This is a genomic window from Virgisporangium aurantiacum (assembly GCF_016863635.1).
GTDB lineage: Bacteria > Actinomycetota > Actinomycetes > Mycobacteriales > Micromonosporaceae > Virgisporangium > Virgisporangium aurantiacum.
On record NZ_BOPG01000027.1, the window covers coordinates 111399 to 168839 of the forward strand.

At 71.8% G+C, this 57441-nt stretch carries 53 protein-coding genes (2 of these 53 running past the window's edge); 37 read left to right on the forward strand and 16 right to left on the reverse strand.

The window, feature by feature from the left end:
- The 4 genes from Vau01_RS21795 to Vau01_RS21810 form a co-directional block, all read left to right on the forward strand.
- Positions 1-428, forward strand: the 3' portion of a protein-coding gene (locus Vau01_RS21795; protein WP_203995801.1) for a carbohydrate ABC transporter permease. It extends 403 nt beyond the left edge of the window; the window shows 428 of its 831 coding nt (coding positions 404-831); the start codon falls outside the window, past its left edge; it ends in the stop codon at positions 426-428.
- Between the two features lie 10 nt (positions 429-438).
- The gene (locus Vau01_RS21800; protein WP_203995802.1) at positions 439-3519 is read left to right on the forward strand and encodes a glycoside hydrolase family 38 N-terminal domain-containing protein; all 3081 of its coding nucleotides are present in this window, start codon (positions 439-441) and stop codon (positions 3517-3519) included.
- On the forward strand, positions 3516-4733 hold the full coding sequence (locus Vau01_RS21805) for an enolase C-terminal domain-like protein (protein ID WP_203995804.1): 1218 nt from the start codon (positions 3516-3518) through the stop codon (positions 4731-4733). Before Vau01_RS21800 ends, Vau01_RS21805 begins: the two co-directional genes overlap by 4 nt.
- Before the next feature lie 67 nt (positions 4734-4800).
- On the forward strand, positions 4801-5454 hold the full coding sequence (locus Vau01_RS21810) for a FadR/GntR family transcriptional regulator (protein WP_203995806.1): 654 nt from the start codon (positions 4801-4803) through the stop codon (positions 5452-5454).
- On the opposite strand, the gene Vau01_RS21815 is transcribed toward Vau01_RS21810, so the two are convergent.
- A complete protein-coding gene (locus Vau01_RS21815) occupies positions 5440-6417 on the reverse strand; it encodes an acetylxylan esterase (protein WP_203995808.1) in 978 nt (325 codons plus the stop codon). The genes Vau01_RS21810 and Vau01_RS21815 overlap by 15 nt on opposite strands.
- Positions 6418-6508: 91 nt before the next feature.
- Positions 6509-7300, reverse strand: a complete 792-nt coding sequence (locus tag Vau01_RS21820; RefSeq protein WP_203995810.1) for a hypothetical protein — start codon at positions 7298-7300, stop codon at positions 6509-6511.
- 206 nt (positions 7301-7506) lie between these two features.
- Here Vau01_RS21820 and Vau01_RS21825 point away from each other — a divergent pair, with 206 nt between their 5' ends.
- A complete protein-coding gene (locus Vau01_RS21825) occupies positions 7507-8070 on the forward strand; it encodes a hypothetical protein (RefSeq protein ID WP_203995812.1) in 564 nt (187 codons plus the stop codon).
- A 64-nt stretch (positions 8071-8134) separates the two neighbouring features.
- Here the strand turns inward: Vau01_RS21825 and Vau01_RS21830 are convergent, their stop codons facing one another.
- Positions 8135-8872, reverse strand: a complete 738-nt coding sequence (locus Vau01_RS21830) for a GntR family transcriptional regulator (RefSeq protein WP_203995814.1) — start codon at positions 8870-8872, stop codon at positions 8135-8137.
- 151 nt (positions 8873-9023) lie between these two features.
- Between Vau01_RS21830 and iolC the strand changes: the two genes are divergently transcribed.
- The 21 genes from iolC (at position 9024) to Vau01_RS21935 (ending at position 29497) form a co-directional block, all read left to right on the forward strand.
- Positions 9024-9974, forward strand: a complete 951-nt coding sequence (gene iolC, locus Vau01_RS21835; protein WP_239151762.1) for a 5-dehydro-2-deoxygluconokinase — start codon at positions 9024-9026, stop codon at positions 9972-9974.
- Positions 9967-10863: a Cgl0159 family (beta/alpha)8-fold protein gene (locus Vau01_RS21840; RefSeq protein ID WP_203995816.1), complete on the forward strand. Its 897-nt coding sequence runs from the start codon at positions 9967-9969 to the stop codon at positions 10861-10863. The genes iolC and Vau01_RS21840 overlap by 8 nt, the downstream gene beginning before the upstream one ends.
- Complete coding sequence (gene iolB / locus Vau01_RS21845) at positions 10860-11708, forward strand: 5-deoxy-glucuronate isomerase (RefSeq protein ID WP_203995821.1); 849 nt, start codon at positions 10860-10862, stop codon at positions 11706-11708. The genes Vau01_RS21840 and iolB overlap by 4 nt, the downstream gene beginning before the upstream one ends.
- Entirely contained in the window at positions 11705-13582 is a 1878-nt protein-coding gene (gene iolD / locus Vau01_RS21850; protein WP_203995826.1) for a 3D-(3,5/4)-trihydroxycyclohexane-1,2-dione acylhydrolase (decyclizing), read from the forward strand. The genes iolB and iolD overlap by 4 nt, the downstream gene beginning before the upstream one ends.
- A gap of 11 nt (positions 13583-13593) precedes the next feature.
- On the forward strand, positions 13594-14583 hold the full coding sequence (locus tag Vau01_RS21855; protein WP_203995828.1) for a sugar ABC transporter substrate-binding protein: 990 nt from the start codon (positions 13594-13596) through the stop codon (positions 14581-14583).
- Positions 14584-14599: 16 nt separating this feature from the next.
- Entirely contained in the window at positions 14600-15646 is a 1047-nt protein-coding gene (locus Vau01_RS21860) for an ABC transporter permease (RefSeq protein WP_239151763.1), read from the forward strand.
- Positions 15647-15654: 8 nt separating this feature from the next.
- A complete protein-coding gene (locus Vau01_RS21865) occupies positions 15655-16482 on the forward strand; it encodes an ATP-binding cassette domain-containing protein (RefSeq protein ID WP_203995830.1) in 828 nt (275 codons plus the stop codon).
- Positions 16483-16492: 10 nt separating this feature from the next.
- Positions 16493-17371, forward strand: coding sequence for a TIM barrel protein (locus Vau01_RS21870; protein WP_203995831.1), 879 nt, complete (start codon positions 16493-16495; stop codon positions 17369-17371).
- Positions 17368-18522, forward strand: a complete 1155-nt coding sequence (locus tag Vau01_RS21875; protein WP_239151764.1) for a Gfo/Idh/MocA family protein — start codon at positions 17368-17370, stop codon at positions 18520-18522. The genes Vau01_RS21870 and Vau01_RS21875 overlap by 4 nt, the downstream gene beginning before the upstream one ends.
- Positions 18519-19514, forward strand: a complete 996-nt coding sequence (locus Vau01_RS21880; protein WP_203995832.1) for a Gfo/Idh/MocA family protein — start codon at positions 18519-18521, stop codon at positions 19512-19514. Before Vau01_RS21875 ends, Vau01_RS21880 begins: the two co-directional genes overlap by 4 nt.
- Before the next feature lie 193 nt (positions 19515-19707).
- Positions 19708-20640 carry a BadF/BadG/BcrA/BcrD ATPase family protein gene (locus tag Vau01_RS21885; RefSeq protein ID WP_203995833.1) on the forward strand — a complete coding sequence of 311 codons (933 nt, stop codon included), beginning with the start codon at positions 19708-19710 and terminating at the stop codon, positions 20638-20640.
- Positions 20637-21314 (forward strand): N-acetylmannosamine-6-phosphate 2-epimerase, encoded by a 678-nt coding sequence (locus Vau01_RS21890; RefSeq protein ID WP_203995834.1) that lies wholly within the window; start codon positions 20637-20639, stop codon positions 21312-21314. Before Vau01_RS21885 ends, Vau01_RS21890 begins: the two co-directional genes overlap by 4 nt.
- Positions 21311-22780 carry a serine/threonine-protein kinase gene (locus Vau01_RS21895; protein ID WP_203995835.1) on the forward strand — a complete coding sequence of 490 codons (1470 nt, stop codon included), beginning with the start codon at positions 21311-21313 and terminating at the stop codon, positions 22778-22780. The genes Vau01_RS21890 and Vau01_RS21895 overlap by 4 nt, the downstream gene beginning before the upstream one ends.
- Entirely contained in the window at positions 22777-23532 is a 756-nt protein-coding gene (locus tag Vau01_RS21900; protein WP_203995836.1) for a sugar isomerase domain-containing protein, read from the forward strand. The genes Vau01_RS21895 and Vau01_RS21900 overlap by 4 nt, the downstream gene beginning before the upstream one ends.
- A gap of 9 nt (positions 23533-23541) precedes the next feature.
- On the forward strand, positions 23542-24825 hold the full coding sequence (locus tag Vau01_RS21905) for an ABC transporter substrate-binding protein (protein WP_203995838.1): 1284 nt from the start codon (positions 23542-23544) through the stop codon (positions 24823-24825).
- Positions 24826-24835: 10 nt separating this feature from the next.
- Positions 24836-25714, forward strand: a complete 879-nt coding sequence (locus Vau01_RS21910; RefSeq protein ID WP_203995840.1) for a carbohydrate ABC transporter permease — start codon at positions 24836-24838, stop codon at positions 25712-25714.
- Positions 25715-25784: 70 nt separating this feature from the next.
- Complete coding sequence (locus Vau01_RS21915; protein ID WP_203995842.1) at positions 25785-26627, forward strand: carbohydrate ABC transporter permease; 843 nt, start codon at positions 25785-25787, stop codon at positions 26625-26627.
- Between the two features lie 40 nt (positions 26628-26667).
- Positions 26668-27387, forward strand: a complete 720-nt coding sequence (locus tag Vau01_RS21920) for a GntR family transcriptional regulator (RefSeq protein ID WP_203995843.1) — start codon at positions 26668-26670, stop codon at positions 27385-27387.
- A gap of 16 nt (positions 27388-27403) precedes the next feature.
- The gene (locus tag Vau01_RS21925; RefSeq protein WP_203995844.1) at positions 27404-28171 is read left to right on the forward strand and encodes a phosphotransferase; all 768 of its coding nucleotides are present in this window, start codon (positions 27404-27406) and stop codon (positions 28169-28171) included.
- Between the two features lie 31 nt (positions 28172-28202).
- Entirely contained in the window at positions 28203-28841 is a 639-nt protein-coding gene (locus Vau01_RS21930) for an O-methyltransferase (protein WP_203995846.1), read from the forward strand.
- A 212-nt stretch (positions 28842-29053) separates the two neighbouring features.
- Positions 29054-29497 (forward strand): GyrI-like domain-containing protein, encoded by a 444-nt coding sequence (locus Vau01_RS21935; RefSeq protein ID WP_203995848.1) that lies wholly within the window; start codon positions 29054-29056, stop codon positions 29495-29497.
- A 76-nt stretch (positions 29498-29573) separates the two neighbouring features.
- Here the strand turns inward: Vau01_RS21935 and Vau01_RS21940 are convergent, their stop codons facing one another.
- From Vau01_RS21940 to Vau01_RS21965, 6 genes are all read right to left on the reverse strand, one after another.
- Positions 29574-29942: an MmcQ/YjbR family DNA-binding protein gene (locus tag Vau01_RS21940; RefSeq protein WP_203995850.1), complete on the reverse strand. Its 369-nt coding sequence runs from the start codon at positions 29940-29942 to the stop codon at positions 29574-29576.
- Entirely contained in the window at positions 29939-30283 is a 345-nt protein-coding gene (locus Vau01_RS21945) for an ArsR/SmtB family transcription factor (RefSeq protein WP_203995852.1), read from the reverse strand. The genes Vau01_RS21940 and Vau01_RS21945 overlap by 4 nt, the downstream gene beginning before the upstream one ends.
- Positions 30280-30615 carry a hypothetical protein gene (locus Vau01_RS21950; RefSeq protein ID WP_203995854.1) on the reverse strand — a complete coding sequence of 112 codons (336 nt, stop codon included), beginning with the start codon at positions 30613-30615 and terminating at the stop codon, positions 30280-30282. Before Vau01_RS21950 ends, Vau01_RS21945 begins: the two co-directional genes overlap by 4 nt.
- Before the next feature lie 186 nt (positions 30616-30801).
- Positions 30802-33390, reverse strand: coding sequence for a hypothetical protein (locus tag Vau01_RS21955; RefSeq protein ID WP_203995856.1), 2589 nt, complete (start codon positions 33388-33390; stop codon positions 30802-30804).
- Positions 33391-33430: 40 nt separating this feature from the next.
- Positions 33431-34648, reverse strand: a complete 1218-nt coding sequence (locus Vau01_RS21960) for an MFS transporter (protein ID WP_203995858.1) — start codon at positions 34646-34648, stop codon at positions 33431-33433.
- Between the two features lie 56 nt (positions 34649-34704).
- Positions 34705-35505 carry an enoyl-CoA hydratase-related protein gene (locus Vau01_RS21965; protein ID WP_203995860.1) on the reverse strand — a complete coding sequence of 267 codons (801 nt, stop codon included), beginning with the start codon at positions 35503-35505 and terminating at the stop codon, positions 34705-34707.
- A gap of 65 nt (positions 35506-35570) precedes the next feature.
- Between Vau01_RS21965 and Vau01_RS21970 the strand changes: the two genes are divergently transcribed.
- Together Vau01_RS21970 and Vau01_RS21975 are read left to right on the forward strand one after the other, a co-directional pair.
- Positions 35571-36320, forward strand: a complete 750-nt coding sequence (locus Vau01_RS21970; protein ID WP_203995861.1) for an SDR family NAD(P)-dependent oxidoreductase — start codon at positions 35571-35573, stop codon at positions 36318-36320.
- A gap of 11 nt (positions 36321-36331) precedes the next feature.
- Complete coding sequence (locus Vau01_RS21975; RefSeq protein WP_203995863.1) at positions 36332-36727, forward strand: RidA family protein; 396 nt, start codon at positions 36332-36334, stop codon at positions 36725-36727.
- Here the strand turns inward: Vau01_RS21975 and Vau01_RS21980 are convergent.
- The gene (locus Vau01_RS21980; protein WP_239151765.1) at positions 36724-37557 is read right to left on the reverse strand and encodes a PaaX family transcriptional regulator; all 834 of its coding nucleotides are present in this window, start codon (positions 37555-37557) and stop codon (positions 36724-36726) included. The genes Vau01_RS21975 and Vau01_RS21980 overlap by 4 nt on opposite strands.
- Before the next feature lie 82 nt (positions 37558-37639).
- Between Vau01_RS21980 and Vau01_RS21985 the strand changes: the two genes are divergently transcribed.
- Both Vau01_RS21985 and Vau01_RS21990 read left to right on the forward strand, forming a co-directional pair.
- A complete protein-coding gene (locus Vau01_RS21985) occupies positions 37640-39235 on the forward strand; it encodes an AMP-binding protein (RefSeq protein WP_203995865.1) in 1596 nt (531 codons plus the stop codon).
- A 4-nt stretch (positions 39236-39239) separates the two neighbouring features.
- Positions 39240-41588 carry a bifunctional salicylyl-CoA 5-hydroxylase/oxidoreductase gene (locus tag Vau01_RS21990; RefSeq protein ID WP_203995866.1) on the forward strand — a complete coding sequence of 783 codons (2349 nt, stop codon included), beginning with the start codon at positions 39240-39242 and terminating at the stop codon, positions 41586-41588.
- 84 nt (positions 41589-41672) lie between these two features.
- Here Vau01_RS21990 and Vau01_RS21995 read toward each other — a convergent pair whose 3' ends face one another.
- Both Vau01_RS21995 and Vau01_RS22000 read right to left on the reverse strand, forming a co-directional pair.
- Positions 41673-42815, reverse strand: coding sequence for a sensor histidine kinase (locus Vau01_RS21995; RefSeq protein ID WP_203995867.1), 1143 nt, complete (start codon positions 42813-42815; stop codon positions 41673-41675).
- A 2-nt stretch (positions 42816-42817) separates the two neighbouring features.
- Complete coding sequence (locus Vau01_RS22000; RefSeq protein WP_203995868.1) at positions 42818-43471, reverse strand: response regulator transcription factor; 654 nt, start codon at positions 43469-43471, stop codon at positions 42818-42820.
- An 89-nt stretch (positions 43472-43560) separates the two neighbouring features.
- Between Vau01_RS22000 and Vau01_RS22005 the strand changes: the two genes are divergently transcribed.
- Complete coding sequence (locus Vau01_RS22005) at positions 43561-44475, forward strand: retropepsin-like aspartic protease (protein ID WP_203995869.1); 915 nt, start codon at positions 43561-43563, stop codon at positions 44473-44475.
- A 17-nt stretch (positions 44476-44492) separates the two neighbouring features.
- Here the strand turns inward: Vau01_RS22005 and Vau01_RS22010 are convergent, their stop codons facing one another.
- The 3 genes from Vau01_RS22010 to Vau01_RS22020 all read right to left on the reverse strand — a co-directional run bounded on the left by Vau01_RS22010 (position 44493) and on the right by Vau01_RS22020 (position 49600).
- Positions 44493-44945, reverse strand: a complete 453-nt coding sequence (locus Vau01_RS22010) for a response regulator (protein ID WP_203995870.1) — start codon at positions 44943-44945, stop codon at positions 44493-44495.
- Between the two features lie 109 nt (positions 44946-45054).
- A complete protein-coding gene (locus Vau01_RS22015) occupies positions 45055-47331 on the reverse strand; it encodes a sensor histidine kinase (RefSeq protein ID WP_203995873.1) in 2277 nt (758 codons plus the stop codon).
- Between the two features lie 103 nt (positions 47332-47434).
- Complete coding sequence (locus tag Vau01_RS22020) at positions 47435-49600, reverse strand: GDSL-type esterase/lipase family protein (protein ID WP_203995876.1); 2166 nt, start codon at positions 49598-49600, stop codon at positions 47435-47437.
- A gap of 118 nt (positions 49601-49718) precedes the next feature.
- Here Vau01_RS22020 and Vau01_RS22025 point away from each other — a divergent pair, with 118 nt between their 5' ends.
- From Vau01_RS22025 to Vau01_RS22035, 3 genes are read left to right on the forward strand one after another with little or no spacing between them, the layout of a single operon-like run.
- Positions 49719-52925 carry an RHS repeat domain-containing protein gene (locus Vau01_RS22025; protein ID WP_203995877.1) on the forward strand — a complete coding sequence of 1069 codons (3207 nt, stop codon included), beginning with the start codon at positions 49719-49721 and terminating at the stop codon, positions 52923-52925.
- A 43-nt stretch (positions 52926-52968) separates the two neighbouring features.
- Positions 52969-53781 (forward strand): hypothetical protein, encoded by an 813-nt coding sequence (locus Vau01_RS22030; protein WP_239151778.1) that lies wholly within the window; start codon positions 52969-52971, stop codon positions 53779-53781.
- Between the two features lie 46 nt (positions 53782-53827).
- Complete coding sequence (locus tag Vau01_RS22035) at positions 53828-54667, forward strand: patatin-like phospholipase family protein (RefSeq protein WP_203995880.1); 840 nt, start codon at positions 53828-53830, stop codon at positions 54665-54667.
- On the opposite strand, the gene Vau01_RS22040 is transcribed toward Vau01_RS22035, so the two are convergent.
- Positions 54664-55485, reverse strand: coding sequence for a GNAT family N-acetyltransferase (locus tag Vau01_RS22040; RefSeq protein ID WP_203995882.1), 822 nt, complete (start codon positions 55483-55485; stop codon positions 54664-54666). The genes Vau01_RS22035 and Vau01_RS22040 overlap by 4 nt on opposite strands.
- 89 nt (positions 55486-55574) lie before the next feature.
- On the opposite strand from Vau01_RS22040, the gene Vau01_RS22045 reads away from it, so the two are divergent.
- The 3 genes in view from Vau01_RS22045 to Vau01_RS22055 are tightly spaced (each overlapping or abutting the next) and all read left to right on the forward strand, a layout consistent with a single transcriptional unit that may run on beyond the window.
- On the forward strand, positions 55575-56072 hold the full coding sequence (locus Vau01_RS22045; RefSeq protein ID WP_203995884.1) for a sigma factor-like helix-turn-helix DNA-binding protein: 498 nt from the start codon (positions 55575-55577) through the stop codon (positions 56070-56072).
- On the forward strand, positions 56065-56916 hold the full coding sequence (locus tag Vau01_RS22050; RefSeq protein WP_203995886.1) for a hypothetical protein: 852 nt from the start codon (positions 56065-56067) through the stop codon (positions 56914-56916). Before Vau01_RS22045 ends, Vau01_RS22050 begins: the two co-directional genes overlap by 8 nt.
- Positions 56910-57441, forward strand: partial view of a hypothetical protein gene (locus Vau01_RS22055; protein WP_203995887.1) — the beginning only. 776 nt of this gene lie beyond the right edge of the window; 532 of the gene's 1308 nt are visible here — the first part of the coding sequence; it begins with the start codon at positions 56910-56912; its stop codon lies beyond the right edge, outside the window. The genes Vau01_RS22050 and Vau01_RS22055 overlap by 7 nt, the downstream gene beginning before the upstream one ends.

A 57441-nucleotide genomic window follows, 5' to 3' on the forward strand; every position in this document is an offset into this window, starting at 1 on the left:
TCTACGACACGCGGTCGGGCCTGGTCCTCATCTACACGGCGATCAGCGTTCCGTTCGCGGCGTTCGTGATGCGCAACTTCTTCACCGGCGTGGCGTACGCGTTGTACGAGGCGGCGCGCATCGACGGAGCCTCGATCTGGCGCGTGTTCTGGCGCATCTACCTTCCGCTGTGCCTGCCCGCGTTGGGCGCGGTGTTCGTGCTGGAGTTCACGTTCATCTGGAACGACCTCCTGTTCGGCGTGACGCTCTCGCAGAGCGAGCAGGTGCGCCCGATCATGACGTCGGTGTCGGCGCTCAGCAGCGCCTACTCCGGCACCCGGATCCCGATCGTGCTCGCCGCCGGCATCGTCGTCTCGTTGCCGACCGTGCTGCTCTTCCTCGTCACCCAGCGACTGTTCGCCCGCGGGCTCGCGCTGGGCCAGTTCTAGAAAGGGAAACATGACCACCCGACTGCTGCGGGCGAGCCTCGGCTCACCCACGTACGACGACATGCGGCGCGTCCTGCGCGCCGAGGGCGCTGTCGAGGTACTGCACGTCCGCAACCTGGTGCTGCGGGCGAGCGCGCTGCCGGTGTTCAAGACCGGTCCGCGCCAACTCGTCCGGGTGAGCGTTCACGGGGACGGTCAACTGGACGTCACGGCGCGCGACGGGGACCGGGTGCTCGACACGGCCCGGCTCGCGGCACCCGGCGTCGCCGACCTGTTCGTGCCGGCCGTCGACACGTCCACGACCATCACCCTCGAGCTGGCCGACTCCGCCGGGCCGGTCGGCACGGGCACGTTCGTCGTGACGCCGCAACGCCGGTGGACCGTCCACCTCGTCCACCACTCGCACCTGGACATCGGCTACACCGACCGGCAGGGCGTGGTGCTGCGCAACCACCTGGAGTATCTGGACGCCGCGCTCGAACTGGCCGCGCAGACCGACGACTGGCCGGAACCGGCCCGCTTCCGCTGGACCGTCGAGTCGGCGTTGCCGGTGCGCAGCTGGCTGGCCGCGCGGTCGCCGGCCGCCGTCACGAGGTTCCTCGACCTGGCGCGCACCGGCCGCATCGAGGTCACCGCGATGCCGTACCAACTGCACACCGAGGCCTGCTCGGTCGAGGAACTGCACCGGTTGCTGCGCTTCACCGACGACCTGCGCACCGAGCACGACATCCCGGTCACCTCGGCGATGCACACCGACGTGCCGGGCGCGGCCATCGGGTTCGTCGACGCGCTCGCCGCCAGCGGCGTGCGGTACCTGTCGGCGGCGCACAACTGGGCCGGTCGGTCGGTGCCGTTCCTGCACGGCGGGCAGGACCTCGGGCGGCCGTTCTGGTGGCGCTCGCCGGCCGGCAACCGGCTGCTGGTGTGGGTCACCGACACACCGCACGGCATGGCCTACATGGAGGGCAACGTCGTCGGGCTCGCCGACGGGTACACCGACACGACGGCGCTGCTGCCGGGTTACCTGCACGCGTTGGCCACCCGGGCCTACCCGTACGGCGCGGAGGCCTTCGGGTGGGCCGGGCTTCCCGAGCACGAGGTCACCAAGACGCCGTACCCGCACGACGTGCTGCACCTGCGGGTGCAGGGCGGGCACGCGGACAACGCCGGCCCGTCGATCATTCCGGCCGACGTGGTGCGGGCGTGGAACGAGGAGTACGACTATCCGCGGCTGCGGATGTCGCTCAACACCGACTTCTTCACCGAGGCCGAGGAGCGCCTCGGCGACCGGTTGCCGGAGTACGAGGGCGACTGGACCGACTGGTGGGCCGACGGGCTCGGCTCGGGTGCCCGTCCCCTGGGGTACGCGCGCCGGGCCCAGCACGCGATCCGGCACGCCGAGACGCTGCACACCCTGGCGGCCACCCGCGGCGACGAGGGCGACGTGGACCGCGAACTCGACGAGGTGTACGACGGGCTCGGGCTGTTCGACGAGCACACCTGGGGCGCGGCCAACCCCTGGCACGACCACGAGGACGGCTTCGACTCCGGCGGCCTGCAGTGGGCCCGCAAGTGCGAACACGCCTACCGCGCCGCCGACCACGCCGAGGACCTGCGGCACGCGGGGCTGCGCCGGCTGGGCTCGACGTTCGCGGCACCGTCGGGCGTGCGGGCGTCGTTCCTCGTGCTCAACCCGGGCCCGGCCCGCGACGACGTCGCGGAACTGTTCCTGCCGGCGAGCACCGTGCCCCTCGGCGAACCACTGTCCATCGTGGACGCCCGCACCGGTGAACCCGTGCCGTTCGACGAGGACACCGTGCACCCGGTCGAGTGGCCCACCCGTCCGGCCGGGCGGCGGCTGCGCTTCGTCGCCCGCGCCGTGCCCGCGCTCGGCTACGCCCGGTTCGACCTGGTCGACGGCTCCGGCCCCACGCCGTGGCACGACCTCGGCAACGAGGGCGTCGTCGACAGCGAGCACTACCGGGTGGAGTACGACCTGCGCGCCGCCGTCATCGCCTCGCTGTTCGACAAGGTGGCCGGCCGGGAACTGGCCAACCGGGACGCGTACGCCGGCATGAACCAGTACGTCTACGACCGCTACTCGACCGCGCCGCACATCAACCACCTGTCCGGTCACGTGTCGGCCGAGGCCGACCTGGCCCTGCTCGCCGGCCGCACCCTGGGCCGTCGCCCGTCGATCGTGCGGGCCAGGGCCAGCGCCGTCGGGTCCACAGTGGACGTCGCGCTCGACGGCGACGGCGTCGGCTGGCTGCGCACCACGATCACGCTTCCCGCCGGTGTCCGGCGGGTCGACGTGACCAACCGGCTCGACAAGAGCGGCACCCCGGCGAAGGAGAGTGTGTTCTTCGCGTTCCCGTTCGCGACCGGGCCGGCGCGGGCCTGGGAGCTGACCGGTGGCACCGGCGGCCCGGAGCGGCCCACCGTTCCGGGTGCCGCGACCCACCTGCAACCGGTGCGGCACTGGGTGGGCCTCGGCGACGAGCAGTTCGCTGTCGGCTGGGCGTCGCTCGAAGCGCCCCTGGTGATGCTCGGTGACCTGTACCTGCCGTACGCGCCGTTCCCGCCGAGCGTGCGTCCCGAACCGGCGGAGCCGGGCACGCTCTACTCCTGGGCGCTGAACAACATCTGGGACACCAACTTCCCCTCGCAGCAGCAGGGCGAGACGACGTTCCGGTACGCGATCACCTCGGCCACCGACGCCGACCCGGCCGAGCTCGGCCGCGACGCCGCCGCCGGGCTGACCGATCCGATGCTCGTCGTTCCGGTCACCGGCCGGAACGTACCGGTCGCCGCGGCGGGAGACAGCTTCCTGTCCGTGGCCGACCCGCGGGTGCGGGTCTCGTCGGTGGCGCGGTCGCGGCGCGGGCACGGATTCGTCGTCTACCTGAGCGCGGACACGGAGGTCCGCACCGAGGTCCGGCTGCCGGCGCCGGTGCGGGCGGCGTTCCTTGGCACCAGCCTGGAGCGCGATCTGGTGGCGTGCCCGGTGCGTGGCGACACCGTCGAGATCACCGTTCCGCCGGGAAACCTCGTCGCGCTCGCGGTGGATCTGGCCGGAGGTAGCGCGTGAAGATCGCCGACATCCGGGCCACCACCGTGACGGTTCCGTTGGAGGCGCCGCTGCTGCACTCCAACGGGGCCCACTGGGGCCGCTTCGTCCGCACGCTGGTCGAGGTCGAAACCGACAACGGTCTGGTCGGGCTCGGCGAACTCGGCGGCGGCGGGGAGAGTGCGGAGGCGGCCGTACGGGCGCTCGCCGACTACCTCGTCGGGCACGACCCGTTCCGGTTGGAGGCACTCCGGTTCGCGATCGCCAACCCCACGGCGAGCCTGTACAACAACCGGACGCAACTGCTCGCCGCCGTCGAGTTCGCCTGCCTCGACGTGATCGGCCAGCAGCTCGGCGTCCCCGTGCATGATCTTCTCGGTGGACGGTTGCGCGACGAGGTGCCGTTCGCGAGCTACCTCTTCTTCCGGTACGCCAACGCGTCCACCGGCGAGGGCGAGGTGCGCACGCCGGAACAGCTGGTGGACCACACGCGGGAACTCAAGGCGGCGCACGGCTTCACGGTGCACAAGCTCAAGGGCGGCGTCTACCCGCCCGACTACGAGGCCGCGTGCTACCGCGCGCTCGCGGAGGCGTTCCCCGGGGACCGGTTCCGGTTCGACCCGAACGCCGCGCTGTCGGTGGCGCAGGCGCGCCGGTTCACCCAACTGGTCGCCGATCTCCCGAACGAGTACCTGGAGGACCTCACCTGGGGCATGAACGGGCTGCGGCAGTTGCGGGATCTCGGTGTGCCGATCGCCACCAACACGGTGGTCGTCAACTTCGAACAGCTCGCCGCCAACGTCCGTGACCCCGCCGTCGACGTCGTCCTGCTGGACACGACGTTCTGGGGCGGGATCCGCCCGTGCATCAAGGCGGCCGGCGTGTGCGAGACGTTCCAGCTCGGGGTGGCCGTGCACTCGTCGGGCGAACTGGGAGTGCAGCTCGCGACGATGCTGCACCTCGGCGCGGTGCTGCCGAACCTCACGTACGCGGCGGACGCGCACTACCACCACCTGGTCGACGACGTCATCGTCGGCGGCAAGCTGGCCTACCGCGACGGCGCGATCCCGGTTCCGACCGGCCCCGGCCTCGGGGTTCGACTGGACGCCGAGCGCGTCGCCCGGTACGCCGAGCTGTACCGGGAACAGGGCGGGTACCCCTACGACCGCGACCCGGGCCGGCCCGGCTGGTATCCGCTCGTGCCGAACGAGCGGTGGGCCGATCCCCATGTATGATGCCGCCATCGACGGCACACCTACTCCGCGTGCAGAACCCGTCACCCGTCATAATCTCCTCGACGCGGTGACGGCCAGGATCCTGCGTCACATCCAGGAGGAGGGGCTCCGGTCCGGTGACCGGCTGCCGTCCACCCGCGCGCTGGCGGAGCGGTTCCTGGTCGCCACGCCCACGTTGCGGGAGGCGTTGCGCCGACTGGAGGCCACCGGCGCGGTCGAGATGAGGCACGGCTCGGGCGTCTACGTCCGGGCCGACCTGTCGCGGCTGATCCTGGTCAACCCCAACCGCACGGAGCTCGCGGCGGAGACCCTCGCCGACCTCCTGGAGGCGCGCGAGCTGATCGAGCCGCATCTCGCCGAAGCCGCCACCCGCAACGCCTCCGACGAGCAGCTCGCCGTCATCGCCGCCGCCCTCGACCGGGCCGGCCACGTGCTCGACGACGACGCCGAACTGCACGTGGCCAACATGGACTTCCACCGCGCGATCAGCCGGTACGCCGGAAACGCCGTGCTGGCACAGATCATCGACTCGCTGGTCGACATCTACCGCCAGGAACAGCGCGCGATCCTGGAGATGTACGGCGACCGGGCCAACGACCACCGCGCACACCTCGACATCCTGACGGCGATGCGCGAGCGCAAGCCGGTGAAGGCGCGCCGCCTCATGGCGGCGCACCTGCGCGACGTGCGCGCCGTCGTCACCGGCTCATCCGCCCGCTAGCCGCTCCCGCAGGAAGGCGAGCTTCGCGGTGGCCTGGAACGCCTGGCCGCCCTCGTGCCCGTTGTACGGCCACACCGTGATGTCCTTGTCGGCCGCGGCGTAGTGGTTGTAGGCGGCGAACACCGTCGAGGGTGGACAGACCGCGTCCATCAGCGCCACCGAGAACAACGCCGGTGCCGTGGCCCGCGCGGCGAAGTTGACACCGTCGAAATAGGACAGTGTGGTGAACGCCTGCTCGACGTGGTCGCGGTGGGTCTTCAGGTAGGTCACCAGTTCCTGGTACGGGCGCTCGTCGGTGATTTCCGTGGCCCGGCGGTACTGGCACAGGAACGGCACGTCCGGTGCGACGGCCCGGAGGCCCTCGACGAGTCCCGAGACGGCGAGGGAGATGCCGCCGCCCTGGCTGCCCCCGGTGACCGCCACCCGCGCCGCGTCGACGCGGGGATGCGCCCGCGCCGCGTCGACCGCGCGGACGGCGTCGGTGAACACGCGGCGGTAGTAGTACCGCTGCGGGTCGGTGATTCCGCGGGTCATGAAGCCCGGCGTCTGCGGGCCGCCGGCCTCGTCGGGATCCGGTGTGTCGCCGGTGAGATAGCCGCCGCTGCCCTGGCCCCGCGTGTCCATGACGAAGTGCGCGTAGCCGGCGTTCGCCCACAGCAGCCACTCGATCGGCAGGCCCCGGCCGCCGCCGTACCCGATGTACTCCACGACGCACGGCAACGGCCCGTCGGCGCCGCGCGGCAGCACCAACCAGCCGCGCACCGGATGCCCGGCGTAGCCCGCGAACGTGACGTCGAATACGTCCACAAGGGACAGACCGGCGTCGTGCGGCTCGAACGTCGCGTCCCATCCCGCGGCGCGGGACCGGCTGAGCGTCTCGGCCCAGAAGTCGTCGAAGTCGGCGGGTTCATCGCGGGCGGGGCGGTATTCGCGGAGCCGGTCCAGCGGCCAGTCGATCAGCACGCGATCACGATATCCGCGCCGGCCGCCGCGCCCAACGGCGGACGCGGGAATACCGCGGTCGCCGAGGTGGCGGCCGCGGTACCCGTAGCGGCTAGAATCCGCGCTGCCGAAGCTGTTCCAGGGCGTCCTGCGCCAGCCTCTTGGCGGTGCTCGCCATCAGGAAGTCCTCGACGAGCTTCGGGTTGTACCCGCCGGGGATCGGCGGGCCGCCGTTGATGCTGAACCCGTCCATGTCGAACTTCGAACGAACGGTGACTCCGTCGTAGGTGCAGTTGTAGAGAACGGTGCCGACCTTGGCCTCGATGTACTCCTCGCAGTGTGGGTTCATCTTGGCGATCAGGCTCTCCAACCCCTGACGGTAGTCGGCGAACACCTGATTGCGTTGCGCAACGGGCGCGTTGGCCTTCGCCAGACCCACCTCGTAGGTGGTGAACAGCGTCATCATCGCCTTGCCGACCGCGTCGAGGTCACCGTCGGCGGTGATGACGTTGTTGGCGAGGTAGCTCCGGGCCAGGTACGCGCCCTCGCTGACGCTGTTGTTGTAGATCGCGGCGTAGAACGGCAACGGGTGTTCCAGGAAGAACACGTTCGACACCGCGTACTGCGTCTTGGCCTCCAGCGTGGCGACGACCTCCGCGTCCAGCCGCTCCACCACGTCGACCTTGATGCCGTTGATGGCGCCCTTCAGCAGCTGCACCAGGGCGAGGATCTCCCCCGGGGTAATCCCGTCCTCGGCGGCCACCAGCAGGGCGCCCAGCACGTCGAAGGTGATGTCCGCGTACTGGTCGGGGGTGGCCGCCTGTGCCGGCGGTGGTGCGGCTCCCAGCGTCAGCGCGACGCAGGCGACGGCCGCGGCGATCCCGCGGAACAGCCTTGATCTCACCTGTGTTCCTCCAATCTGATCGATATCGCGGAGGACAAGGTGACACGTCGTCGAGCTGCCGCGCGTCAGTAGTTGTACGGAACTGGATACGTCAATTCACCCGGTGGCGCCGCACGGCGTGAGAGTCGGACGTGACCGGGGCGAGAGCGGCCGCTGCTTGACTTCGATCAATTGTTTCCCGTGAATGTTGAGAAGGGAGCGCCCGAATGCGTGGTGTCAGGCGGTCATTCCTGTCGATGGCGCTGATCGTGGCGGCAATGGCGACACTGGTGCTCGGCGGCCCCGGCGCGGCCAGTGCGGAGGCGCAGGGTGAGCCGGCCCGCGTCGACGGTAGGTGGGTGCGCGTCGACATGGCGCTGAACTGCGTGGACATGACGGACCAGGCCAGGGCGTACGCCGTCGAGCACCAGCTGTGCACCGCCGACGGCACGATCGGTACGGCCGGTGTGGTGGAAGGACCGTGCGGAACCAGCTGGCTCTGGCTCTACAACATCAACGGTGGTCGGATGAACGTCCTGTACGGGTACCACTCCGTTCAGGGTGCCGTTCTCGCACACTCGCTGCGGGTGTCCTGGTACAACCGGGGAACCGGTGGTTCCGGTGGCTGGTCCGACGTCGCCGGGCGGCCGTACAGCACCTACGAGGCGGTCTCGACGCAGGTCACCGGCGCGGGCTATGTCACCGCCGGACTGAGCGGTTTCGTCACCCTCGTATGGGGCGGCAACTGCGACATTCTGAACCCGACCGACGCGGTCACCGTCGGGCCGTAACGCGAACTGTTCCGACCGTGGGATGACCCAGGGGCCCCGGGCTCCCGGGTCATCCCACGCGGCGTCAGCGGTTGTAGACGGTCACCTCGATGGCGTAGGTGTCCGCGCGGTACAGGTTGTCGGCGAACTCGACCGCGTGCCCCGCGGCGTCGAACGAGGTGCGCTGCATGCTGATGAGCGGCGCGCTGCGCTTGGTCCCCAGCAGTTTGGCCTCCACCGCGCCGGCCGGTACCGCGGTGATGCGCTGCTTCGCCACCGCGGGCCGGCCGTTGCGCTCGCCGAGCAGCCGGTACAGGCCGTTGGCTTCGAGATCCGCGCGGGTGATGTCGTCGAACCGGGCGGGCAACCAGTTGCGCAGGATGGCGAGGGGGCGGCCGTCGGCCAGCCGCAGCCGTTCGCAGCGCACGAGGGGCGCGTTGCCGGCGAGACCGAGCGCGCGGGCGGCGTGCCGGTCGACGCACGCCGGATCGAACGTCAGCACCTGCGTCTCCGGGCGGCGGCCCGCGGCGGTGAGGTCGTCGTGCAGGCTGGTGAGCGCGACGCGGCGGCGGACCTCCGCATTCGCGACCCGGGTGCCGACCCCCGGCTTGCGGGTGAGCATTCCCTTCTCGACCAGTTCGTCGAGGGCCCGCCGCATGGTCGGGCGCGAGATCGACAGCATGCCGGCGAACTCGATCTCGTTGGGCAGCCGTTCCCCCGGAGTGAGCTCGCCGCGGTCGACCGCTTCCTCGATGCTGCGGCTGATCTGGAAGTACAACGGCACGGGGCTGGACCGATCGATCTCGATGCGCGGCACGGGCACGTGACCCTCCCGGCGGTCGAACTGACAATCGCCGGAGCTTGTCACCCGCTTTCTCTTAATGTCAAGACAAACTGTTGACTTCCCGCTCATCGGCGCGAAAGCTTCCTGCACATCGAGGATTCTCGAAACGTGCGGCGGGAGCGGGAGGCCGATGGTGGACGCGTTCGACGTGATCACGATGGGCCGGGTGGGCGTGGACCTCTACCCGCTGCAGGTCGGGGTCGCCCTCGAGGACGTGACCACGTTCGGCCGGTTCCTCGGCGGTAGCGCCACGAACGTCGCCGTCGCCGCCGCCCGGCACGGACGCCGCGCCGCGGTGATCACGCGGACCGGCGCGGACCCGTTCGGCCGGTTCGTCCACCGGGCGCTGGGTGAGCTCGGGGTGGACGACCGGTTCGTCACCGCCGTCGCCGGGCTCCCGACGCCCGTGACGTTCTGCGAGATCTTCCCGCCCGACAACTTCCCGCTGTACTTCTACCGCCAGCCCGTCGCGCCCGATCTCGTCATCGAGCCGGACGAACTCGACCTCGCGGCCATTCGCGCCGCCCGGGTCTTCTGGGCGACGGTCACCGGCCTGTCGCGGGAGCCGAGTCGCGCCGCGCACCACGCCGCCTGGGCGGCCCGCGGCCGGATCCCGCTGACCGTCCTGGACCTGGACTACCGGCCGATGTTCTGGTCCTCCGCGGACGCCGCGCGCACCGAGGTCCGCCGGGCGTTGGGATCGGTCACCGTCGCGGTCGGCAACCTCGACGAGTGCGCGGTGGCGACCGGCGAACGCGACCCGCACCGGGCCGCCGGGGCACTCCTCGACGCGGGCGTCGAACTCGCCGTCGTGAAGCGGGGCCCCGACGGTGTCCTGGCTCGCAGCCCCGCCGGGACGGTCGAGGTGGGGCCGGCGCGGGTCGAGGTGCTCAACGGTCTCGGCGCCGGCGACGGGTTCGGCGGCGCCCTGTGCCACGGGCTGCTCGCCGGTTGGCCGCTCGACCGCGTCCTGCGCTTCGCCAACGCGGCCGGGGCCATCGTCGCCTCCCGGCTGGAGTGCTCGACCGCGATGCCCACCACCGCCGAGGTCGACGGATTTCTCGAGGTGAGCAATGCCTGACCTGGATCTGAACCGGGTCCGCGAGCTCCGCGCCGCGCGGCCCGAGGCGATCGCGGAGGCGGCGGCCGCCCGCCGGCGCCGTCCGCTGCTCGGCGCCGACGGTCGTCTGATGATCGTCGCTGCCGACCATCCGGCGCGGGGCGCGCTGGGCGTGCGCGCGGTGGCCGACGCGATGGCCGACCGCGAGGACCTGCTCCGGCGGCTGGTCGCCGCGCTCGACCGGCCGGGCGTCGACGGGGTGCTCGGCACGCCGGACGTCCTCGAGGATCTGCTGCTGCTGGGCGCGTTGGAGGGCAAGGTCGTCATCGGCTCGATGAACCGGGGCGGCCTGCTGGGTGCTGCGTTCGAACTGGACGACCGGTTCACCGCGTACGACGCGGCGACGATCGCGTCGATGGGCTTCGACGGCGGAAAGATGCTGACCCGCATCGACCCCGCGGATCCGGGCACCGTCGCCACCCTGGAGGCCAGCGGGCGGGCGGTGAGCGAACTGGCCGCGCACAAGGTGATGGCGATGGTCGAGCCGTTCCAGTCCCGCCGGGTCGACGGTCGGGTCGTCAACGACCTGAGCGCGGCGGCCGTGGTGCGGTCGGTGGCGATCGCCGGCGGGCTCGGCGTCACCAGCGCGTACACCTGGTTGAAACTGCCGGTGGTGGACGACATGGCCACCGTGATGGCGGCGACCACCCTGCCGTCGTTGCTGCTCGGCGGCGATCCGTCGGGTCACCCCGACGAGACGTACGCGAAGTGGCGCGGCGCCCTCGCCCTGCCGGGCGTGCGGGGACTCGTCGTCGGCAGGGCGCTGCTCTACCCGCCGGACGGCGACGTGGCCGGCGCCGTCGACGCGGCCGTGGCGCTGGTACGCACCGGAAGCGGGGCGATGGCATGAACACCGTGTACCGGCCCGCCCGCGCGGCGCAGGACGGGCTTCTCGTCGACATCTCGCCGGAGTCGGCCGGCTGGGGCTTCTCCGGCCTGCGCGTGCTGGAGCTGCCCGCCGACGGGCGATGGGCGTGCCACACCGGGCCCGACGAACTGGTCGTGGTGCCGCTGTCCGGCTCGTGCACGGTGACGGCCGACGACGAGCGGGCCGAGCTCGCCGGCCGGCCGAGCGTCTTCGCCGGCCCGAGCGACGTCGCGTACGTGCCGCGCGGGAGCGCGCTCGGCGTCACCAGCGCCGACGGTGGCCGCGTCGCCCTCGCCTCGGCCCGGGCCGAACGCCGGCTGCCGTTCCGCCACCTGCCGGCGGCAGAGGTCCCGGTCGAGTTGCGCGGTGCGGGCGCCGCCTCGCGCCAGGTGCACAACTTCGCGACGCCCGGCGTGCTCGACGCGGACCGCCTGATCGCGTGCGAGGTGCTGACCCCCGCGGGCAACTGGTCGTCGTACCCGCCGCACAAGCACGACGAGGAGCGGCCGGGCGAATCGGAGCTGGAGGAGATCTACTACTTCGAGGTCGGCGGCGACGGCATGGCGTACCAGCGCGTGTACGGGACACCGGAGCGACCGATCGACGTGCTCGCCGAGGTGCGCACCGGTGACGTCGTGCTGATCCCGCACGGCTGGCACGGGCCGTCGATGGCCGTGCCCGGCTACGACCTGTACTACCTCAACGTCATGGCCGGCCCGGGTGCGCGGTCGTGGCTCATCCACGACGACCCGGCGCACGCGTGGGTGCGTGGCACCTGGGCCGACCAGCCCGTCGATCCACGACTCCCGATGGGGGCGCCGTCATGAGACTCACCGTCGGACAGGCGGTCGTGCGGTTCCTCGCCGCCCAGCGCAGCGAGCGCGACGGCGTCGAGCACCGGCTGATCGAGGGCTGCTTCGGCATCTTCGGCCACGGCAACGTCGCCGGCATCGGCCAGGCGCTGCTGGAGGCGGAGCTCGCGGACCCCGGCACTTTCCCGTACCGCCAGGCCCGCAACGAACAGGGCATGGTGCACGCGGCCGCCGGCTTCGCCCGCATGCGGAACCGGCTGTCGACGCTGGCGTGCACGACGTCCATCGGTCCCGGCGCGACGAACATGGTCACCGGCGCCGCGCTCGCCACCGTCAACCGCCTGCCGGTGCTGCTGCTGCCGGGCGACGTCTTCGCCACCCGGGTCGCGAGCCCGGTGCTGCAGGAGCTCGAGGACCCGCGCGGCTACGACATCAGCGTCAACGACGTGTTCCGCCCGGTGTCGCGGTTCTTCGACCGGGTCTGGCGGCCCGAGCAGCTGCCCGCCGCGCTGCTCGGCGCGATGCGGGTGCTCACCGACCCGGCGGAGACCGGCGCGGTGACGGTGGCGCTGCCGCAGGACGTCCAGGCGCAGGCGTTCGACTGGCCAAGCGAGCTGTTCGCGACCCGGGTCTGGCACGTCGCCCGGCCGGCGCCCGATCCGGCGGCGCTCGGGCGCGCGGTCGAGGTGCTGCGCTCGGCGCGGCGGCCGCTGATCGTCGCCGGCGGCGGCGTCATCTACTCCGAGGCGACGGAGGAACTGCGCCGCTTCGCCGAGGCGACCGGCATCCCGGTCGCGGAAACGCAGGCCGGCAAGGGATCGCTGCGCTACGACCACCCGCGCAGCGTCGGTGCGGTCGGCGCCACCGGCACCACCGCGGCCAACGCGCTGGCCCGCGAGGCCGACGTGGTCGTCGGCATCGGGACGCGCTGGAGCGACTTCACGACGGCCTCGCGGACGGTGTTCGCCGCGCCCGGCGTGCGGTTCGTGAACGTCAACGTCGCCGCGTTCGACGCGGCCAAGCACTCCGGTGTCGCGGTCGTCGCGGACGCCCGCTCGGCCCTCGCCGCGCTCGCCGACGCCCTGCGCGGCTGGGGCACCGACGCCGCCTACCGCGACCGGGCGACGGCGCTGGCCCGGCAATGGGACGGGACGGTGGAACGCGCGTACAGACCGGGCAACAGAGCCGGGAACGGCCCGCTGCCGGCACAGTCGGAGGTGCTCGGCGCGGTCAACGACGTGTCGGAGCCGCGCGACGTCGTGGTCTGCGCGGCCGGGTCGATGCCCGGCGACCTGCACAAGCTGTGGCGCACCCGCGACCCCAAGGGCTACCACGTCGAGTACGGCTTCTCGTGCATGGGCTACGAGATCGCCGGCGGGCTCGGGGTCAAGCTCGCCGCCCCCGACCGCGAGGTGTTCGTCCTCGTCGGTGACGGCTCGTACCTGATGATGGCGCAGGAGTTGGTGACGGCGGTGCAGGAGCGGGTCAAGCTCGTCGTCGTCCTGGTGCAGAACCACGGGTTCGCGTCGATCGGCCGGCTCTCGGAGTCGGTCGGCGCGCAGCGCTTCGGCACGGCGTACCGCTACCGCGGCGCGAGCGGCCGGCTCGACGGCGACGTCCTGCCGGTCGACCTCGCCGCGAACGCCGAGAGCCTCGGTGCCCAGGTATTGCGCGTCCACACGGTCGACGAACTGCGCGTGGCGCTGGTCAAGGCGCGGGCGTCGGACCGCACGACGGTCGTGCACGTCGACGTCGACCCGCTCGCCGGCGCACCGGACAGCGAGGCGTGGTGGGACGTGCCGATCGCCGAGACCGCGGAACTGGAGAGCACCCGCCGGGCGCGGGTCGAGTACGAGAAAGACAAGCAATCGCAACGCGGATATCTGTGAAGGAGACCAACGTGACACGCAGGAATCGTGCATGGGTGTTCGCGGCCCTGCTCGTCCCCGTCCTCGCGCTCGGTGCGTGCAGTGACGACAACGCCGTCAACAAGCCGGACAACAACACCCAGGGCGGTGGCGCCGGCAAGTACGGCTACAAGATCGCCGTCGTGACGCACGGGGCCAGCGGCGACGCGTTCTGGAGCATCGTGAAGGCCGGCGCGGAGAAGGCCGGCTCGGACCTGGGTCTGAACCTGACCTACGCGAGCGACGGCGACCCGCAGAAGCAGGCGCAACTCATCGACGCCGCCGTGAACCAGAAGGTCGACGGGCTCGTCGTGTCGATGGCCAACCCGGGCGCGCTCAAGGCGTCCGTCCAGAAGGCCGTCGCCGCCGGCATCCCGGTCATCACCATCAACTCCGGCGGTTCCGACTCCAAGGCGTTCGGCGCGCTGTCGCACGTCGGGCAGGACGAGTCCGTCGCCGGCAACGCGGTCGGCACCACGCTCAAGGCCGCCGGGGTGAAGAACGCGATCTGCGTCATCCACGAAGCCGGCAACGTCGGCCTCGAACAGCGCTGCGCGGCGGCGAAGACGGCGCTCGGCGGCACCATGACCAACCTCCAGGTCGACAACAACAACCTGCCCGCCGCGCAGGCCACCATCAAGGCCAAGCTGCAGACCGACCCGTCGATCGACGGCGTGGTGACGCTGGGCGGGCAGGTGGCGGTCGTCGCCTCGAACGCCATCGGCGAGGCGGCTTCCACCGCGAAGCTGGCGACGTTCGACCTCAACGCCGACGTCGCGAAGGCGGTGCAGAGCGGCAAGATCCTCTTCGCCGTCGACCAGCAGCCCTATCTGCAGGGCTACCTCGGGGTGCAGATGCTCGCCCTGTACAAGTCCAACCTCAACGTCCTCGGCGGCGGCCAGACGGTGCTGACCGGCCCGACGCTCGTCACCAAGGACAACGCCGCCCAGATCGAGAAGCTCGCGGCCGCCGGAACCCGCTGAGTCAACGGAGGTACCAATGGCCGGAACCGTCACCGGCGTGGTGAAGACGGACGAGCGGGTGGTCCGGGTCGGCCTGCTGCGGCGGCTGCTCGTCAAACCCGAACTCGGCTCGCTCGTCGGCGCCTTGGTCGTGTTCCTGTTCTTCGCGTCGCTGTCCGACGTCTTCCGATCCCCGCGGGGCATCGCGAACTGGCTGGACCCGGCCTCGACGCTGGGCATCATGGCCGTCGCGATCGCCCTGCTCATGATCGGCGGGCACTTCGACCTCTCGGCCGGCGTGCAGACCGGGACCGCCGCCATCACGACCGGCCTGCTCACGACGTACTACGGCCTCAACACCTGGGTCGCGCTGCTGACGTCGTTGGCGCTGGTGCTCACCGTCGGCTTCCTCAACGGGTACCTCGTCGTGCGCACCGGGCTGCCCAGCTTCATCATCACGCTCGGCACGTTCCTCATGCTGCAGGGGCTCAACCTCGGCGTCACGAAGATCGTGACCGACACGGTGCAGGTGAACAACTTCGACCAGGTGGCCGGCTATTCGGTCCTGCACGCGGTCATGGCGAGCACGATCACCATCGGCGGCACCGGGTTCCAGATCGCGATCCTGTGGTGGATCGTCGTCACGATCGGCGGGTCGTACCTGTTGCTGCGCACCCGTTTCGGCAACTGGATCTTCGCCGTCGGCGGTGACGAGACCGCGAGCACCAACGTCGGCGTGCCGGTCATGCGGACCACCGTCACGTTGTTCATGATCACGTCGGCCGCGGCCTGGTTCATCGGCAACACGCAGATCGTGCGGCTGACGTCGATCCAGGCCCAGGCCGGCTTCGGACAGGAGCTCATCTACATCGTGGCGGCGGTGATCGGCGGCTGCCTGCTCACCGGCGGGTTCGGCTCGGCCGTCGGCGCGTCGCTGGGCGCCCTGATCTTCGGCATGACGTCGCAGGGAATCGTGTACGCCGGCTGGGACGCCGACTGGTTCAAGTTCTTCCTGGGCGCGATGCTGCTGCTCGCCGTCCTCGCCAACCAGTTCGTCCGCCGCTTCGCCGAGTCGAGGAGGTAGGTAGCCGCATGGAACCGTTGCTGGAGATCCGCAACGTGGCCAAGTCGTTCGGCAACGTCGTCTCGCTGCACGACATCTCCACGACCGTGCACGCCGGCCAGGTCACCTGCGTGCTGGGCGACAACGGCGCGGGGAAGTCCACCCTGATCAAGATCCTCTCCGGCGTGCACCAGCCGGACCACGGCCAGCTGCTCATCGACGGCAATCCCGTCACGCTCGGCACGCCGCGGGCCGCGCTGGACGCCGGTATCGCCACCGTGTACCAGGACCTGGCGATGGTGCCGCTCATGGCCATCTGGCGCAACTTCTTCCTCGGCTCCGAGCCGACCAAGGGGTGGGGACCGTTCCGCCGCTTCGACCGGAAGCTCGCCAAGGAGGTCACCCGCCAGGAACTGCTCGACATGGGCATCGACATCCGCGACCCGGACCAACCGGTGGGCACGCTGTCCGGCGGCGAGCGGCAGTCCGTCGCCATCGCCCGCGCGGTGCACTTCGGTGCGCGGCTGCTGATCCTGGACGAGCCGACGTCGGCGCTGGGCGTCAAGCAGGCCGGCGTCGTCCTGCGGTACATCGTGCAGGCCCGCGACCGCGGTCTCGGGGTCATCTTCATCACCCACAATCCGCACCATGCCTACCCCGTCGGCGACCGGTTCCTGCTGCTCAACCGCGGCCGGAGCCTCGGCGACTTCGCCAAGTCCGAGATACCGCTCGCCGAGCTGACCCGGCTCATGGCCGGCGGCGCGGAGCTGGAGCAACTCGCCCACGAACTGGAGCGGGGCGGCGGGGCCGAGAAGGTCGGCCGGGAGATGCGCGAAGAGAGCCAGACCTTCAATTGAGGAGAGGCACATGACCATCGCCGGGCGCACCGGGGGAGCGCCGATCTCATGGGGCGTCTGCGAGGCGCCGGACTGGGGTTACGAACTGCCGGCCGATCTCGTCCTGAGCGAGATGCGGGAACTGGGGCTGCGGGCCACCGAACTCGGCCCCACCGGCTACCTCGGCACGGACCCGGCCGACGTCAGGGCCCGGCTGGAGAGCCGGGGCCTGCGGCTCATCGGTGGCTTCCTGCCGGTACCGATGCACGTCGGCACACCGGCGGACCTCGACGAGGCGACGGCGGCGATCCGGACGCTGGCCGCCGCCGGCTCGGAGGTCGTCGTGCTCGCCGCGCGATCCGCCGACGGCAGCTACGACCGCAAGGTGCCGCTCGACGACGGCGACTGGACCGTCCTGCTGGCCACCCTGCGCGAGCTGCAACGGATCGCCGCCGATCACGGGCTGATTCCGACGCTGCATCCGCACGTCGGCACCGCGATCGAGGACCGCGCCGCGGTCCTGCGGCTGCTGGACGGCAGCGACGTCCTGCTCTGCCTCGACACCGGTCACCTGCTGATCGGCGGCATGGAACCGCTGGAACTGGTGGAGCTCGCGGCGGACCGGATCGCCCACGTGCACCTCAAGGACGTGCGTCGGTCTGTCGCGGCGACTGACGGTAGCTACATCGAGAAGGTGCGGGCCGGCCTGTACGCGCCGCTCGGCGACGGCGACCTCGACATCGCCGCCGTCGTGCGGGCGCTGGAGGACGCCGGATACCGGGGCTGGTACGTCCTCGAACAGGACGCGGCGCTGTTCGGCCCGCCGGAGCCCGGCGCGGGTCCGATCCGGGACGTGCGGCGCAGCGTCGAGTTCCTGTCCAGGCTGACGCGGGCGGAGGTCGCGCGTTGACACCGATTGGCGTCGCCGTCATCGGCATCGGCTGGATGGGTCACGCGCACACCCGGTCGTACCTGCGGCTGCCGCACCACCATCCCGAACTGCCGATCGAGCCGGTGCTGATCGCCGTCGCGGATCCGGAACCCGGCCGGGCGCGGGCCGCCGCCGAGCGGTACCGGTTCCGCCGGTCGACCGAAAACTGGCGGGACCTGCTGGACGATCCCGAGGTGGGTGCGGTCAGCGTGACCGCGCCCAACGCGCTGCACCGCGAGATCGGCGTCGCCGTCGCCGAGGCCGGCAAGCACCTCTGGATCGAGAAACCGGTCGGGCTGGGTGCCGCCGACGCGCGGGCGGTCGCCGCCGCCGTCGACCGGAGTGCCGTGCAGTGCGCCGTGGGTTTCAACTACCGCCACGCGCCCGCGGTGGCCGCCGCGCGGGCGCTCGTCGAACAGGGCGAGCTCGGCTCGGTCACCCATGCCCGGTTCCGGTTGTTCAGCGACTACGCCGCCCATCCGCAGGGTGCACTGTCGTGGCGGTTCGAGCGGGCGCGCGGCGGCAACGGTGTGCTCGGCGATCTCGCCTCGCACGGCGTCGACCTGGCCCGCCACCTCCTCGGCGAGATCGACGCGGTGATCGGGGACACCGCCGTGGTCATACCCGAGCGGCCGCGTCCCACTGGCACAGGCAGCCACTTCGACCTCGCCGCCGGCGGGGAACTCGGCCCGGTGGAGAACGAGGACTACGTCAACTGCCTGCTGCGCTTCGCCGGCGGTGCCCGTGGTGTGCTGGAGGCCAGCCGGGTCAGCGTGGGCGAGCAGAACAACTACGGCTTCGAGATCCACGGCACGAAGGGCATGGTGTCGTGGGACTTCCGGCGCATGGGTGAACTGGCCGTCAGCGTGGGCGGGACGTTCCAGAACCAGCGCGTCGGCGTCGCCTTCATGGGACCGGGCGACGGCGACTTCGCGGCATTCCAGCCCGGTGCCGGGATCCCGATGAGCTACGACGACCTGAAGGTCGTCGAGGCGGCGCTGTTCCTGCGTTCGATCGTCGAGACCAAGGCGCACGGTGCGACAATCGACGACGCGGTACGCGCCGCCGTGGTGCTCGACGCCGTCACCGAGTCGGTCCGGACGGGCGCGTGGGTGGGAGTTTCACCATGACAGTCGGCGTCGGGATCATCGGTACCGGTGTGATGGGCAGCGACCATGCCCGGTTGCTGGCCGGTGCCGTCTCCGGCGCCGCGCTGACCGCCGTGTTCGACGTCGACCAGCAGCGGGCGGCGGCGGTCGCCGGGTCCGCCGGATCGGCCCGGGCCCTCGCCGACCCGATCGAGCTGATCCACGACGACGCCGTCGACGCGGTCCTGGTCGCGTCCTCCGACCCGACGCACGAGGCGTTCGTGCTGGCGAGCATCGCCGCCGGCAAACCGGTGCTGTGCGAGAAGCCGCTCGCGCCGACGGTCGACGGGTGCCTGCGGATCCTCGACGCGGAGGCGGCATCGGGCCGGCGACTCGTCAGCGTCGGGTTCATGCGCCGCTACGATCCGGGCTACGTCGACATGAAGACGATCCTGGACTCCGGTGAGATCGGCGCGGCGCTGGTGCTGCACTGCGTGCACCGCAACGCCTCCGCCCCCGCGAGCCGGTTCCGCGGTGACGTCATCACGAACTCGGCCGTGCACGAGATCGATCTGGCCCGCTGGCTGCTCGACGACGAGATCGTCGCCGCGAGCGTGTACACGCCCCGGGCCGGTGCAACCCGGGACATCCAGATCCTCGTCCTGGAGTCCGCCACTGGCGTTCTCGTCGACATCGAGGTGTTCGTCAACGCCCGGTACGGCTACGACGTGCGGTGCGAACTGGTCGGCGAGGAGGGCAGCGTGTCGCTCGACGCGGCGCCCGCGACCGAACTGCGCCGGGCCGGGATGGCCGGCCGCCGCCTGCCGGGCGACTGGCGGCCACGCTTCGCCGAGGCGTACCGCCGCGAGCTTCAGGACTGGATCGAACGGCTGCGGAACAACCGGAACCCGGGCGGTGCCGACGGCTGGGACGGCTACTCCGCGACGGCCGTCGCGCAGGCGTGCGTGGCGGCGCTGGAAACCAACACCCGCCAGGAAGTGAAGCTCACCGCGAAGCCGCACCTGTACGCCTGATCCTGAAGTAGACCACTGCGGCCATCGACGCGTCGCACTATCGGTTGCCTGCAACGGATTTCACCGATTCGCGGCCGCAATGTGGTCTACATTATCCGGGCGATCGGGCTTGGCGTGACGCCGGCGGTTCCTCTTTGCTGATCTCGGGCCAGCGAATCGACTGGCGAACCTCCGGGCACAGCAAGGGGAGCACGTGGCGAGTCTCCTGGTCGGTATCGACGGTGGGCAGTCGGCCTTGCGGCTGCGCACCTCGGCGACGACCCGCGTGGGCGTGGCGGACGGCTTCCGCCACGGCGGTGACGACGTCGACGACACCGCGTCGGCCGTGCGCCGGGCCGCCGTCGCCGCGGGCCTCACCGGCCCGGTCGACGTGGTGTGCCTGGGCCTGAGCGGGCTGCCGGACGGCGCCGGCGCGATGCGGGCGTTGGCGGTCGCGGTCGCCGACGTCCTCGACGCCGCCGAGGTGCGGATCTGCGCCGACATGGTGACCTCGCACGCGGGCGCGCTGCCCGACGGGTTCGGCGTCGTGGTGGCGGTCGGCACCGGCGCGGTGTGCCTGGCCCTGGACCACGACGGCACGGCGCACCGCGTCGACGGCTGGGGTCACCTGTTCGGCGACGACGGCAGCGCCTTCGCGGTGGGTCGGGCCGGCCTCGCCGCGGTCCAGCGACACCGCGACGGGCGCGGCGCGGCCACGGCACTCACCACTGCGGCCCGCACGCGGTTCGGCGAGCACGTCGACACGGGACCCTGGCGGCTGTACCGGTCGGCGACCGTCGTCGCGGACGTCGCCGGGTTCGCCGTCGACGTCTACGCGTGCGCGTCGGCGGGCGACGCCGTCGCGCGGCGCATCGTCGAGCGGGCGGCCGACGACCTCGCCGACAGCGTCGCGGCCGCGGTCGCCGCGATCTCCGGCGACGGGCCGGTCCCGGTCGCACACACCGGCGGGGTCCTCGCGCCCGGCGGGTTCGCCGTCGACCTGCTCCGCGACCGGCTCGCCGACCGGACGCCGCGCGCCGACCTGCGTCCGGCGGCCGGCAGCGCGCTGGCCGGTGCGCTGCGGCTGGCCGGCGACACCGGCCCGTACGGCGCGCTCCTCACCGTCGCGCACCGCGGTGCCCGATGAGCCGGGCGACCCTGCCGGCGGGCGCGCTCGTCGTGTCCTGCCAGGCGCACGCGGACAGTCCGCTGCACGGTCCACAGTGGATGGCCCTGATGGCGATGGCCGCCGAAGCCGGTGGCGCGCAGGGCATCCGGGCCAACGGACCGGCCGACGTGGCGGCGATCCGGGCGGTGACCCGGCTGCCGATCATCGGCATCCACAAGATCGGCGACCCGCGCGGGGTGTTCATCACCCCCACGGCGGCGGCCGCGGACGGCGTGGTCCGCGCCGGTGCCGACATCGTCGCGATCGACGCGACCACCCGGCCCCGCCCCGACGGCGGCCCGCTCGCCGCGCAGATCCGCCACATCCACGAGACGTGGGACGTTCCCGTGATGGCCGACGTCGACACGCTCGACGCCGGGCTGGCCGCCCGGGCCGCCGGTGCCGACCTGGTGGCGACGACGCTCGCCGGATACGTCGGCGGCACGGCACCCGACGAACCGGACCTGCGTCTCGTCGCCGCCCTCGCCGACCGGCTCGACTGCCCCGTGGTCGCCGAGGGGCGGATCCGCACCGGGACGCACGCGCGGCTGGCCCGGGCGGCCGGCGCGCACGCCGTCGTGGTGGGCACCGCGATCACCAACCCGCTGGAACTGACGAAACGGTTCGTCCGCGCGATGGACGACGGGAGATGAGCATGCTGCTGCTGAGCCATGGCGCCGTCGACGTCACACCGCCACCCGGCCACCCGATGGGTGGTTACGCGGCCCGGGACGGCAACGCCACCGGCCACCACGACGACCTACGGCTGACCCTCGTCTGGCTCGCCGCGCCGGACGACGACGGCGTGGTCTGGCTCGCCGTCGACGCGTTGGCCATGCCGGCGCCGGTCGCGACCGCGCTGGCATCCACGGTCGGCGCCGGCCTCGGCATCGACGCCGACCGGATCCTGGTCTGCGCGTCCCACACCCACTGCGCACCGGCCGGTTGGCACGGCGAGCTGCACCCGCCCGACGGCACGACCGTCGACGCCGACCTCGTCGCCGAACTGCGTGCGGCGGCCGGCCGGCTCGCCGCGGCCGTGGCCGCACAGGACCGGCTGGCGGTCACCGCGGCCTGGTGCGCACCCGAGGTCGCCGGCGTGAGCGCCAACCGCCTCGCCGACGACGGCCCGGCCGACCGGTCGGCCGGAACGCTCGTGCTGCGCGACCGCGCGACCGGCGCCGTCGCCGCCGTGCTGCTCGACTTCGCCGACCACGCGACCAGTCTCGGTCCGGACTGCCGCGCGTGGTCGGCCGACTGGCCGGCCGCGGCCCGCGACGTGCTCGGTGCCGCCCTGGCCGCGGCGGCCGGGTTCGCCGGCGTCGGCGGCCGACCCCCGACGATCGCCGTGCTCCAGGGCGCCGCCGGTGACGTGAGCCCCCGCGCGGTCCGGCGCGGTCGCGGGTTCGCCGAGACCGCGCGCCTCGGCAGCGTGCTCGCCGGCTCCGTGCTCGCCGCGCTACACCGCGACGCGACCCCGGTCCCGGGCGCCGCGGTACCGCCCGGTGTGGCCGGTGAGGTGCCGCCCGGCGTGGCCGGTGTGGTGCCGCCCGGTGTGGCCGGTGAGGTGCCGGGCGGTGCGGTGCCGCCCGGTGCGGCCGGTGCGGTGCCGGCCGGTGTGGGGCCGGTGGTGCGGCGGGCCGTCGTCCGGCTGCCCACGCGGCCGCTGCCCGACGTCGACACGGCCGAGGCGGTGCTGGCCGGCGCCGAGCGCGAGTGGCGTGCCGTGACGGTGTCGGCCGGCCTGCCGGCCGACGGTCCCGTCGCCCGTCGTGCGCTGGCCCGGCGGGACGGCGCCGCGATCCAGGTGCGCCTCGCCGGCGCGGTGCTGCCCGCCGCGCTGGACCTGCCGATCGCCGTGGTGCGGCTCGGCGACATCGCCTGGGCGCACCTGCCGGTCGAGCCGTTCGCCAGCGTCGGGCAGCGCATCGCGGCCCGCAGCCCGTTCCCGGTGACCAGGGTCGTCGGCTACACCGACAGCTACCTCGGTTACCTCCCCGACGAGGCGGCGTACGCCGCCGAGACCTACGAGGCCTACATCAGCCTGTTCGGTCCGGGCGCCGACCACCTGCTCGTCGACGGCGTCGTGGATCTGCTCCGGGAGGCGCACCGCTCATGAACCACTTTTTCGACCGGCTGCGGTACCCCACCGTCGCCCACGAGATCCTGGACCGGATCGTCGCCACCCAACGCGACGCGATCGAGCGTGCGGTGTCGGTCCTCACCGACACGATCCGCCGCGACGGTGTCGTGCACGCGTTCGGCACCGGCCACGCCCGGCTCGTGGCGCACGAGATGGCGGGACGGGCCGGCGGGCTCGCGCCCGTCAACCTCGTGCGCATCAGCGACCTGGTGACCCGCGGCGGCGCCGATCCCGGTCTGCTCGATCCGCTCGCCGAGCGCGACGCGTCGCTGGCCGAACCGCTGTACGACCTCCACCGGCCACGCGCCGAGGACTGCTTCGTCATCGTCTCCAACTCCGGCATCAACGCCGCGGTCATGGAGATGGCACTACTGGTCCGCCGGCACGGGCATCCGATCGTGGCCATCACCTCCACGGCCCACAGCACGTCGGTGCCATCGCGGCATCCGAGCGGGCAGCGCCTCGTCGACCTCGCCGAGGTGGCGATCGACACCGGCGCACCCCGCGGCGACGCGGCGATCTCGCTCGGCGACGGGCTTGCCACCGGCGCGACGTCGTCGTTGGCCGGCATCGCGATCGTGCAACTTCTCACCGAGGGCGTGTGCCGTGCGCTCCTCGACGCCGGCGTCACGCCGCCGCTCTACCGGTCGATGAACCTTCCCGACACCGACGCCGGCAACGCCGGCCTGGAACGGCGCTACCGCCGGGTCCACCCCATCGAAGCCTGAGGAGGAACCGTGTTCCGCACCCGCACCCGCATCGCCGCCGTCATGGTCGCCACCATGATTGCCGGTACCCTCGCCGCCTGCGGCGACAGCGCCGGCGACGGCAAGGTGACGATCTCGTTCTGGAGTCACACCCATCCACCGATGATCGAGCTGAACAAGACACTCATCGCCGAGTACACCAAGCAGAACCCGAACGTGCGCGTCGACTACCAGACGATCCCCAACAACGAGTTCAACACCAAGATGCTCACCGCGTTGAGCACCGGCTCCGGGCCGGACGTCATCAACATGGACGACAGCGCGCTGCGCGGTGAGTACATCCCCAAACGATTACTCGCCAAGATCGATCCGTCGGCATTCGGGGTCGGCTCCCTCGACGAGCTGACCGGGCGGTACAACCCCGGCACGCTCGACGGCGCGAAGGGCCCGGACGGCGCGCTCTACGGTGTGCCCAGCGAGTTCAACGGCACCGCGTTCGTCATCAACACCAAGCACTTCACCGACGCCGGGCTCGACCCGGAAAAGCCGCCGACGACCTGGGACGAGGTGACCACGCAGGGCCGCGCGCTCATCGCCGCCGGGCATGCTCAGGCGTTCAGCTTCCTGTACCTGCACTCGGGGTGGTACAGCCAGCAGTTGCAGACGCTGCTCAACCAGACCGGCGGGCAACTCGCCGACGGCAAGCAGGCCCGCGTCGACTCGCCGGACTCCGTCGCGGCGTTGAAGATCTGGACCGACCTGGCCCGCGGCGCCAACAAGGTCGCCGATCCCAACGCCACCTCACGCGAGGCGACACAGCCGTTCCAGGACCTCGCCTCCGGCAAGCAGTCGATGGCGATCGTGTACCCGTGGTCGATGGAGCTGATCCGCCAGACCAACCCGGACACCTACAAGCAGTTGAAGGTCGTACCGCTGCCGCACGTGGCCGGCAAGCAGGCGACGAACCGGTGGTACGGCTACTACTGGTCGGTCAACAACGCCAGCAAGCAGCAGAAGGAGGCGTGGAAGTTCATCGCGTTCCTGGCGAGCAACTCGGCGCGGTGGCTGGCCGACGTCGACTTCGTCCAGCCGTTGAAGGGCTGGACGGACACGCCCGCGGCGAAGGAGATCCCGGCGCTGGACGTGTGGGCGAAGTCCTACGAGACCGGCCGCTTCGACCAGGTGACACCGCACTACGCCGAGGTGCAGGACGCGCTGACCACGATGGTCAACGACGCGGTGTTCAACGGTGTGCCACCGCAGGACGCGGCGCGCAAGGCTGCCGAGACGATGAACCGCATCCTGCGTGACTGAGGGAGCAACCATGGCCGCACGCCGCCCGGCCGGGCGGGGCCGTCGAGTGGACGGGCGCCGGCACCTCGTCGGCGCCCTGCTCGCCGCACCGGCTCTGGTGCTGTTCGGCGCGTTCGCGATCTGGCCGATCCTGCGCGTGTTCTACCTGAGCCTGTTCGACTACAGCCTCACCGCACCGCCGGAGTTCGTCGGCCTGGACAACTTCGAGTTCCTGTTCACCGATCCGCGGTTCCGCGACGCGGTCCTGCAGACCGTGGTGTACGTCGTGGGCACCTACGTGCCGGCGCTGCTGCTCGCGCTGGTGTTCGCGCACCTGCTCAGCGTCAGGCTTCCCGGCCTGGGCGCGGTCCGGCTGTTGTACTTCCTGCCGGTCGCGATGAGCTGGGTCGCCGTGTCGGTGGTGTGGCGGGCCGTCCTGCACCCGGACGGGCTGCTCAACGAGACCCTCGGCCTCGACGTCAACTGGCTGACCAGCAGCAGCGCCGCACGGTGGGGTCTGGTGCTGATGAGCGTGTGGAAGGAGACCGGGTTCTTCCTCATCCTGTTCCTGGCCGGGCTGCGCACCATCCCCGAGGACATCTACGAGGCCGCGAAGCTCGACGGCGCCGGCGCGTTCCAGCGTTTCCGGTACCTGACGTTCCCGCTGCTGCGGCCGATCACCGCCGTGTGCGCGGTCATGGCCGTGATCCGCGGGTTCCAGGCGTTCAGTCCCCAGGCGGTGCTCACCGACGGTTCCTTCGGTACCGAGGTACTGAACCTGTTCGTCTACAAGACGGCGTTCGAGAACGCCCGGATGGGCCGCGCCTCGGCGGTCGCGGTCCTGATGTTCGGCCTGCTGCTGGTGCTGACCCTCAGCCAGCTCCGGGCCTTCCGGAGGAGCGACGCATGAGCGAGCGCAGCGAGCGAATCATCAACTCAGTGCCTTGCGAATGCATCGCGGAGCGCAGCGGAGCGATCGCATGAGCCGACCCAACTACCGCAGGGCCGCCGGGCGTGCGGCGGTCGTCACCCTCGCCGTCGCCGGTGGCCTGATGTTCGCGACGGTACTGGGCTGGGCCGTGCTCACCGCGTTCAAACCGGCGGGGGAGGCGCTCACGGTGCCGATGCGGTGGTGGCCCAGCCGGTTCGAGTGGGGGAACGTCGTCGAGCCGTTCCGCCAGGCCGCCTTCGCCGACTACTACCGCAACAGCATCGTGGTCGGTGTCAGCGTCACCGTGCTCAACGTCCTGACGTGCACGGCGGCCGGCTACAGCTTCGCGAAGTTCCACTACCGGGGCCGGGACGCGGCGTTCGGCGTCGTGCTCGCGACGCTGATGGTGCCGTTGGAGGTCATCTACGTGCCGCTGTACAAGCTGGTCTTCGACCTCGGCTGGGTCAACAGCTTCGCGGGGCTGATCGTGCCGGCGGCGACGAGCGCGTTCGGCATCTTCCTGATGCGCCAGGCGATCGGGTCGGTGCCGGACGAGTTGTTGGAGGCGGCTCGGCTGGACGGCGCCGGCGAGGTGCGCACCCTGGTCTCGGTGGTCGTGCCGGCGGTGCGCGGTCCGATCGCGGTGCTCGCGCTGTTCACGTTCATGTCCAACTGGGACAGCCACCTGTGGCCGCTGCTCGTCGCCTCGGACGAGGAGCACCGGACGCTGCCCGTCGGCCTCGCCGCGATGCAGTCCAACATGCTCGGCTCGGCCGGTACGCCGGTGATCCTGATGGCGGCACTGCTCGCGGTGTTGCCGACGGTGCTGCTGTTCCTGCTGTTGCAACGGCGCTTCGTGGAGGGGGTCTCGATGACCGCGGGTCTGCGGTGAGGTACTTCCCGTCGGGGTTCCACCGGCATACGGTCGGGCGATGACCCACCCGACGCTGCCGGTGAAGGTGGCGCAGACCCGCGTCCGGCTGCTCGACCTGGTCGACAGCCTGCCCGAGGGCGGGGCGTTGCCGCCCGAGCGGGAGCTGGCCCAGCGGTGGGGCATCGCCCGGATGACCCTGCGCCGGGCCGTCGACGAGCTGGTGCAGGACGGGCTCGTCGTGCGCCGGCACGGCAAGGGCACGTTCACGCTCCGCCCAAAGGTGCTGCGCCGGTTGGCGATGACGTCGTTCACCGAGGACATGATCCGTCGTGGCATGCGTCCGGCCAGCCGCACACTGGAGTTCCGCCGGCACCGGGCCGGGCACACACTGAGCCGCCGGCTGCGGATGCCGATCGGCGATCCGGTCATCGCGTACACCCGGCTGCGGCTGGCCGACGACGTGCCCATGGCGTTGGAGCGCTCGTCGATCCCGGCGGCACTGGTTCCCGGGTTACGCCCGGCCGACCTCGACGGCTCCTGGTACGAACTGCTCACCAACAGGTACGGCATCGACATGGTCAGCGCGACGTTCACCGTCGAGCCGGTGCTCGCCGACGCCCGCACCGCCGAACGGCTGGAGACCCGCACCGGACAGCCGTGCCTCCAGCTCCAGGTGTCGAGCTTCGACGGACACGGGCACGTGGTGGAAGCGGGCACCACGATCTACCGGGGTGACCGTTACACGCTGACCGCCGAGCTGCGCCCGGCCCGCGGCTGATGCATAAGCTCGCCCGGTGACCGACGAACAGCATCTGGTTGGCGGCAACACCGGTGGCGCGGTCCGGGTCGGCGACACCGTCCGCCGCACCGCCGGACCCTGGACGCCGTCCGTGCACGCGTTGCTGCGGCACCTGGAAGCGGCAGGCTTCGACCGGGCCCCACGCGCGCTCGGCGTCGACGAGCGCGGCCGGGAGGTGCTCTCGTTCCTGCCCGGCGAAACCGTGGGAACCACCCGACCATGGCCGGGCTGGGTGCACAGCGACGACGCGCTCCGCCAGGTCGCGCACTGGCTCCGCGACTTCCACACCGCGGTCGCGGACTTCGTTCCGCCCGACGACGCGATGTGGCGCGAGGGAGGAACCTGGCGGCCGGGCCTGATCGTCGGCCACAACGACGCCGCCCCCTACAACGCGGCCTGGGCCTCCGGCCACCTCGTCGGCTTCTTCGACTGGGACTTCGCCGGCCCCGTCACCCCCGAATGGGACCTGGCCTTCACCGGGTTCGCCTGGGTGCCGTTGCACGCCCGCCACATCGTGGCGGCCGAAGGCTTCACGACGTTCGCCGACCGGCCCAGACGACTGCGACTCTTCCTGGACGCCTACGGCTGGGACGGCCCCGTCGACCAGTTCGTCGACGTGGTCCGCCAACGCGTCCGCGCCTCGGCCACGGGCATCCGCCGCGCCGCGGCGGCCGGGGACCCCGCCTACCGACGCATGATCGAACAGGGCGTCGACGCCTCCCTGGACACCGCAGCCAACGAACTGACCGACTTCGATCATTGACGATCCACGCGGGTGCGACGAGGCTGGGCGGATGTCGTACGGGGGAACCGCCGCCCACCGGCGCGCCCTGGGCATACCGGATTCCGTTCTGTCGGCGGTCGGGTTGGCCGAAGGCATGGAGTTCGAGGAGTCGTGCCTGCCCGAGCAGGGTCGGCTGCTGGCGTTGCTCGCCGCCGGCGTCGGTGCCGGTTCCATCGGCGAGACGGGTACGGGCTGCGGTGTCGGTCTGGCGTGGATGGCCCATGCCGCACACCCGTCGGCGCGATTGACGAGCGTCGATCGTGACGAGCGGCGCGTCCAGGCCGTCCGCGAGGTGTTCGCCCGGCGCGACACCGGCCCGCGGGTGGAGGTCCTGCACGGCGAATGGCGGGCGCTCGCCGCGCACGCGCCGTTCGACCTGTTGGTGCTCGACGGCGGCGGGCACGGAAAGACCGGTGGCGACCTGATCGACCTCGATCAGTGGGTGCGGCCCGGCGGCATGGTGGTCATCGACGATTTCACGCCGTTCGGCGAGTGGCCGCCGCGGCACGGCCGGAGCGTGGACTCGGCGCGGTTGCACTGGCTGCAACACGACCGGTTGCTGGCGACCGAGATCGTGCTGACGCCGTCCGTCGCCACGATCGTCGGCCGATATCTGGGACCGGATCGGCGGCGTGACCGGAGCACGTGAACTGAGTGTCCCCCCGGTCGGCGACGCGCAGCGGCGAGGGCCGCCAGCGCGCAGGCGGAAGCATTAGCGGAAGCTGTCAAAGGCACCAACGTGCTCCCCGCGTCGGCTTCTGCTCGGCGGTTCCCCGTTGGCGGGTCATTGTCCTGATTGCGCGAGGCTGCGAGTGTCAGACGTGGGTTGTGACCATCAATGCTGGGATGGCTGGAGGGGACATGGGTTACGAGGTGATCGCGACGGAGGTCATGGCCCGTCCGACCGTGGTGGTCGCCGCGACAACCACGTGGCAGGAGTTCCCGACGCTGTGGAAGGACCTTCTCGACGAGGTGTGGACCTGCTTGCGTGCCGGAGGAGTCCACGGCGGCTGCCGCAACGTCATGCTGTACCGCGATGACGTGCCGCACGTCGAGGTCGGCGTCGAACTGAGTCGACCGGGTCCGCTCACCGGACGAGTGGTGGCCTCGACCCTGCCCGCGGGGCCGGTCGCGATGACCGTCCATCGCGGGCCGTATGCCGGTCTGGCGTCGGCGCACCGGGCCGTGCTCGACTGGTGCGCCGCGCAGGGACGTCAGCCGACCGGTCCACGATGGGAGGTCTACGGACCACATCGTGAAGATCCCGCCAAGGTCTGGACCGAGGTCTACTACCTGCTGATGTGACCGCTCCTCGGTGCCTGATCAGGGGTCCGCATCCGGAAGCTGTCGCATCGTCCATGGCGACGGTGGGGCCGGATCCTCAGCGAGGTGCAGGCCCCGGCCGACGGCGACCGACCGACTTCGGCGCGACGAGTCGGTACGACGTCTCCACCCACTCGGTGACCTGTCGCCACCGGTCCTCGGTGGCGTCCGGCGGGAGGGTGAGGGCGACCCATCCGTGCCGGCCGAGACCGTAGCCCGCGGGTCTCGCGTCGGGATCGGTGGCCACGACCGCGGCGGCTTCGTCCGGGGTGAGCTTGACCGTGAGGTGGTGCGCGTCGACGTCGCAGAAGACGAAGTTCTTGCCGCGGACGCGGAACGTCGGATGGTCGCCCCACTGCTCGACGTCGACGCGTTCGGCTTCCGGCAGCGCGGCCGCGATCTGTTCGAGCCGATCCATGTTGTTCATCGGGTTCTCCCGGAGGGCAGAAGATCGAATCCGACGCTTCGCAACCAGAGCGCCAGCACGTCGCCCAGTCGCTGGCGCTCCAGCCGGTAGTGCCGTTCCCGACCGACCGCGGATACCGTCACCAGGCCCGCCTTGACCAGGACGGCGAGGTGCCGGGTGGTGGTCGGCCAGGAGTGGGCGAACCGCCCATGGAGTTCTCCGGCGGTCAACGTGCCGTTGCGGGCGGCCAGCACCTGGAGGACGTGGCGCCGGGTGGCGTGTGCGAGGGCTTCGAAGACGTCGTCGAGGTCGTCGAGGTCGCGCAATCCGCGCGGCGGTTTGTCCGCCGGCGTCGCGGTCACGCGTCGGCGGATCGTCGCCGCAGGCTGAGGAACTCGAACGGCGACCCGCCGTTGCGGCCCTCGCACAACGGGCCCATCGCCTCCCAGACGCCGCTGACGAGCGGATGGGTGTGGGCGCGCCGGGTGGCGTCCTCGTCGACCCAGTCGAAGATCTCGACGACGATCGGTCCCTCCACCCCACGCTCGGAACCCACGTAGACCTCGGGTGCGCGGTCGGTCACCAGTTCCAGGTCCCGCAGGGTCGTCCAGTGCCGGTCGATGATCTCCAGAAACTCGTCCTCCCGGCCCGCGATGACGCGGTACCGGGCCAGGGAACTGATCGAATCGCTCATGGCGATAATATTTAGCACGCCGGCTAAATAAACGCCACCCGCCATGGCGTAGCCCCCGATTTGCGGATCTTGGACTCCGTGAGGGGTCAGGGCACCTCGTGCAGTCCAAGATCTGGAATACCGAGTTCGCAAATCGGGTGAAACGGTAGGGCCAAGTGGCCCGGGTCCGCGCGGGCGACGGCTGTCTCAGGGCAGCCTGATGCCGGCGTCGACCACCGGCAGGCGGGGGACCGGTGGCGGAGCCAGGCGGCCCTCGGCGAGGGCGCGCAGCTCGTCGCGGTCGTCCGGTAGGCCGTTGTAATCCAGCACCTCGGCCAGGTTCACGTTGAAGGTCCACGCGTTGTCGCTCTCGACGATCGCCTCGACCGCGACCCGCTGCGCCGGGGTCAGGTCCGCGCCGCGTTCGTAGGCGTCGACCGGGAACGCGATGTCGAGCAGGGCCGTCACCACCGACACCGCGTTGATGGCCGTCACCTCGTCGAGCGCGGCGGCGAGCCGGGTGACGTGGCCTTCGGACTCGGCGGCGGGCAGCAGCGCCAACGCGGTGCTGGCGTCGGCCGTCACCTCGCCGGTGCTGAACGCCAGTCCCGGGAAGTCGTCGAGACCGTCCTGTGTGGACAGTGCGGCGACGAGCACCTCGACGGCGGGGCCGTTGTCGCCCAGGTCCGGCTGCCGTAGCCAGGTGAGCGCGGCGCAGAACCGCAGCAGCGGGTCGTCGCCGCCGAGATGCTCGGCCAGCACGGCCCGTACGGCGTCGTCGGGTCGGTGCAGTGCGAGCCCCAGCAGGGCGTCGGCGCGCAGTTCCGGCAGCGGCTCGGAGCGCAGGCGATCGACCAGCGCCGCCCGCGCGGCGTCGCCGGGTGCCACCGCGAGCAGTTGCAGGGCACGGTCGCGGACCTCGGTGGACGGGTGCCCGGCCCACTCCGTCCACAGTGGAGTCGCCGCCGCCAGCACCGCCAGCACCTCGTGGTACGCGGGCTCGGTGCCGTTGGCGGCGAAGAATTCGGCGGGGTCGGCGTCGTCGGGCACCGCGACGTAGAGGTGCGCCAGCTCGTGCGCCGCGCCGAGCTGCCACTGGCGGGTGGCGATCGAGACGAGGAACCTGGTGGCGGCGACGGCGTGTTCGGGACGGTCGACGGTTCGCAGCGCGTCGACGATGAACCGCACGGTGGGCCCGGTGACCTCCTCGATCGTGCCCTGGTGCAACGCCGCGTCGTACATGTGGGTGATCGCGAGGTCGACGGCCAGCGGATCCGGGACGGTCAAGCCCTTCAGGTGGAACGGGAAGTGCTTGGCGCTGCCGAAGAAGGTGTCGAGGCCCGCCCAGTCGACCGTGTCGACGCCGGGCAGGTCGGCCGCCGCCCGCCACGGGTGCAGCACCTCGGCGATGCGGCCGAGGTCGCCCCGGCGGCGCAGGTCGAGCGGCTTGAACTTTACCGTGGCGCGTTCGGTGCCGTCGGGATTCAGCAGCCGCCACGGCCCGATCGGGCCGCCCTTCCCGCCGGCCCGCACGAGGCCCGTCGCCGTCGGTGTTCCGGTGCCGTCGACGGCCGTCCACCGCTCGACCGGTACCTCCTTGCCGGACTTCTTCCGGTAGGGCCCGGTGACCGGCTCCACGAGCGCCAGCCGGACATCGTCGTCGTCGAACCACTCCTCCCGGACGAACGCGTCGCCGCGGGTGGCGCGGGCGGTCGCGGCCGTTCCGTTCTCGTGGAACGTGGTCGTGGTGACCGTGCCGTCGGGCGCGTGCCGGACCTCCGTGTCGAGCACCCCGCGCTCGTACGTGCGGTGGACGGTGACCGTGCCGGCCGCGAACGTGGTCTCGACGTACGCGTCGTGGCGCAGATGGGGCTTGCAGATCCAGATCCGCCACGCTCCGTCGGCGGCACCGGTGGCGGGGTCGACGGCACCGACGTACCACGCCCCGTCGGTGCCGAACCCGGCGATCCACTCCGCCGCGGGGTCGACGTCGGGCCGGCGCTCCGGCGCGACCCGCGGATCGGCCAGAACCGGTGTCGTGCAAGGGTTCTCGACCAGCCGGTGGGCGAGGTCGGCGAAGCCCTCGTGGGCGGCGTGCGCGGCGGCACCGGGAGACGCGCCGAGACCGATCTCGATCAGCCGGTCGACCGCCTCGGCGTCGCCGTCGCGCCGGGCCTCGATCAGCGGGTTGCCCTTGTGGTGCACGCCCAGCGTCGCCACGACCGCGTTGTCGCGGTAGTACTCGACGTGGATCAGGTCGCCGTCCTTCGTCCAGTAGATCTGCAGGCCGACCCCGGTGACGCCGTTGGTCCACCGGCCGGCCTTCCACTGGCCCGCCGACGCGATGTACCACGTCTCCAAAGGCACGCCGGGCGGGCGTTCGGGCACGGGCGTTCCGAACGGGTCGAGTTCGACCCCGGCGGCGTCGTGGAACGCCTGCCGGTACGTGACGCCGGCCCGGGTGAGCCGGAACTCCGCCCGCTCGATCGCCGCCGGCATGCTGTCGAAGGGGATCTCGACCTCGCGGGTCGGATTCGCGGACCGGTGGGCGACGAGCCCCATCATCGCGCCGTCGTCGTACTCGGCGACCGTCGCCAGGCCGCCGTCGTCGTGGTAACGCCGCTTGGTGCCGTGGCACCTGCCGGCCCGCCAGGAGCTCTCCTCGACGAACGTGCCGTCGCCCCGCCACAGCCGCCAGTCGCCGTGCAGCTCGCCGTCGACCCGGACGCCGAGCCCCCACTCGTCCCAGTCGGGAAGGTACTCGGCCGCTTCGGGCACGGTGTCGGGACGTCGCACGGCTTCTCCTCGGGCGGACGGCGTTGATCCACGCGGGAGTTTAGGTCGGCGTCTCGGGAAACGGCCCGCCCGAAAGGGCAGTCACGAGGAGGCCGGCGGCGGCCAGGACGGGCAGGCCGAGCAGGAAGGGGGCATGGAGTCCGAGGTGGTGTGCGGCGAGACCGCCGAGGCCGGCCCCGATCACCGAGGCGGCGGTGATGACGGTGCGGTTGATGCTGGTGACCCGGCCGAGCAGGTCCGACGGCACGGCGCGCTGGATGGTCGTGCGTGCCTGCACGTTCCAGATCGCGAAGGCCATGCTGCTGGTGGCCAGGACGGCGGCGGTGACGGTCACCGAGCCCGTGGTGCCCAGCGCCAACTGGCCCGCCGCCGCCAGGGCCAGGCAGCCCAGAGCGGTGATCCTGGCGCCGAACCGTCGGCTGACGGTGGCGGCGAGGAGTCCACCACCCAGCCCACCGAGGGCCCCGACGGCGAGCAGGATCCCGTACCAGGCCGGGCTCAGGCGCAGGATCTCGTGCACGTAGAGGACGAGCAGCGTGAACCAGGCGCTGTCGGTCATGGCCAGGGCGGCGCTGGTCGCCGGCACCGGCCAGAAGGCGCGGTGGTCGCGCAGCCACCGCAGGCCGGTACTGATCGGCGACCGCGGCCGCGGTGAACCGGTCGCGGCAGCGGCGTTCGTCGTCCGGACGAGCGCGGGGATGCCGGCGACGAGGGCGACCGCGACGGCCAGGGTTCCGCCGTTGACGGCGAACGGCAGCACGAGGGCGACGCCGAACAGGTAGCCGCCCAGCGGCGGACCGACGAACTCGTTCCCGGCGATCTCGGCGGTCACCAGCCGCCCGTTGGCCCGGTCGAGCTGGTCGGGGCTCACGATCGAGGGGACCAGGGTGCTGGCGGTCGTGTCGCGGACGACCTCGGCGATCCCGGACACGAACACGACGAGGTACAGGACGCCGATCGTCGCCCAGCCGCCGGCGATCAGGCCGATCAGCCCGGACAGCAGGGCGAGCCGGACGACGTCGACGGCGACGATGAGCCGCCGGCGATCGAAACGATCGGCGAGCGACCCGGCCGTCAGCCCGAACAGGAGGCCCGGAAGCTGGCCGGCCACGGCCACACCGGAGATCAGCACCGGGTTGTGCGTCAGGGTGACGGCCAGCAGCGGGAACGCCGCCGACCGGATGCCGTCACCGAGGTTGGACAGCACGGTGGCCGACCACAGCCGCCGATACGGTGCACCCAGCGCCAGGGTCGCCATTCCCGCCTCCCGGTTAGCACTCTCCCCTTGAGAGTGCTAACCGTATCAACGCGGGTCTACCGGTACGGGGAGAAGTCGGGTGGACGCTTCTCGGCGAACGCCTGTGCGCCCTCCATGCCCTCGGCCGAGTGGGTGAACAACTCCAGGCCGTCGAACGCCAGGTGCGACAACCCGGCCAGGTGGTCGCTGTCGGCGTTGAAGGAATGCTTGAGGAACTTCAGCGCGGTGGGGGAGTAGGACGCCATCGTGCGTCCCCATTCCCGGGCCTTGTCGATGAGCTGATCGGCCGGGACCACCTCGTTGACGAGGCCCCAGCGCTCGGCGGTCGCGGCGTCGAACAGGTCGAGGAGGAACCAGATCTGCCGCGCCCGTTTCTCGCCGACCACCCGCGCCAGGTACGCCGAGCCGAAACCGGCGTCGAACGAGCCGACGCGGGGGCCGCTCTGCCCGAACCGGGCGTGCTCGGCGGCCAGCGACAGGTCACAGAGGACGTGGAGGACGTGCCCGCCCCCGATCGCGACGCCGTTGACCGCGGCGATGACGGGCTTGGGGATGTCGCGGATGATCCGGTGCAGCCGCTCGATCTCGAACGTGCCCCACTCGGTCTCGCCGTAGCCCCCGGTCTCCGCCCGCTCCTTGACGTCTCCGCCGGCGCAGAACGCCTTGTCGCCGGCTCCGGTCAGGACGACGCACGCCACCCGCTTGTCGGCCCACGCGTGCTTGAACGCGCTGATCAACTCGTCGACGGTACGGCCGCGGAAGGCGTTGTACCGCTCGGGCCGGTTGATCGTGATGATCGCGACGGGGTCGCCGTCACGCACCTCGTACACGACGTCGGTGAACTCCTCAAGCTTCACCCGGCCGACCCTACCGGTATGACACGATCTTGACGGTCGTCACGTGAGCTTGACACGATGGACCGGTGCGTACGTGCCTGGTCACCGGTGCCGGTCGCGGCATCGGCCGGGCCGTGGCGCACCGGCTCGCGGCGGAGGGGCACCGCGTCGCGCTCACGGCCCGTACGGCCGACCAGCTTCGGGAGGTCGCCGCGGCGTTGCCGGGGCCGTCGCTGGTGCTCCCCGCCGACATCACCGTGGCGGCGGCGGTCGAGGAGACGTTCGCCGCCGTCGAGGACCGCTGGGGCGGTGTCGACGTGCTCGTCGCGAACGCCGGTGCGGGCGCGTCGGCGAAGCTGGCCGACACCACCGACGACATGTGGCAGGCACAACTCGACCTGCTGCTCACGGCGCCGTTCCGGTGCGTCCGGCGGGCGGTGCCCGGCATGGTCGGGCGCGGGTGGGGACGCATCGTGGTGGTCGCGTCCGTGGCGGCCAAGCGCGGCGAGCCGTACGTCGCGGCGTACACCGCGGCCAAGCACGGCGTGCTGGGGCTCGTCCGGGCCGCGGCCGCCGAACTCGCCGGCACGGGCGTGACGGTCAACGCGGTGTGCCCGGCGTACGTCGACACCCCGATGACCGACGCGACCGTGGCCTCGATCGCGCGAAGAACCGGCCGGACGCCGGAGGACGCGCGGGCCGCGCTCGCCGCGCGACAGCCCATCGGGCGGCTCGTCACACCCGACGAGGTCGCCGAGGCGGTGTGGTTCTGCGTCGCCAACGGCGCGGTCACCGGGCAGGGCCTGAACGTCGACGGTGGCGCCGTCCAGTCCTGAGGAGGGTACCGATGGAACGGGTCAACCCGGCCGAACTGGGTCCGCCGTCCGGTTTCTCGCACGCGGTGTCGGTGGACGGTGCCGGTCGCCTGGTGTTCCTCGCCGGCCAGACCGCCCTCGACGCGCAGGGCCGGGTCGTCGGCGACGACGTCGTGCAGCAGTTCGAGCGCGCCCTGGCCAACCTCCTGCGCGCGCTCTCCGCGTGCGGTGGCGAGCCGGCCCACCTGGCCAGCCTGACCGTCTACATCGTCGACATGGACGACTACAAGGCCCGCGCCCGCGACATCGGGGCGGTGTGGCGCCGGCTGGTCGGCCGCGAGTACCCGGCGATGGCGGGCGTGGGGGTGGCCCGCCTCTGGGACGCCGAGGCGCTGGTGGAGGTCCAGGGAATCGCGGTGGTTCCCTAACGTGCCGTCACGTCGCGGACGTGGCGCTGCGCCGGGACGTGCAGCGTGCGCTCGATCGAGTCGAACAGGTCGGCGGCGCGGGCGCCGTGCCAGTTCCGTGGTAGCAACTCGACGGGCAACCCCGGGTCGAGGAACGGCAGCCGGCGCCAGTCGGTGAGCGCCCGCACGTAGTCGGCGAAGGCGCGACCGTCGTCCGGCGAGCGGCGGCGGCGCCAGCGGGCCTGCACCGGCTGCCAGGTCGTGCGGAACTCGTCGTACATGCGCTGCAGGACGCCGAGGTTCCACCACTGCTCGACGCAGGCGCGCACGTCGGCGAAGGCGAGGTGGTCGGCGCGGAACAGGGTGACGTAGGGCGTCATCTCCAGGCGCTCCAGCGTCTCGCGCGCCTCGTCGTAGAGGTGGGCGGGCGCGATCCACACGCCCGGTGCGGCGGTGCCGAAGCCGAGCCACGTGAGCTTCGAGCGCAGGATGTGCCGGCGGTCGCGCTCCGACTCGGGCACCGAGTAGACCACCAGCACCCACCCGTCGGACACCCGGGACTCCGGCCGCTGGAAGATGCGCCGGTCGCCCTCCGTGAGGATCTCCCGGGCCCGCGCCGACAGTTCGTAGCCGGCGGCGCCGTCGACCTTCGCCGCCGCCAGCATGCCCCGGTGCTTCAGCCGGGAGATGGACGAGCGCACCGAGGGCTCGTCGACGCCGAGTTCGGCCATGAGCCGGATGAGCGACGCGACGGACAGCCAGCCGCCGGCGTCGCGCGCGAACGCGCCGTACGTCGTGACGATGAGCGCCCGCGGCTTCGGGCCCGAGCGCTGTTCGTCCACCGTCGTCACGGAAGAACAATAGCGTCCGCTTGACTGTCGTCACGAGAGTGACAGACTGGTCCACGACATGGGACGACCTACGAGGTGACTCATGGAGCCGTCGGTACACATCGACACCTTCTGCCGAGACAACCTTCCGGCGCGCGACGAGTGGCCGGAGCTGATCGAACTGCCCTACCCGGCCCGCCTCAACTGCGCCACGGAACTGCTCGACGGCACGATCGAGCGGTACGGCGGCGACCGGCGCTGCCTGCTCTCGCCGACGGAAACGTGGTCCTACGACGACCTGCGTCGCCGCGCCGACGGCGTGGCGCGCGTGCTCGTCGAGGAGCTGGGGCTCGTGCCCGGCAACCGGGTGCTGCTGCGCGGTCCGAACAGCCCGTGGCTGGTGGCCTGCTGGTTCGGGGTGTTGAAGGCCGGCGGCGTGGCCGTCGCCACGATGCCCCTGCTCCGCTCCGCCGAGCTGTCGGTGATCCGGGAGATGGCCCGTGTCGACCTGGCGCTGTGCGACCACCGCTTCACCGAGGCCCTCGCGTCGATCCCGGGATTGCGCGTCGTCACCTACGGGTCCGATGCCACCGACGACCTGGCGCAGCGGGCCGAGGCCGGCCCGGCGGGCGTCACCGCGGTCGACACCGCCGCCGACGACGTCGCGCTGATCGCGTTCACCTCCGGCACCACCGGCCGGCCCAAGGCGACGATGCACTTCCACCGCGACGTGCTCGCGATCGCCGACACGTTCAGCCGACACGTGCTCGAGCCGACCAGCGACGACCTGTTCACCGGCACCCCGCCGCTCGCGTTCACGTTCGGCCTCGGCGCCCTCGTCGTCTTCCCGCTGCACGCCGGCGCGGCCACCCTGCTGCTGGAGGCGGCGACGCCGGACGTGCTCGCCGACGCCATCGCCGAGCACGGCGTGACGGTGCTGTCCACCGCACCGACCGCGTACCGCGCCATGCTGGCCGCCGGCAAGGCGGACCGGCTCGCGTCGCTGCGCCGGTGCGTGTCCGCCGGTGAGGCCCTGCCGCAGGCGACGTGGCAGGCGTTCCACGACGCGACGGGGGTGCGGATCATCGACGGGATCGGCGCGACGGAGATGCTGCACATCTTCATCGCCGCCGCCGGCGCGGACATCCGGCCGGGCTCGACGGGCCGGCCGGTGCCCGGGTACGACGCGCGCGTCGTCGACGACGAGGGCAGGCCGGTGCCGGACGGCGAGATCGGGCGGCTGGCCGTGCGCGGCCCGACCGGCTGCCGCTACCTCGCCGACGAGCGGCAGCGCGTGTACGTGCAGCACGGCTGGAATCTCACCGGCGACACGTACGTGCGCGACGCCGACGGCTACTTCTGGTACCAGGCACGGTCCGACGACATGATCATCTCGTCCGGCTACAACATCGCCGGCCCGGAGGTGGAGGAGGCGTTGCTGCGCCACCCCGACGTGGTCGAGTGCGGCGTGGTCGGCGCGCCCGACGACGTGCGCGGCACGTCGGTGGTCACGGCGTACGTCGTGCTGCGGGCGGGAGTGGTCGGGGACGACGCGAAGGCCAAGGAGTTGCAGGACTTCACCAAGGCGACGATCGCTCCGTACAAGTACCCGCGGCGGATGGAGTTCGTCGAGGCGCTGCCGCGCACGAACACCGGCAAGCTCCAGCGGTTCCGGCTGCGGGCGATGGCCCGAGGGTGAGCACATGCGCATCGCGGTGATCGGCGGTGGCCCGGGCGGGTTGTACTTCTCCGCTCTGGCCAAGCAGTTGGGTCCCGGACACGAGATCACCGTGTGGGAGCGCAACGCCCCCGACGACACGTTCGGCTTCGGCGTCGTCTTCTCCGACGAGACCCTCGGCGGGATCGAGCACGCCGACAAGGCCGTCTTCGACGCGATGCAGCGCGAGTTCGCCCGGTGGGACGACATCGACGTGCACTTCCGCGACGAGGTGCAGACGAGCGGCGGGCACGGCTTCGCCGCGATGAGCCGCCGGCGACTGCTGGAGATCCTGCAGGCGCGGTGCCGCGAGCTGGGCGTCACCATGCACTTCCGCACCGAGGCGCCGAGCGCCGACGAGCTGTCGGCGACCTTCGACCTCGTCGTGGCCAGCGACGGGCTCAACTCGGTGATCCGGGCCAAGTACGCCGACACGTTCCGGCCGAGCCTGGACGTGCGGCACTGCAAGTACATGTGGCTCGGCACCGACCTCGTGTTCGACGCGTTCAAGTTCTACATCCGCCAGACGCCCCACGGCGTCATGCAGATCCACGGCTACCCGTACGACGCCACCGGCTCGACGTTCATCGTCGAGATGCACGACAGCGTGTGGCGGGCCGCCGGCTTCGACGCGCACGCCGCACGGGAGTTCCGGCCCGGGCAGAGCGACGAGGACTCGATCGCGCGCGTCCGCGAGTTGTTCGCCGACATCCTCGACGGGCATGCGGTGTACGCGAACAACTCGCGGTGGATCAGCTTCGCGACCGTCCGCAACGAGACGTGGCGGCACGGCAACGTCGTGCTGCTCGGCGACGCGGCGCACACCGCGCACTTCTCCATCGGCTCGGGTACGAAGCTGGCCATGGAGGACGCGCTGGCGCTCGCGGCGTGCCTGCACGAACAGTCCACAGTGGACGCGGCGCTGTCGGCCTACGAGACCGAGCGCCGGCCGGTGGTGCTCTCGACCCAGCGCGCGGCGCAGGCGAGCCTCGAGTGGTTCGAGAATCTCCCGCAGTACGTCCACCAGGAGACGCCCCAGTTCGCGTTCAACATCATGACCCGCAGCCGGCGGGTCACCCACGGGAACCTGCGGCTGCGCGACTCGCAGTTCGTCGAGGGCGTCGACGCGTGGTTCGCCCGCGGCGCCGGGTCGGGCGACGTGCGGCCGCCGATGTTCCAGCCGTTCCGGCTGCGCGGCCTGGAACTGAAGAACCGGGTGGTCGTCTCCGCGATGGACATGTACCGCGCGGTGGACGGCCTACCGAACGACTTCCACCTCGCCCACCTCGGCGGCAAGGCGCTCGGCGGAGCCGGTCTGGTGATGACCGAGATGGTGTGCGTCTCCGAGACCGGACGCATCACACCCGGCTGCACCGGCATGTACCGGCCCGCGCACGAGGCCGCGTGGCGACGGATCGTCGAGTTGGTGCACACCGAGTCCACCGCGAAGATCGGCTTCCAGGTGGGTCACTCGGGCCGGAAGGGCTCGACCAGGCTGATGTGGGAGGGCATCGACGATCCGCTGCTCGACGGCAACTGGGAGGTCGTCGCGCCGTCGCCGTTGCCGTACCGGCCCGGCGTCAACCAGGTGCCCCGCGAACTCACCCGGGCCGACCTGGACAGGATCCGCGCCGAATTCGTCCGGGCCACCCGGATGGCCGCCCGGGCCGGGTTCGACCTGCTCGAACTGCACTGCGCGCACGGGTACCTGCTGTCCAGCTTCATCTCGTCGGTCACCAACCGCCGCACCGACTCCTACGGCGGATCGCTGGCGAACCGGCTGCGGTATCCGCTGGAGGTCTTCGACGCGGTGCGGGCGGTGTGGCCGGAGGACCGTCCGATCTCGGTGCGCATCTCGGCCACCGACTGGACCAAGGGCGGCATCACCGGCGAGGACGCCGTGGAGATCGCCGCTGCGTTCGCCGCCGCCGGTGCCGACGCCCTCGACGTGTCGACCGGGCAGGTGACGCCGGACGAGCGGCCCGAGTACGGCCGCTCCTACCAGACCCCGTACGCCGACGCGATCCGCAACCGGGTGGGGATCGCGACGATCGCCGTGGGCGTGATCAGCTCCTACGACGACGTGAACTCGATCCTGCTGGCCGGCCGGGCCGACCTGTGCGCGATCGGCCGGGCCCACCTGTACGACCCGAACTGGACCCTGCACGCGGCGGCCGACCAGGGCTACCAGGGGCGGGGCGCCGACTGGCCGGTCCCGTGGCGGGCCGGTAGCCGCAGCCCGCAGACCGGGCGCAGCGACGGGCCGAAGCCGCGGCTGCAACTCATCCGGGCCGGCGTCACCGGCACCCGGCACGCCCGGTGGCGGCCGGCATGAGGTGCCGGCTCACGGCCACGCCACGGTGGTCGAGCGACAGTTTCGACTCTATCGCCCGCGAGGCGAGCCTGAAGTCGTCGAAGATCAGAAACCCGCGCGCGGCGACGGGCCCGGTGCCGGAAAGGAGACGGTGACCTCCAGCCCGCCGCCGGCCCGCGGTTCGAGGGTCAGCCGTGCGCCGTGCGCGGTCGCGACCGCGTCGACGATGGAAAGGCCGAGACCGAGGCCGTCGCCGGTGCGGTCCGGGGCGAGGCGTTGGAAGGGTTGCAGTAGCCGGGCCAGGTCGGCCGGCTGGACGTCCGGCCCGGTGTTGGCGACGCACAACGTCGGCCTTCCCCCGGGCCGGCCGGTGCGGACGTCGACCTGCCCGCCCGCGACGTTGTGACGCACCGCGTTGTCGACGAGGTTGGTGACGAGGCGCCTGGCCAGATGCGGGTCTCCGACGGCCGACGCCGGGTCGAGAGCGCAGGTGAACCGCGGCCCGTCGACGGCGGTCGCGAGGATGTCGTCGGCGGTCGCGACGACCTCGCCGGCCACCTCCGCCAGGTCGAACTCCTCCTGGCGGGTCAGCCCGCCCTCGCTGCGGGCCAGGGTGAGCAGCGCATCGAGGATGCGCTCCTGCTGCGTCCCGGCCGCGAGTGCGCGTTCGCACGCCCTGCGCCAGGACGCGGCGCTCGGGTCGGGGTCGATGAGCGCCGCCTCGAGATGGGCGCGCTGAACGGTGAGCGGGGTGCGCAGTTCGTGGGCGGCGTTGGCGACGAACCGGCGCTGCGCCGTGAAGGAGCTTTCCAGCCGGGCGAGCAGCTCGTCGAAGGTGTCCCCGAGACGGGTGAACTCGTCGGGCGGGCCGGACAGAGCGAGCCGTTGGTGCAGGTTGCCGGCCGAGATCCGGCGCGCCGTCGCGGTGATGGTGCGGACCGGCCGGAGCACCCGGCCGGCCAACAGCCAGCCGAGTCCGAGCGAAACGACGGTCATGATGCCCAGGGTGATCGCGCCCTGGGTGAGCAGATGGTGCACGGTGGCGTCGTGCTGCCGGTCTGCCAGGTCGGCCGGAGTCGGCACGGCGGGCAACTGGCCGCCGTCCGGTTGGTTGGAGAAGAGGTACCGCACGGCCACCGGTCGGTCCGCGACGAAGAGGTAGGTGAGCGCCACCAGGATGACGCCGGACGCGAAGATCAAGGCGCCGCAGAGGAGGGTGAGCCGCAGCCGGACCGTGCCCCGGAACATGCTCAGATCCGGTATCCGGCCCGGTGCACGGTCTCGATCAGCGGTGGTTCACCGAGCTTGCCGCGCAACCGCCGGATGGTGACCTTGACGGTTGTCGTGAACGGGTCGGTCTGCTCGTCCCACACCGAATCGAGCAGTTCCTCCGCACCGACGACCCTGCCCTCGGCGGCGAGTAGATGTTCCAGGACCGCGAACTCCCTGGCGCTCAACGGGATCCGCCGACCGCCGCGGGTGGTGATCCGCCGCGCCGGATCGAGCCGCAGATCCGCCTTGACCAAAACCGGAGGCAGCGGCGTGCCGCGGCGGCGGGCGAGGGCCCGGACCCGGGAGATCAACTCGGCGAGCGCGAAGGGCTTGGGCAGGTAGTCGTCGGCGCCGAGCGCGAAGCCGTCGACCCGATCCTCGACGGTCCCCGACGCCGTCAGCATCAGCACCCGGCCCGGATACCGCTGTTCGGCCAGGAGCCGGCACACCTCGTCACCGTGCAGCACCGGCAGGTCGCGATCGAGCACGACCACGTCGTAACCGGTGACGCCGGTGCGCTCCAGGGCGGCATCACCGTCGAGAGCGACATCGACGGCCATACCCTCCCGCCGCAGAACCATGGCCACGGTGTCGGCCAGTTCGACGTGATCCTCGACCAGCAGCACCCTCATGACCGGACAGTGTTTCAAATCGCCGGTTACAACGAGGTGACAAAGTGGATCACCGTGACGTCACCGGTGCCCGTGTACAAACCGCAGACATGACGATCACCCGACGAACGGTTCTCCTTGGTGCCACACTGCTCGGCTGCGCCGCGGGCTGTTCCCCGGCCGCACCCCGGCCGCGCGGGACCGCCATCGCGGCGGCCTCGGCCTCCCCGCCGGGCCCGGCGGGCCCGAAAGGGCCGGCCGACACCCAGCTCGCGGCCGACACGACCGTCGCACTGGGCTCGTTCCAGCACATCGGGACCGTCGAGGCGATGCTGAACGGCAAGGGGCCGTACCGGTTCGGCCTCGACAGCGGATCCAGCGCGGCCGTGAATCTCAGTCCTGACCTCGGCCGCGACCTGCCGCAGATCGGCAGCGTCCAGAACGGTCCTCCCGGCAGCCAGGGCCGCCCTCCGTCGCCCCTGGTGCGCGTCGACTCGCTCGCCATCGGGGCGGCCCGGTTCAGCGGCGTCGAGGCGGTCGCCGAACCCGGGCCGCCCGGCGTCGACGGCATGATCGGCGTCCTGCTGTTCGAGAAGCTGACCGCGACCCTGGACTACCGGCGTCAGACCCTGCAGTTGTCCAACCGCCGGCTGTCCGATGGGCCGCATGTTGTCGCGTTCACCCTCGACCACGGCATCCCCAATATCGACATCCGCGCCGGTGACAAGACGCTGACGGTCACCGTCGACACCGGCGGACCCGGCGTTCTCGACGTGCCGGCAACGGCCGGCCTGCCGTTCCGCGGCGCCCCCACGCCGGCCGGATCCGGCCGCATCGGCGACACCACGTTCACGATCCGCGCGGCACCGCTGGACGGCGACCTGGTCGTGGCGGGCTGGACCAAACAGGCGCCGACCGTGCGCATCGTGGACGGCGTCCCCGTCGCCAGCATCGCGGCCGCGTTCCTGCGCGACTACGTCATCGCCTTCGACCTTCCGGCCAACCGTCTCGCCCTGACCCAGTGACCGGCAATCGGGCCGGATCAGGCGTCGGCGAGCGCGCCCGGATCGGCGGGCGCCGCGGGCCGTGGCTGCAACGGGCAGGGTGACGATCCCTGGTCGTGGCGGTGCCGGCCGATGTCGGCGAGGTGTTGCACCGCGGCCACCAGGTCGCGGTTGGTGAACGGCTTGAGCCTGACGTCACACACTCCGGCGGCGGCCGCGCGGGGATCACCACGTTGCAGGGAACCGCTGAGGATCAGGATCGGCACGCCCCGCTCGACGGGATGCCCGCGCAACGCCTCGGTGAGCTCCAGGCCGGTCAGGCCGGGCATGTCCAGGTCGGTCAACACCACGTCGGGGTGCTGGGCGACGGCCAGGTCCAGGGCGGTGGTTCCGTCGGGCGCGGTCACGACGTCGAAGTTGGCCACGGTGAGAACCCGCTTCAGCACCATGCAGACATCGGCGTTGTCCTCCGCAATCAACACCATGGCCATGACTCGGTGTCCTCATTCCGGCCGCGATCGGCGACGGCTGTTGACCATCCTTCGCCGGCCGGTGCCGTCACTCCGCTCAGCAATGGAACTACACCCGAACGGCACCGTTCTAGTCACCTGTAGCCGTGGGGCGGGGGAGATGGACGGTGATCGTGGTGCCGCCGGTGTTGGGGTTGTGGATGGTGATGGTGCCGTGGTGGGCGTCGACGATGGCGCTGGCGAGGGTGAGGCCGAGCCCGGTGCCGGGAATCGAGGTGTGCGCGGCGTTGCTGGCGCGGTAGAAGCGGCGGAACAGCCGGTGGCGCTCGGCTGCGGGGACGCCGATCCCGTGGTCGGTGACGGTGAGTTCGACGGTGGTGGGCGCGGCCGTCAGCGTCAGGTGCACGTCGCCGCCGTGCGGGCTGTACTTGATCGCGTTGTACAGCAGGTTGTCCACGACCTGGCGGAGCCGGCGCGGGTCGCCGGGCACGGTCAGGGTGGGGGGCGTGGTGGTGTGCAGGTGGACGCCGCTGGCGGCGGCGGCCGGGCCGACCGCGTCGAGGGCCGCGGTGACGAGGGCGGGCAGGTCGACGTCGGTGGACCGGAGGGGGTCCTCGCCGGTTTCCAGGGCGGCCAGGTCGAGCAGTCCGACGACGACCGTGTTGAGCCCGATGGCGTTTCGCGAGATGACCTCGACGAGTTCGCGGCTGTCCGCGGTGAGGGTGGGGTCTTCGAGCAGCAGTTCGGTGTAGGAGAAGATCGACGTCAGCGGGGTGCGGATGGCATGGCCGGCGAGGGCGACGAAGTCGTCCTTGGCGTGGGCGAGCTGGCCGGCGAGGTCGCTGGCGTGGTGCCGGGTGAGGAAGTGCCCGATCTGCTCGGCGACGGCGTCGAGCAGGCCGGCGACCAGGAACTCGTCATCCTCGGCACGGCTGGTCAGGCAGGCGATCAGCCCCGGCGTCCCCCCGTCCCCGCCCGCACCACCGCCCGGGTCGATCGCGGCGAGCATGGCGGTTCTCAGCCCGCGTCCGGCGCAGGCGGTCGTGAAGACGCGGAGCGGCTCGGACTGCTGTTGCGGTGTGCGGGTCAGGTCGGGCAACCAGAGCGACGTGCCGGTCTCGACGAGCTCGGCGAGGCCGGCCAGGTCGCGGGGGATCACGTCGGGAATGAGGTCGTCGAGGTCGACGCCCGGCGCGCTCCATCGGGCGACCTGGCGCAGGGTGTCCGGATTGACGGGATCGACCAGCCACAGCGAGGTGAACGACCAGCCCAGTACCTCGCCCAGATGCTCGACCAGCTCCGGCGCGGCCTGATCGAGGGTGTCGGCGTCGGCGAGGATGCGCGCGATGGCCAGTTCGCCGTCGCGGAGGCGTTCGGCCCGCAGCCGGTCGGTGATGTCGGAGATGGTGGAGACCGCGCCGAGGCGCTGCCCGTCGGCGGCGAGGATGGGAGCGCTGTTGGTGAGCAGGTAGCGGTCGGGTCGGTCGGGTGTCCGCACGACGGTGCGGAAATCGCGGACGTGTTCCCCGCGCAGCGCCCGGGCCGCCGCGGTGTCGTCCGGTGCGACGGGTTGCCCGTCGAGGTGGTAGAGCCGTTGCTGCACCATGGCCAGGGCCTGCTCCGGCGTCGCGTCGTCGAGCCGGGGGTCGATGTGGCGCAGGATGCGGTTGAACAGCACCGGCCGGCCGGAGCTGTCCACCGCGAGCACGCCGACCTGGACGGCGTCGAGCAGCGCGGTGATGAACCCACCTCGAACCTCGGACCGGACGGCGGCGTTCACCCCGCCGTCGGCGGCAATGCCGTCGGCCGTTCTGTCGGCCGTTCTGTCGGCCGTTCCGTCGGCCGTGTCGTCGGCCGTGGAGGTGGCGGCCGTGGCGGGTTCGGCCAACGCGGCCATGGCGGTGTCGACCGGGTCGTCGGCCGGGATGGGCCCGATCAGGGCGGCGATCTCGACGAGAGTGGACTGCTCCTGGTCCGTCCAGTGCCGCGGTCGCGTGTCGACCACGGTCAGCGCGCCGACCGGCCGGTCCCGGGTGTCCCGGAGCGGGACGCCGGCAAAGGCCCGCACTCCGTGCTCGGCGACCAGCCGGTGGGTCCGCAGCGTCCGGTCGGTGGTCATGTCGTCGACCGCCACCGGATGGTCGGCGGCCACGACATGGCGGCACAACGAGTAGTCCCGGGCCGCGCGACGGCCCAGGAATTGTTCGGGCAGGCCGTGCGCGCCGAGGAAGTCGTCGCGGGCGCCGCCGACCACGGTCACCAGGCCGGTGGGGGTATCGAGTAATCGGGCGGCGAGCCGGGCGATGCCGTCCAGCGGAATCGACAGGCCGGGCAGGACCCGGCGGGCCCGGCGCGCGGCGGCCACTCGGGACGCACTACCGAGGACCGCGCCGTCGGCGTCCGACATGATCATCACTCTCCTCAAGGTCGGCAACCGCTACCCCCCTCCGGAACCGGGACAAACCTCGGCCGCCCGGAATCACCCGGCCGGGTGACGCACACGCGGCAACTCACGGGTAGCGCAGCCCGCCGGCCTCCGCGACGTTGACGCGCGCGGCGTTGACGGCGTACGCGTAGGCGTCGTAGCCGGTCTCGGTGGGATGGAACGAGATCTGCACCTCCGGAACGATGAACGAGTGGATCCAGGCGTCCCTGTCGAGGGCGCCCGCGCAGGCGCCGTGGCCGGCGAACCGCTCCGCCGGTTTGTAGGCGACCGATGTCACCCCGGCCTCCTGTGCGGCGGAGTCGATCACGTCGTTCATGAGCAGGCCCATGTCGCGGATCATGACCTTGTCCTCGCGGCTGAGGGTGAGCTCGGTGTCGTCGAGACAGACGTCGTCGGGGTCGATGAGAAGCGGGTAGCCGACGGCGTAGATGTCGGCGCCGGGCAGCTCCGCCCGGAGCTTGGTGTAGAGCTCGACCAGTCGGGTCCGGACGATGCCGTTGATCCTGTCGGTGATCTCCTGCCGCTGCCCGGCGCAGTCGGGCCCGATGAGCAGGCAGTTCACCAGCGCGCCGAAGAATCCGGCGTCGTTGCCACCGGCGGTCACGGTGACCATGGTGGACCCGCGGGCGTGCACCGCCCGCAGGTCCGGCAGCTGCTTGTCGATGACGTCGCGGGCGGTGTTGCCGCCGCACGCCAGCATCCGCGCGGACGCCTCCCACGACGCGGTGATCTCCAACGGCCAGGCGAACGGCGAGCGGAGGCAGTACGTCTCGTCGAGGAAGCCGCCGGTGCCGGCGGAGAACGAGTCGCCGAGGGCGAAGTAGTTCGTGTAGGCCGGGGTGCCCTTGGTGCGGATGTCGACCTGGTTCGACTTCGTGCCGTCCAGGCCACCGTTGACCGGCACGATCCGGAACCGGTACCACGTACCGGGGTTCAGCAGTTCGACGGTGAACGAGTTCGTCGGGTGCGGCAACGCGTACGGCAGGCGGTTCCACGAGTTGCCTTCCTCGCCGCAGGCGAGTTCGCCGCGCAGCTCGCACATCTCGATCATGTAGCCGGAGGCGTTGGACACCGTGCTCCACAACAGCCGCACGTCGTGTTGCGTCTCGCCGATCACGCCGACGATCTCGGGCTGTCCGACCGGGGGAGTGCCGGGAACCGTCGCCCGGCCGACCGCTCCGCCGTGCCCGACCATGACGCCCTTGAGCGGCACCGCCCGGTACTCGATGGTCCAGCCGGCCGGCAGGGGTTTCGCCGTCCAGGTCGTGCCGGTGAGCGGTACCGGGAGCGGCTTGAAGATCCCCTCGCCGATGCTGACGATGCGTTGCTCGATGTAGATGGCGTTGGCGCCGGGGGTCCTGGCCCAGGTGAGGGTGATGCCGCCGGCGACCGGGCGCGCGGTGACGGCGCCGCCGCCGCCGGCGCCCCAGACGACGAAGTCGGGGATCGTTCCGTAGGCGCGGCCGATGCCGAGTTGGCTGAGACCGTCGGCGAACTTGGCGGCGATCCGCACCTCGCCGGTCGAGTTCGGGTGGACGCCGTCCCAGGTGTGCCGGACCGGATCCCAGCCGGCGTCGGTGTTCGCGATGACGACCCGGGAGCGGCTGGTGGAGAGCCGGTTCGCGAGCGCGTCGTACTGGCGGTTGACCTCCGCGATCAGACCGGCGTCGATGACCGTTCTGCGCCACAGGTCGCCGCGGGTGAGGACGTGCCCGAGCACGATGTCGAGGTCGGGGTTGGCCGACCGGGCGTTGGCGATGAGCCGTTCCATGTCGGCGGCCAGCCCCACCGGGGTCTGGCCCAACCAGGCCAGGTCGTTGATGCCCAGCAGCACCGTCATCGTGGTCGCGTCGGACGAGGCGACGGCCGCGGCGATCGTGTCCTTCTCGGCGGAGACCGCCCGGCCCCACAACGCGTGGTGCTGGCGGTCGAAGTTCGCGTCGAGGTAACTCTGCGAGCCGCTGCGGCCGTTGACGTTGTCGTACAGGTCCGTCCGGTCGCCGACGAAGTCGACGGTGCCGGGGGCGACGGCGGCGAGGTGCTTCGCGAGGCGGTACCGCCAGGTGTAGTCGCTGGCCGAGCCGTGGGTGATCGAGTCGCCGACGATCAGCAGGCGCGTCGACGGAGCCGCCCGGGCCGGCAATGCCCACAGGGGCACGGTCGCGAGGCAGACGACGACAGTGACGACACGGGTGACGACACGGGCGACGAGACGGGCCGGGGCACGCATGGCGGCCACCGTAGGGAACCTCCGTACATGTTCCGTACATTTACGGAGATCCGGCCGCCGGGTGCGCGCGAACAGGTGATGTAGCACGGGGTCCACTTCACGCCACCCGGAGATTCTCATGCGCAGACGCGTTGTTCCGGCTGCCCTCGCCGCGGTGCTCGGCGCGGCCCTGCTGGTGCTGGCCGGCCCGGCCACGCCGGCGAGCGCCAGCAGCGTCAACTCCTGGGCGTACGCGTACGTGGACCCGGTGGGCCGGCCGGCCGGTGCGCTGCCGGTCGATCCGATGCGCAGCGACAGTTCGATGAAGAGCGTCGCCGTCGCGTCGAAGTCGGAGACCGGCCGGTTCATGGTGCGGTTCCCGCAGGCGGCGCTGCTGGCGACCGACCTCGGCGTCGCGCACGTCACGGCGGCCACCCCGCAGCGGCACTGCCAACTCGACGAGTACCTGCACAGCGGGCCGGACGTGGTGGTGTACGTGGCCTGTTGGGGGTCCCAGGACCGGGGCGCCGCCGGCCTGATCGCGTTCCGGTCCGACGCGGCCTTCACCGTGCTGTGGACGTCCGCGCCGGATGTCATCTCGGCCTCGCCGGGCGCCTACGCCTACGCCCGGGTGGAGACCGCGTACGGCGGGTTCCGGGTGGCCCGGACCAGCGGCACCACGGTGAACCTGCTGCAGTCCGCCGCCTACCGGTACAACGTGCGGTTCGGCGGCATCGGCAGTTCGCGCGACGGTGGCAACATCCAGGTGACCACGTTGCACACGCCGGGCACGTCCTGCGTGCCGGTCGAGTGGCGCGACTTCCCCGCCGGCTTCCAGGAGATCGTGGTCGAGTGCCAGGACCTGGAGGGCAACCCGGTGTCGGCCGACTTCACCGTCAGCTTCACCCGGGCCCGGTCCATCATCGGCACGACCGCCAACCGGTTCGCCTACGTGGAGACCGAGGCGGGCGAGACCACCACGTTCAACTCGACCGGCGGGCTGGCCGGCAACGTGTGGTTCCCGACGTACGAGGACGTCTCGTTCTCCTTCAACGGTGCGCCGGACAGCGGGCCGTTCCTGGTGCTGGCGACCGGTTTCGTCACGCGCGGACTGTTCTGTTCCGCGTACAACTGGTCGCTCACGCCGGGCGCGTCGGTGAGCGCCGCCACCGGCAGGACGTCCTGCGCCGGCACCGGCCCCGCACCGCAGCGGATGCGCAGCTTCGAGACGTTCCTGTCCACCGGCACCGCGCCGAGCCCCGAGCCGGGCGAGGTGGTGCTGCCGCCGGACGCCATCCGGATCAACGGCTTCAACCCGTCCCGGATCGGCCCGACCAGTGCCCGGATCAGCTTCGACCTCACCGCCCGCGCGTACGAGTACGCCAGCGACCCGGCGCAGACCACGCTCACCGTGAACGGCACCCCGGTCCCGGCCGACCGGATCCAGGTCAACCCGACCCAGGTCTTCGCCAGCAACGCGTTGGTGTCCGGCCGCAACCAGATCGTCCTGAACAGCCGGCTGTCCACCGGCGACCCGGTCCACTTCGAACAGACGGTGTGGGCCGGCGACGCCACCGTGCGTCTGTCCATTGTGGACGAGACGGGCGCGCCGGTGCGGGACAACGCGTTCGTCGAGATCTACGCGGTGTCCGACCCGGGCATCCGGAGTGACTTCGGGGTGACCGACGGCCGGTTCGACCTCCCGAACGTGCCGCGGACGACGGTGATGGTGGAGGTGAACGTGCAGGGCCGGCTCGGCTCGCTCGGCTTCATGGGCCAGGACGGTTCGGCCACGGTGGTCGTCCGCGGCCTGAGCACGCCGAGCACCGTCGACAACAACGACTTCAGCCAGGGCCTCGCCGGCTACGGCGGCAACGCCCAGAAGGTCAGCCTGATCCCGCACACCGAGGGCTTCTACCCGCCGATCGACACCTCGGCCGCGGCGACCGCCGGAAAGGGCGGCGCCGCCTCGGTCGACCGCAGGGGCAGCGGCGCGGCCACCGACGTGGTGACGGCGCGCGGCGGAACGCGCGCCGCTGGCACGCCGCCGCTGTCCCTCTCCGCCGCCCGGCGGGCGGCCACCGCTGCCGCCGCCCCGGACAACGACCTCGCGGTGGAGACGTTCGGGCAGGGGCCGCAGCGGGTGTTCCGCACGTTCCGCACCGTGCCGGGGCAGACCGACGTGCGGCTGCGCTACCGGTTCATCACGTCGGAGGTGCCGTTCGGGTTCTTCGGTACCGAGTTCGACGACTACTTCGCGGTGAGCGTCCGGACCAGCGGCGGGGTCGCCCGGGAGATCAACTCCATGAACGGGTTGGGGCTGGCCCAGTTCGACTACCCGTCCGGGTCCACCGCCTGGCGCGACGTCGTGCTCCCGGTCAACCCGAATGGCGAGGTGGTGCAGGTCGACCTGACCGTGGCCAACGTGGCCGACGCGTTCTACAACTCGGCGGTCGTGGTCGGCTTCATCCAGCCCGCGGTCGACACGCTGACCCCGGCCCTGCGCTGGGACCCGCAGCGGGGTGGGATGGAGCTGAAGTACACGCTGTCGCAGCGGACCGAGCAGATCCGGAGCATCGACATCTACTTCGCCCGCGGCACGACGTTCGAGAGCCGGCTCGGCAACGCGGTGGGCAGCTTCCGGATCGCGGCCGGAACGGCCGCCGGGACGTACACCGTCAACATTCCCGGCAGTTCGCTGGGCAACGACCCGGCGGGCACCGCGTTCCTGATCGCGGTGGCCAGCCCGACCCGGGTGGCCAACCTCAAGGACGTCAACCTGGGCTTCGGTCCGAACGCGGCGCGCGACCCGGGGGACGTCACGCTGGTGGACATCGTCAAGGACGGGCTGCGGGTCGCCGGCCAGGACAAGGCGACGGTCAGCTCGGCGTTCCGCCGGCCCGAGGACATGGCCCGGATCCTGTTCGACAACCTGACGAAGGGCGATGACCTGGCGGCGAACATCAAGGCCCAGATCGAAACGTACAACGACACGGCCGACATGGTGATCAACGTCTTCAAGGACAAGACGAACGGTCTGACCAAGGCGCAGGCGGTCGCGATGCGCGCCACCATCCAGGCGGCGATGCTGACCAAGATCAACGAGGTCGGTTGCGAGAACGTGACCCAGCACTGCGTGTCACCGGCACAGCGGATCACCTTCGACATCGTGTACGACGAGAAGGGCGTCGGCGGCGACTTCGCCGCGAACGGCAACGGCGCGAGGTTCCGCGAGGCGGTCCGGCCCCGGATCACGAAGGTGATCGACGAGACCCCGGGCCCGAACCGCGCGCCGCCCCTCGGTGCCCAGTCCAACAACTGCTACCACCTGGAGTTGGCCCGCTGACGCCGTCGGTCGTGCCGGGTGTGTTGAGATGGGTGGCGTGCAGATGCGTCCCGTGGAGTTGGCGGCGATCCGTGCCGGTGACGTCGACCTGGCGTTCCGTCGGTGGGACCGGCCCCGGGTCAGGGTCGGTACCCAGATGCGGACGATGGTCGGGCTGGTCGAGGTGACGTCGGTCGACCGGGTTCCGGTGCGGTCGTTGACCGCCGCCGACGCCCGCCGGGCCGGCGCGCCGTCGCTGGTCGCACTCCGGCAGGGATTGGACCGTGTGCACGCCGACCGGCCGGTGTACCGGATCGGCCTGCGGTACGCGGGTGTCGACCCGCGGCAGGCGTTGCGCGAGGAGGTGCCCGACGCCGCGGAGCTCGGCGCGATCCGGGAGTGGCTCGACCGGCTCGACCGGGCCTCGTCGACCGGGCCGTGGACGCGGGCGACGCTGCTGCTGATCGACGAACTGCCGGCCGTCCGGGCGCCCGATCTCGCCCACCGGATGGGGCGTGACACCCTGTCGTTCAAACAGAACGTGCGCAAGCTGAAGGAGCGCGGCCTGACCGAGTCGCTCGACATCGGGTACCGGCTTTCGCCGCGGGGCGCCGCCGTCCTGGACCACGAGGGCCATCCCCGGCCGTCCCGGGACCGGTCGGAACCGGAGCCGGGCATCCCGCTGCCGCACCTCGGCGCCGGCGCGACGCGTGCGCTCACCGCGCTCGGCGTGGTCCGGCTCGAACAGGTGGCCGGGCTCAGTTTCGGCGAGGTGCGCGCGCTGAACGGCGTCGGGCCCTACGCCCTCCGCCGGCTGCGGGAGGCGATGGACGCGGCCGGGCTGGCCTTCCTCGACGAGCCCGACACCGCCATGTAGGCGGCGCGTCTTGCGGGCCGGGGGAGCACCGGCCATCCTCGAGGACGTGACCACCGAGTCGCGGGCCCTCGTCCTCGGCGGTGGCGGCGTCACCGGCGTGGGATGGGAGATCGGCCTCCTCTGCGGGCTGGCAGCGGCCGGCGTGGTTGTGGCGGACGCCGACGTCGTGGTCGGCACCTCCGCCGGGTCGGTCGTCGGCGCCCAGGTGTGCGGCGGTGTTCCGCTCGACGAGCTGTACGAGCGTCAGCTGGCGTCTCCGACCGGCGAGGTGGCCGCGCGGATCGGCCTCGGCGTGTTGGTGGGGTTCGCCGCCAGCGGCATCGGCCGGGACGCCCGGGCCGCGCGGGCCCGCCTTGGTCGTCGGGCGTTGCGCGCGAGCACCGTGCCCGAGAGCCAACGCCGCGCGGTCATCGAGAGCCGGTTGCCCCGGCACGAGTGGCCGCTGCGTCCGCGACTGCTGGTGACCGCGGTGGACGCCGACACCGGCGACGCGGTCGTCTGGGACCGTGACAGCGGCGTGGACCTCGTCGACGCCGTCGCCGCGAGCTGTGCGGTACCGCTGGTGTGGCCGCCGATGACGGTCAACGGCCGCCGCTACGTCGACGGTGGGGTCCGCTCGCCGACCAACGCCGACTACGCCGCCGGGTGTTCGCGGGTGGTGGTCCTCGCGCCGACCACGGCGGCCGTCCGGCGCTCCGGTCGCGTCACCCGGCAGCTCGCCTCGCTCGGGCCGGAAGCGCGGACGGTGGTCTGCACACCCGACGCGCAGGCGCGGGCGGCGATCGGCCGCAACGTGCTCGATCCGGCCCGGCGGGCGGCGGCGGCCCGCGCCGGTCACCGTCAGGCCGCCGACGTCGCCGGGGCCGTCGAAGCCGTCTGGTCCTAGCCGAGGTCGACGCTCGGCACGTACCGGTCCGGGCTGAACAGCCCGTCCTCGCTGGACATGAGGGTGTCGGTGTCGTCGATGCGGTATCCGGCCCGCAGCAGGGCCGGCAGCAGCGGATGGGTGCCGAACAGGCTGATCAGCAACCGCCGGCCCGGGTACCGCCGGCCGGCCGCGACGACCGCGCGGGCCGACGCGACCGGGTCGGCACCGCCCGCCGGGCCGATCTGGACCAGGTCGTCGACCCGGCGGGCCAGGGCGTACCCGTCACCGGTCCGGTATCCGTCCACCGTGGACAGTCCGGTGTACCACCGCAGCGTGTCGCCGCGGCTACCGCCGCTGACCGTCCCGTCGAGGTCCACCAGCGCCGCGTCGTCGGCCGGTTCCGCCGGCGGCACCGGACCGAAGTCGTCCACGGTGGACAGTGCGTCGGCCGGGCCGGCCAGATAGAGCAGCGGCTCGCGCGGGATCATCCCGTACCGGACGTAGAGCGCGACCGCCCGTGGATCGGCCGAGGCGTACGTGACCCGCCGGTCGGCGCCGTCGAGCAGACCGTCCAGCAGCGCCCGACCCAGACCCGCCGACTGCCGGTCCGCCGCGACGAACAGGTCGCCGAGGTGGGTCAACCCGCCGCGGCGCAGGACCCCGCCGAAGCCGGCGATCCGGCCGTCTACCTCGCCGAGCAGCAACCGGCCGAACGCGCGCTCGCAGTCCAGGAAGTCCGGCCCGGCTGGCCACTGCGCGAGGACATCGTGCGCCACGGCGATCCGCCGGACCGCGGCGAGATCGGCCGAGCCGACCGCACGGATGAAAATCGTCATGTCCGCCCACTCTTTTGACGTGCACCGGCCGGCAACCTGCGTCCCGCGCCGTGCGTGTTCCTTGCATCGACTACACGGAGGTAGGCGCGTTGGCGGATGTCGCCGGGTTCGACGAGTTCTACCACGGGAGCCGGCACCGGCTGCTCGGGTACGTCTTCCTGCTCACGGGTGACCTCGCCGAGGCGCAGGACGTGGTCCAGGAGGCGTACATGCGGGCCTGGCAGCGCTGGTCGACCGTGCACGGGTACGACGATCCGGAGGCGTGGATGCGGGCTGTCGCCAGCCGGATCGCGGTCTCGCGGTGGCGGCGGATCCGGGGCCGGGCGCGGGCGTACCTGCGGCACGGGGCGGCCGGTCCCGTGCTTGCGCCCAGCCTCAACACGGTCGCGGTGGTCGAGGCGCTGCGCCGGCTCCCGGTCGAGCAGCGGGAGGCCATCACGATGCACCACCTGCTCGACATGCCGGTCGTCGACGTCGCGCGGGAGGTCGGCGCGCCGGTGGGCACCGTCAAGGCGCGGCTGCACCGCGGCCGGGTCGCGTTGGCCGAACTGCTGGCCATCGACTCGGGGGAGCCGGCCGATGCGTGAGCTGAACGATCTCATGGACGACGTGCGGGGCGACGTGTCCGGGGTGCGGTTGCCGTCCGGCGCCGAGTTGCGCGGCCGGGTCCGTCGACGGCAGTGGCGCGTGATCGCCGCCGCTGCCGTGGCGGTGGTGACCGCGGCGACGGCCGGCTCGGTGGTCCTGGCTCGGCCCGACGGGGAGGCCCCGCCGCCGCCCCCTGCGGCCTCAACGAGTGCGGCGCCGCGGCCGGTGGAGATTCCGCGGTCGGCCCTGCTGCGGCCGGAGGACGTCGGTGCGGGGCCGGACAGCCAGGTCGACGGGGAGGGCTCGGCCCGGGTGATCCGGTTCGAGATCCTGCTCGACGCCTGCTTCAAGGAACGCGCCGCCGGGATGCGCACCGTCGACTCCCGCTATTTCACCGGCCTGACCTTCCTGTTGGGTACGGCGGAGAACCGGCCGTCCCGGCCGTTCGTGCTCGCACAGGAGGCGTACCGGCTCCCCGCACCGGAAGCCGCGGCGTTCTTCGCGGACCTGCGCGCGGCGATCGCGTCCTGTGACGGGTTCACCCAGACCGCTGAGATCGAGCAGCCCGGCGGCAAGGTCCAGGTGCGCGCCCAGCACAACTGGTCGGTGGTGGCGAGCGGCTTCGCCGGCGACGAGTCGATCCTGGTACGGCACGACAACGTCACGCGCAACGCGCAGACCGGCAAGGTGATCGGGGAGTCAAGCGCGCTCTCGGCGTACCTGCGGATCGGTGACCTCGTCACGGTGCTGAGCCCGGGCGTCACCATCTCCGCCGACGACCTGCGGCGGTTCGCCACCACCGCCGCCCAGCGGCTGTGCGCGACCGCGGATCCGCCGTGCTGACCCGCCGCTGCGTCGTCGTCGGTGTCGTCGGCGTCGTTCTGGCCGCCGGTCTCGGTCTGGCGGGGGCGTGCGGCGGCGGGCAGGACGCGTCGGGGATACCCGACTCGGTGATGCTGACCGGCGACGACTTCGGTGGCGAGGTCACGGCGGGCGGTCCGGACGAGGCGGTCCATCCTTTGCCGCCGCGGCCCTGTGTCCCGGCGGGCACCGGCTCGGGTGGTCCGTCGGACGGCACGTCGCAGGACGCACGCCCGGACGGTCGCCGGATCACCGCATCCGACGGGAGACATCGGGCGTACGAGTACGTCGAGCACCGTCCGGGTGGGGCCGCGACCGCCTACGGGGAGCTGATGAAGGTCGTCACGGCCTGTTCGCAGACCGGCCCGACCGGGGAGCGGTATCACGTGGTCGCCCGGTACGCCGCGGGCGCACTGGTCGAACGCGAGTACGACGGCGACAGCGGCCACTCCGCCGCCTACTTCGTCGGGCACGCCAGGGACTACCTGGTCGTGGTCCTGGAGGTCG

Excerpts from the sequence above, each read along its gene's own strand:
- Vau01_RS21825 (WP_203995812.1), top strand. The coding sequence starts at position 7,507 with ATGCGTGGTGTCAGGCGGTCATTCCTGTCGATGGCGCTGATCGTGGCG.
- Vau01_RS21860 (WP_239151763.1), top strand. The coding sequence starts at position 14,600 with ATGGCCGGAACCGTCACCGGCGTGGTGAAGACGGACGAGCGGGTGGTC.
- Vau01_RS21920 (WP_203995843.1), top strand. The coding sequence starts at position 26,668 with ATGACCCACCCGACGCTGCCGGTGAAGGTGGCGCAGACCCGCGTCCGG.
- Vau01_RS21930 (WP_203995846.1), top strand. The coding sequence starts at position 28,203 with ATGTCGTACGGGGGAACCGCCGCCCACCGGCGCGCCCTGGGCATACCG.
- Vau01_RS22015 (WP_203995873.1), bottom strand. The coding sequence starts at position 47,331 with ATGTCGGACGCCGACGGCGCGGTCCTCGGTAGTGCGTCCCGAGTGGCC.
- Vau01_RS21900 (WP_203995836.1), top strand. The coding sequence starts at position 22,777 with ATGAACCACTTTTTCGACCGGCTGCGGTACCCCACCGTCGCCCACGAG.
- Vau01_RS22020 (WP_203995876.1), bottom strand. The coding sequence starts at position 49,600 with ATGCGTGCCCCGGCCCGTCTCGTCGCCCGTGTCGTCACCCGTGTCGTC.
- Vau01_RS21800 (WP_203995802.1), top strand. The coding sequence starts at position 439 with ATGACCACCCGACTGCTGCGGGCGAGCCTCGGCTCACCCACGTACGAC.
- Vau01_RS21975 (WP_203995863.1), top strand. The coding sequence starts at position 36,332 with ATGGAACGGGTCAACCCGGCCGAACTGGGTCCGCCGTCCGGTTTCTCG.
- iolD (WP_203995826.1), top strand. The coding sequence starts at position 11,705 with ATGAGACTCACCGTCGGACAGGCGGTCGTGCGGTTCCTCGCCGCCCAG.
- Vau01_RS21870 (WP_203995831.1), top strand. The coding sequence starts at position 16,493 with ATGACCATCGCCGGGCGCACCGGGGGAGCGCCGATCTCATGGGGCGTC.
- Vau01_RS22030 (WP_239151778.1), top strand. The coding sequence starts at position 52,969 with ATGCGTCCCGTGGAGTTGGCGGCGATCCGTGCCGGTGACGTCGACCTG.
- Vau01_RS22025 (WP_203995877.1), top strand. The coding sequence starts at position 49,719 with ATGCGCAGACGCGTTGTTCCGGCTGCCCTCGCCGCGGTGCTCGGCGCG.
- Vau01_RS22050 (WP_203995886.1), top strand. The coding sequence starts at position 56,065 with ATGCGTGAGCTGAACGATCTCATGGACGACGTGCGGGGCGACGTGTCC.
- Vau01_RS21950 (WP_203995854.1), bottom strand. The coding sequence starts at position 30,615 with ATGAGCGATTCGATCAGTTCCCTGGCCCGGTACCGCGTCATCGCGGGC.
- Vau01_RS22005 (WP_203995869.1), top strand. The coding sequence starts at position 43,561 with ATGACGATCACCCGACGAACGGTTCTCCTTGGTGCCACACTGCTCGGC.
- Vau01_RS21915 (WP_203995842.1), top strand. The coding sequence starts at position 25,785 with ATGAGCCGACCCAACTACCGCAGGGCCGCCGGGCGTGCGGCGGTCGTC.
- Vau01_RS21985 (WP_203995865.1), top strand. The coding sequence starts at position 37,640 with ATGGAGCCGTCGGTACACATCGACACCTTCTGCCGAGACAACCTTCCG.
- Vau01_RS21880 (WP_203995832.1), top strand. The coding sequence starts at position 18,519 with ATGACAGTCGGCGTCGGGATCATCGGTACCGGTGTGATGGGCAGCGAC.
- Vau01_RS21940 (WP_203995850.1), bottom strand. The coding sequence starts at position 29,942 with ATGAACAACATGGATCGGCTCGAACAGATCGCGGCCGCGCTGCCGGAA.
- Vau01_RS22000 (WP_203995868.1), bottom strand. The coding sequence starts at position 43,471 with ATGAGGGTGCTGCTGGTCGAGGATCACGTCGAACTGGCCGACACCGTG.
- Vau01_RS22010 (WP_203995870.1), bottom strand. The coding sequence starts at position 44,945 with ATGGCCATGGTGTTGATTGCGGAGGACAACGCCGATGTCTGCATGGTG.
- Vau01_RS21840 (WP_203995816.1), top strand. The coding sequence starts at position 9,967 with ATGCCTGACCTGGATCTGAACCGGGTCCGCGAGCTCCGCGCCGCGCGG.
- iolB (WP_203995821.1), top strand. The coding sequence starts at position 10,860 with ATGAACACCGTGTACCGGCCCGCCCGCGCGGCGCAGGACGGGCTTCTC.
- Vau01_RS21995 (WP_203995867.1), bottom strand. The coding sequence starts at position 42,815 with ATGTTCCGGGGCACGGTCCGGCTGCGGCTCACCCTCCTCTGCGGCGCC.
- Vau01_RS21890 (WP_203995834.1), top strand. The coding sequence starts at position 20,637 with ATGAGCCGGGCGACCCTGCCGGCGGGCGCGCTCGTCGTGTCCTGCCAG.
- Vau01_RS21960 (WP_203995858.1), bottom strand. The coding sequence starts at position 34,648 with ATGGCGACCCTGGCGCTGGGTGCACCGTATCGGCGGCTGTGGTCGGCC.
- Vau01_RS21935 (WP_203995848.1), top strand. The coding sequence starts at position 29,054 with ATGGGTTACGAGGTGATCGCGACGGAGGTCATGGCCCGTCCGACCGTG.
- Vau01_RS21895 (WP_203995835.1), top strand. The coding sequence starts at position 21,311 with ATGAGCATGCTGCTGCTGAGCCATGGCGCCGTCGACGTCACACCGCCA.
- iolC (WP_239151762.1), top strand. The coding sequence starts at position 9,024 with ATGGTGGACGCGTTCGACGTGATCACGATGGGCCGGGTGGGCGTGGAC.
- Vau01_RS22040 (WP_203995882.1), bottom strand. The coding sequence starts at position 55,485 with ATGACGATTTTCATCCGTGCGGTCGGCTCGGCCGATCTCGCCGCGGTC.
- Vau01_RS21990 (WP_203995866.1), top strand. The coding sequence starts at position 39,240 with ATGCGCATCGCGGTGATCGGCGGTGGCCCGGGCGGGTTGTACTTCTCC.
- Vau01_RS21865 (WP_203995830.1), top strand. The coding sequence starts at position 15,655 with ATGGAACCGTTGCTGGAGATCCGCAACGTGGCCAAGTCGTTCGGCAAC.
- Vau01_RS21910 (WP_203995840.1), top strand. The coding sequence starts at position 24,836 with ATGGCCGCACGCCGCCCGGCCGGGCGGGGCCGTCGAGTGGACGGGCGC.